Origin of the sequence: Oceanobacillus sp. M65 (genome assembly GCF_052246275.1) — a bacterium.
Lineage (GTDB): Bacteria > Bacillota > Bacilli > Bacillales > Amphibacillaceae > Oceanobacillus_B > Oceanobacillus_B jordanicus.
On sequence record NZ_JBQQCJ010000002.1, the window covers coordinates 173014 to 230684 of the forward strand.

Genomic DNA, 57671 nt, shown 5'->3' on the forward strand with positions numbered 1-57671 from the left:
GATTATGACAGCAATCGCATGTCTCTATTTTTCCCAGCATACCGATATTGCTGTTATAGAGGCTGGTATGGGTGGTAGAGAGGATACCACAAATTGTTTTGTACCGATCCTATCCATTATAACAAATGTGGCTATGGATCATACTGGCTTTTTGGGCGAACGTATAGAGCAAATTGCTTTCCATAAGGCAGGCATTATAAAAAATGGAATACCTGTTATTACAGGTGATCTGAAGCTGAATGCAAATCGCGTCATTGTAGAGGAAGCAAACAGGTGTGAAGCAGATCTTTATCAACTCGGCGACCACTTTACCATTCGTACACCAGTAATTAAAAACGATTTACAGCATGTGACGTGGCAGGATGGCTCTCCTATGACTCAAACATTGCAACTGCAAATGAAAGGCGTTCATCAGGCGGAAAATGCTGCTTTAGCAGTAAAGGCAATAAAACTACTTAAGCAAAAAGGTTATATGATGGATCTACCTGTTGCCCTAACAGCTATGAAGCATACAAGAGTGCCTGGAAGATTTGAGCAAGTTTGTCGTGATCCGCAGGTGATCTTGGATGGTGCACATAACCCAGACGGAATTGAATCTTTTCTTTCTTCTGTACAGACCTATTATCCGAGCAAGGAAAGGCATCTTTTGTTTGGTGTTTTTAAAGACAAAGACGTGGAGGCAATGCTAGACAAACTGCGGCCTTATTTTGCTACGATAACCTTAACAACGTTCGATCATCCTCGTGCAGCTAGTAAAGGTGATCTTCAATCATTTCTTGTTAACGATCCTTCTCTGTACTTTGTTCCATGGCGTGAAGCGGTTAACGCAATGAATGATGCAAACGCTGTGTATTTCATTACAGGCTCTCTTCACTTTATTATGCAGGTTGAAGGCTTTTTCGATATATCTAAAAGGTAAAGTCTGTCGTTTAAATTGATTAGTTATGTTTTGAAACGGCGATTTATGTCTAAAGGTTTTTTGATAGTGTGACAAGATTCTTCTTACTTTTCAAACGACGTATGCTAGAGTGTGTGTAACTACCATTCCAGTATCGGAGGGGAAAATGTGGACAAGGACAAAATGGTCGTGTTGTGGGAAAACGGGAAGCAGATTAAGGTGAAAGTAAATACCTCTTCAAGTAAATTGTCTGACCCCCGGTCCAAGGAAGAAGCAGCAGCATCGGTGGAACGACTGCAGGATAATGAGGACGTACCACTTTTTCAAAGAAAGATGCCGAATAAATATAATTCAAAATCGAATAAGCCTAAACGTTGGGGTGCTCTTAAGCCTGTTTTGCTTACCATTGCCTCTGCATTGGGGGTAGGGACATTATTGGGAATTATCATGCTTCGAATGTTTGGCACGATTGATCCAGAGGTACCAACAAATGGTAGCGCTGCTGTTCCGGCAGAAATAGAAACAGCTAATGAGGAAAGTAGTAATGCCGAAGTAGCACTTGAACCAGTGAACGCTTTTGTTTTACAAGCAGGTGTTTTTTCAGGGAGAGAGAATGCTTCAGAATGGGCTGAAACATATAAAGAAGCCGGCGTATCGACCATTTTGTGGGAGAAAGACAATCAATTCTATCTCCTGGCAGGAATGGCACAAGATAAAGAGGGAGCAACACAGCTTCGGGACGAGATGACCAAGGACGGGTTAGAATTTTATGTGAAGGAATGGAGTACTGGAGCAGGTACGTTGCATGTATCAGAAGATAACAAAGCTTGGTTAGAACAGTTGCAAAAAAATTGGATTGAAACCAAAAAGGGACTTTCTAATGAACGTCCTTTTGAAAAAGAAACATGGGACAAGTTGGCTCAACTAATACCCAAACAAGCTGGTCAATTCAGTGCACTTGCTGAAGAAGTGAGAAACAGCGCAGAATTGGCAGAAGATTTAACTTTACAGAAGGCACAGCATCAGCTTCTTTTGTTGTGGAATCTCTATACGAATTCAGCGGATAAGCAATAATACAGTAACTATAAACAATTAGATTATCTAATGACTAACCTATTTAAATAAAGGATTTTATCTAGTAGAAAAAGCATATTTACCAAAAAAGCTAATGACGGAAATATTATTTTATAGAGTTGTTCTGCTCGCTAGTAAATATATAATGGAGGATATCAAAGAAAGGATGATAGACGATGACAGTTTCCTCCATTATGATTAAAAATGTTCCCAAAAATGATCGCCCTCGCGAAAGGATGCTGGAGTATGGTGCAGATCACCTATCAAATCAGGAATTACTGGCTATCTTGCTTGGTACGGGGACGAAAGCTGAATCTGTAATGGCCCTTTCAAATCGTGTACTTATGCATTTTGAAGGGCTCAAACTGTTGCACGATGCAACAATCGAAGAATTGACCGCTATTAAAGGGATTGGTTCTGCAAAAGGTGTTCAACTCTTATCCGCAATTGAACTGGGAAAGCGTATGAATCAATACAAACCGGATGTTCGTTATGTCATTCGGTCCCCAGAAGATGGAGCGAATTATGTCATGGAAGAAATGCGCAGTTTACGACAAGAGCATTTTGTTGTTCTCTTCCTAGACACGAAGAATCAAGTCATTCATAGGCAAACCATTTTTATCGGCAGTCTCAATGCTTCCATCGTTCACCCTAGAGAAGTATTCAGAGAGGCAGTCAAACGTTCAGCAGCTTCTATTATCGTCATCCACAACCACCCTTCAGGGGACCCCACCCCCTCTAAAGAAGATATCCATGTAACGAGAAGATTAGTTGACTCAGGAAAAATGATCGGTATTGAGCTATTAGATCATCTTATTATCGGAGATCGAAAATTTGTCTCTTTGAAAGAAAAAGGATATGTGTAAATAGTAAGACAAAACGTGGCAACTCTAACCTAATATGTTTCGATTGGGAATTGAACTTTAATGAGAATAGATTATTAGATGGTAAATATTATTAACGGAAAATGCCCAACTCGAATATTTTATTTATAAGATGTGAATGTACAGGGGTTGGGACGCATGAATGAGAATTACAAAAATAATGCCAAAAGCTCTACACCAGAACAAGATGCAACGTTTGCTGGAAGTCTAAAAGTCGCCTGGGTCGCAGGATTACTCAGTACATTGGGAGATGCATTAGGGACCTATGCGGCATCATTAGCTATTGAAGAAGCAATCGAAGAAGAAGTCCTACAGAATAAAAAAGATGAACAGTTAGAAAAAAGGCTCGAAAATTTGGAAAGGCAGTTAGAGACAATTCAAAACATGTTAGAATCGAAATAAATTAACGATCATATTTATTTGGCACATTACAGGGTTGCAAAAAAAGGTCTGGGTTCAATTACTTTTTGAACTCAGACCGATTACAAATAATATCAAGAAACCAATAGAAAAGGAATAAAAGAAAAATAATTATAAGCATAGCGCATGCCCATACATAGCGAAATGTAACTCCACACTTCCACGAAATAACGACATACAACCGAATTAACTTGTCTTACTTTAATTAAGATATGTTTGTATAATATCGTTTGCAATCGAAACATGTTAAAAATCCTAATAGAGGTTATGGATAATACTATCTATTTTATGGATTTTCTCGTATAATTATATTGACGAACATATAGACAGCGCCATTTTTCGATTTTATTTTGAAAGTGGCGCTATTAAGATTGTTACTCAGGCAGTCTTAAGTGCGTGCATGTAATGAAGGTAAAGAACCTGACAGCACAAAACATATAAATAATCGATATAGTGTGATTTTGGAGAGGGAGATTTGATTGGGAATTTTTAATTTATCTCAAGATTTGGGAATAGACTTGGGTACCGCCAATACTCTGGTTTTTGTAAAAGGAAAAGGCGTGGTAGTACGTGAACCTTCTGTTGTAGCGAAAAACATTCAAACAGGTGATGTGGAAGCAGTTGGAAACTCTGCCCGTAATATGATTGGCAGAACACCTGGTAACATTACAGTTATCCGTCCAATGAAGGATGGAGTAATAGCTGATTATGATACAACAGCAGTTATGATGAAATACTATATAAAAAAAGCAATGAAAAATCGATCTTATTTTGCAAAAAAACCAAACGTGATGGTTTGTGTTCCTTCAGGGATAACCATGGTGGAGGAAAGAGCTGTCATTGATGCCACTAAGCAAGCAGGTGCGAAAGAGGCATTTCCAATTTCAGAGCCATTTGCTGCAGCTATTGGTGCTGGCCTTCCGGTATGGGAACCGACTGGAAGTATGATTGTAGATATTGGTGGCGGAACTACAGAAGTAGCAGTGATTTCATTGGGTGGCGTTGTAACGAGCCAATCCATTCGTGTAGCTGGAGATGATATGGACGAGGCGATTATTTCCTATATTAAAAAGAATTATAATCTACTCATTGGTGAACGTTCTGCTGAGTCTATTAAAATGGATATTGGAACAGCGGGAGAAGTTACTGGAGACGATGAGATGGACATACGGGGCCGTGATCTGTTAACAGGATTGCCGAAAACCATTACGATCACAGCAAAAGAAATTGCCACGTCGCTTGAAGATACGGTGACAGCTATTGTAGAATCTGTAAAGACGACACTCGAGAAGACGCCACCCGAACTTGCGGCAGATATTATGGACCGTGGAATTGTTCTTTCAGGTGGAGGATCACTTCTTCGAAACATTGACCAGGTTATCAGTGATGAAACAAAAATGCCTGTTTTTGTTACAGAGGACCCGCTAGAAAGTGTAGCAATCGGTACAGGTAAATCTTTAGATTACATTCAACATTTCCGTTCCCATCCGAATGTATCATCACGACCTACAATAGATTAAGCAGGTGTTAAGATGTCATTTTTACGTAGAAGAAAACTATTTATTTTTTTGATTGGCTTTATCGTCCTTGTTGCTTTGATTGGTTTCTCATTAAGGGATAGGGCGAATTTAACGATTGCCGAACAGTTTGTACTTGATACAGTAGGATTTGCACAAAAAGTAGTACACACACCAGTTAATTTTATAACCGACATCTTTACAAATATTGATGATTTTCGTGACACGTACACAGAAAACCAGGTATTGAAAGAGAAATTGGCAGAGTATAAAGGATTAATTTATGAAGTCCAAGGATTAAAAGCGGAGAATGAAGAACTGAGAGAAATTGCGGATCTAAAGGAATCAGATCAATTGCGTAATTTTACGCCAATCCAAGCTTCTGTCATGTCTCGATCTCCGGAACGTTGGGTTGAACAAGTTACGATTAATAAGGGTAAAGATGATGGGGTAGCTGAGAACATGGCTGTCATCACACCCGACGGCATGATTGGAAAGATCCTTACTACATCTTCGTCTACTGCTAAGGTACAGTTATTAACAGGATTTGATCAATTTAACCGGATCTCTGCCTCTGTTTCTCGTGAAGACAGCGATAAAGATATAAGAGGTATGATAGAAGAATATGATGAAGAATCTGGCTCCCTTTTATTCCGAATAATAGAGGAATCAGATAAAGACCTTAAGGAAGGAGAGTTAGTATTCTCCTCCGGACTAGGTGGTGTTTTTCCTTCTGGTTTACCAATCGGTGAAGTGAAAGAAGTGGTACCAGATCAATATGGATTAACACGCACTGCTTTAGTAGAGCCAGCTGCCGATATGTATGATATAAACCAAGTAATCGTGGTGGACAGAGCCATGGATGAAGAAGAGGACACAGCAGACAGTGAGGAGGAGGCTGAATGAAACGGCTATACCTCCCACTAATCCTGTTTCTATTTCTTGTAATGGAAGGTGTGGCACTAGATCTTTTACCAGGAAGTCTTTTAACAGGAGATCTGCTGATTGTGCCGCACTGGGTTCTTATATTTCTAGTCTTTATCACGATTTTTTATGATAAGGAGACGACCTACTTTTCTATCATTTATGCACTTACTTTTGGTCTGTTAATTGATGTGGTATATACGGGAATATTAGGTGTATATATGTTTTCCTATGCATTTGCTATATATATTACTCATCTTTTGAATAAAATGTTGCACGGAAATATTCATGTCAGCATTTTATTGGGGGCTGTAGCGGTCATACTTTCCGATATTTCTATCCATGTTATTTATTTGGTAGCAGGAGTAAACGATATGATGTGGAAGGACTACTTTATGACACGTTTACTTCCAACACTTATTTCCAACCTTGTTTTCTTGGTCGTTCTTTATCCTATTGTGGTAAAGCGTCTTACTACTTGGGGACAGGAACAATTATCTAGAAGTAATACATTATAAAAAGTATTGTGCTACTATGTTTGTACCATTGAAGAAGTGTTTGTAACGATCGGGTTCTTGAAAAGCCGATAGTAAGTTGAATTATTGCTAAGGTAACAGTAATGAGGTGAGTAATCGTGCTTGATAAAAAACAGTTTATAACCATAAAGGGTACAAAGGAAGGACTCACTTTATTTGTTGATGATTCCTGTACTTTTGAGCATGCTTTAAATGAATTGCGTGAAAAAATACAAGCAAGCCGCCCGAAGCATGATGAACCGGTTGTATCCGTTAAAGTGAAGCTAGGTAATAGATATGTACAGGAAGAACAGAAAGAAATATTGAGAAAAATTATTGCCGAGGATGAAAGGTTTACGATTGACTCGATTGTCTCCGATGTGGTCCGAAGAGACGAAGCTTTGCAATGGCAAGAAGCGAGTGAGGTTAAAACAGTTAATCGTATTATACGTTCAGGACAGGTGCTGGAAGTTACAGGCGACCTACTTTTGATAGGAGATGTAAACCCTGGAGGAAAAGTTGTTTCGACAGGTAATATCTACATAATGGGAAGACTGAATGGAATTGCTCATGCAGGCATTAATGGTGACAAGCAGGCTTTTATCACAGCCTCCTATATGAAGCCAAGTCAGCTTAGAATTGCAGACTATATCAGTCGTGCTCCAGATTATGAATCTGATGGTGTGTATATGGAATGTGGTCTTATTGATGAAGAACAAGATAAAATCGTAATAGACCGACTACAAGTTCTTTCACATAAAAGCGAAATAAGCGGATTCGGAAGGAGAATGCAAAATGGGTGAAGCAATTGTTATTACATCTGGAAAGGGTGGAGTAGGGAAAACCACTACGACAGCCAATATAGGTACGGGTTTAGCACTTATGGATAAAAAGGTATGCTTGATAGATACTGATATTGGTTTGCGAAACTTGGATGTTGTGATGGGGCTTGAGAATCGAATTATTTACGATATTGTTGATGTAATAGAAGAGCGTTGCAAACTTAAACAAGCCTTGATTAAAGACAAGCGTTTTGATTACTTATCCCTCTTGCCAGCAGCTCAAACAAGCGATAAGTCGGCTGTTACAGAAGAAGGTATGAGAAAGATTGTTGGAGAATTGAAGCAGGAGTATGACTATGTAATTATTGACTGTCCTGCAGGCATTGAGCAAGGATTTAAAAATGCTATAGCGGGAGCTGATAAAGCAATTGTTGTTACTACTCCTGAAAAATCAAGTGTAAGAGATGCTGATCGCATTGTAGGGCTTTTAGAACAGGAAAGTATTGACCCACCACTCCTCGTTATTAACCGTATTCGTAACCATATGATGAAAAATGGCGATATGATTGAGATTGATGATATTGTGCAAATTTTATCCATCGATTTAATCGGGATTGTGGTGGATGATGATGATGTTATAAAGGCATCTAATAGTGGGGAGCCCGTAGCTCTCCAGCCAAATTCGAAAGCTTCTATTGCCTATCGTAATATTGCGAGAAGAATTCTTGGTGAAACGGTTCCCCTTCAATCTCTTGAAGATGAAAAAGGTGTTTTTCAGAAAGTGAAAAAGTTTTTAGGTATACGTGCATAATAGTAAACTAGTAACCTGAGAATACGAGTAAAAACTCGTGTTCTCAGGTTTTTAACATATCTCACAAAAGTCCCTCATAAACTTGTACAAAAGTATGAGAAGGATTGTGAGGATAATGGATAATGGAGTTAAAAAGGTTAGGCAATCTATTAATCAAAGAAAGAAAGCTCGCGGTATAACAGGGAAAGAAGCTGGAAAAAGACAGGTAATACCTGTATTTCCACAAGATGAAGAAAAGCATGGTTATATGCCCATATACGATGGTCAGGGAGCTACAGGTGGCAAGAAGAACAATGTAATGGGTGGTTTCCTGCTAAAAGGAATTTTATCTACCATGCTGTTTTTTGGCGTGGCCTTAGTATGGGAGATTAATGCTCCGGTATTGCAATCTCCAAAGGAGTGGACGAGCGGTGTGCTCACAGAGGAGTTTCCGTTTGCTAAAGTTAACCATTGGTATCAGGAATCATTTGGAACACCGTTGGCCGTGCCCCCTAATGGTGAAAAAGCTGAAAGCGTTACAGAGGAAGTACTAGCTTTACCTGTATCCGGCAGTGTAACAGAGTCTTTTCAAGCTAATGGGACGGGAATTAAGATAGCACCTGAAGACACTTCTGCTGCTGTTTCAGCTTTGCGTGATGGCGTTGTAGTGTTTGCTGGGAATGATAGTTCCACTAATAAAACAATTAAGATTCAGCATGCTGATGGAAGTGTATCAACGTATGGAGAGCTTAGTGACTTGAATGTTCATCTTTATCAATTTGTAAAGAGTAATCAGCCAATTGGGCATTTTACGCCTCAGTCTGATAGTACCACCGTATATTTTGCCATTGAAAAAGATAAGGACTATATTGATCCCGTGCAGGTAATTAAAGTTGACGATAGTGAGTAATTACTTGCCAAAAATCCATTTCCATCCCATCTTACTTGCTTTTTTCTTCATATCCTTTTTGACGGGTACTTTCGTGGAAATGGCAGTAATACTACTTATTGTGTTAATTCATGAACTTGGGCATTTTACGATGGCGAAATGGTTTGATTGGAGAATTGGCACCATTATGCTTTGGGTGTTTGGTGGGGTAATGAAAACAGACGAGCATGGGACCAGGCCAATTGCGGAAGAAGCTCTCGTCACAATTGCCGGCCCACTACAGCATGTATGGATCTATGCAGGCATATTTGCTCTATCATATAGCGGTTTGTTGCCAACTTCATTAATCGATTTGATGTTATACTATAATACAGCTATCCTATTATTCAACTTACTCCCTTTATGGCCACTTGATGGTGGAAAGCTATTGTTTTTGTTGCTTGCCCTAGTACTTCCATACAAACGTGCCTATCATATCGTTATACTCTTTTCTATGGTGTTAGCGGTGGTTTTTCTTCTTGTACAACTAATACTTCCTTCTTTTACGCTAAGCACATTTCTTATCGCGCTCTTCTTATTTATGGAAAACCAGTCAGAATGGAAACAACGTCATTACGTGTTTATGCGATTTTTACTAAAACGGTATGAAAAAAAGACTAAGATAATGAAACATAAGCCACTGTATGTATCATCAGATAGCTCTTTGATGAGAGTGTTTTCTGGCTTTAGCCAAGAAAAAAAGCATACCATCTATGTGACAGATAAACATGGTGGGCATACTGTAATAGAGGAGCAGGAATGTTTGCAAGCCTATTTCAAGCATAAAAAATACCATCAAAATGTTGGGGGAATTATAGAGAAAGGTGCTTGAAACATAGAGAATTTATCGTGCGATGCCTTGACAAACCTAGTTAATACATGGTAACATCAATACGTTATTCATCGTAGCACCAGTGCTACAACCGCACAGAACAGGTTTGGATAAACTCTTGATAGAGTACCTGAATGGCGAGTCTGAGTTAATTAAGGAGGTGCAAGTTATTATGTACGCAATTATCGAAACAGGTGGTAAGCAAGTTAAAGTTGTGGAAGGCCAAGAAATTTACGTAGAAAAAGTTGCAGCAGATGCAAATGACGCTGTAACATTCGAAAAAGTTCTATTCGTAGGTGGAGACGATGTGAAAGTAGGCGCACCATATGTTGAAGGTGCAACTGTCACTGCTAAAGTTGAAAAGCATGGTCGTCAGAAAAAGATTACAGTTTTCAAGTTCAAGCCTAAAAAGAACTATCATCGTAAACAAGGTCATCGTCAGCCTTATACAAAATTAGTTATTGATAAAATCAATGCATAAAGGTATTTCTCTATGATTCAGGTTACAATTTATCGTAATGACAATCGAATAACCGCATTTAAACTTTCTGGACATGCAGATAGTGGACCTTATGGCTATGATCTTGTTTGTGCAGGAGTCTCAGCAGTTTCGATTGGTACAGTTAATGCTGTTATGACACTGTGTGATGCTGATTTACAAATTGAGCAAGGCGAGGATGGCGGATATCTTTATGTCCAGATTCCCACCAAAGCAGTGGATAACATAGAACAGGTACAACTCCTGTTTGAAGGCATGCTGGTATCATTGCAATCTATTGAGAGTGAATATGGAGAATTCATTAAGATTCGTACTTTATAAGGAGGTGCAGTGGTATGCTACGTCTTGATTTGCAGTTTTTCTCACAGAAAAAAGGTGCTGGTAGTACTAAGAACGGTCGTGATTCAGAATCCAAACGTCTTGGTGCTAAACGTGCTGATGGCCAATTCGTAACTGGTGGTTCTATTCTTTACCGTCAACGCGGTACAAAGATCTATCCAGGTGAAAACGTTGGTCGTGGTGGAGATGACACACTTTTTGCAAAAGCTGACGGCGTTGTTAAGTTTGAACGCGTTGGTCGTGACCGCAAAAAAGTTAGTGTTTATCCAGTGGCACAGGAAGCATAACATTTTGCATGTACTTAAAAAACTCCAACTTTCTTAAGGTTGGAGTTTTTTTAGTATATGAAACAATATACCCTTGTCCGATGTAAAGAATAAAGCTATATTCGGTACAGAAGAGTATCTTATGTTATGCTAGTTTAAAATGGTAGGTCCTAAGCCTGTCCATTCAATTAAAGTGCCCCAGCCTTTCTAAAAGTAATCTGCACAGATGTCTAGCTCTGAGCGCCAAGCTAGTTGACTTTGAAAATCGACTTTTGGCTAGGAAGACTTGTCGACTGGTTGCAACCAGAGACTTAGCCGTCTTCTTATTACGGCCGCTCCGCGCTTTTCTAATTACATATACTTCTCTGGTTAGGAAGATTACTGGTTTTTCTGCTATACTTTGATATGTAATGGAGGGAAGACATGAACGAGAAGGATGTTATCTTATTACTGCAGCATTATCGTCATGATTTAATGAACCATTTACAAATAATTCATGGCTACTTAAGTATGAATAAAACAGACAGAGTGGAGAGTAAAGTCCAAGAAAGTCTGGAATATTACAATGAAGAAAGAAAACTCATGCATTTACAAGGCACGTTATTAACATTGTGGGTCATTCAATTTAATGGCTATTATGAAGATTTTCGACTGACCTACCAAATACATACCGAAAATAAAAAAATATCCCAATCAGATGAGCAATTGGTTAGACAATGTAACCGTGTAATATCGCTTATTAGTCACTTACACGAAAAAATGGAGCTGTTTGAGGCAAAACTCCTTCTCGAGGATACAGATAAACAGGAAGTTTTACGTGTCAAATTGTCCATTAATGGGAATTTTAAAGACAAGGAAGAAGTAATAAAAGAGCTTAATAGCTTGGAATTGGAATATCAAATGAGTATAGAAAATACCAATGACGGAATCGTGTGTATGTTTGCAGTTCCGTGTGAAATATGAGGTGAGTCAACAATGTTTGTAGATCAGGTTAGTGTTTATGTGAAGGCTGGAGATGGTGGGAATGGACTTGTAGCCTACCGTCGAGAAAAATATGTACCGAAAGGCGGCCCTGCTGGCGGAGACGGTGGTAATGGCGGCGATGTTGTATTTGAGGTAGATGAAGGGTTAAATACTTTAATGGATTTTCGTTATAATCGACATTTTAAAGGCAAGCGTGGCGAAAATGGGATGAGCAAAACACAGCATGGTAAAAATTCTGCACCATTAGTAGTTCCCGTTCCTCCAGGCACTACGGTTATTGATGAAGAAACCGAGGAAGTTATTGCTGATTTAACAGCACATAAGCAACGGGCTATCATTGTCCATGGTGGACGTGGGGGGAGAGGGAATACACGGTTTGCTACACCAAGAAATCCTGCACCGGATATGGCTGAAAATGGTGAACCAGGCCAGGAACGAAACATAAAAGTCGAACTTAAATTAATTGCCGATGTTGGATTGGTCGGTTTCCCAAGTGTAGGTAAGTCGACATTTCTTTCTGTTGTAAGTGCCGCTAAACCCAAAATTGCTGATTATCATTTTACTACGCTTGCTCCCAACCTGGGTGTCATCGACACGAGTGATCAGCGCAGCTTTGTTATGGCTGATTTACCAGGCTTAATTGAAGGTGCCCATGAGGGAGTAGGGCTTGGCCACCAGTTTTTACGCCATGTAGAGAGAACAAGATTGATTGTTCATGTAATCGATATGGCCGGAACAGAAGGCAGAGATCCTTACGACGATTTTGTGAAAATAAACCAGGAACTAATAGAGTATGACATGAAGCTGACAGAACGCCCACAAATTATTGCAGCAAATAAAATGGATATGCCTGGTGCTTCGGATAATTTAGAAATGTTTAAAGAACAGCTTGGTGAAGATATTCCCGTTTACGAAATATCTGCTCTAACTAAAGAAGGCTTGCGTGATATTCTATTTGCAATTGCCGATCAACTGGATGCTATTCCTAAGGTTGCTCCTAAGATGGATGAAGTTGAAGAAAAAGTGATCTATCGCCATACAAAAGAGGATGCACCATTTGAAATTACACGTGACGATGATGGCGCGTATGTCCTTTCAGGAGTTAAGATTGAGAAATTATTCAAAATGACGGACTTTGCAAGAGATGAAGCAGTCCAACGTTTCTCTAGACAGATAAGAGGAATGGGCGTAGATAAAGCCCTTCGTGAACGAGGTGCGAGGGACGGCGATACGATTCGACTGCTTGATTTTGAATTTGAATTTATCGAGTAAAAGATGCAGTTTTAAGGGAAATAGGGGGAGAAATTTTGTCAGCAACTATCGGTTATTTGGGACCTAAAGGGACTTTTACAAAACTAGCTGTAGATGCAGCATTTAATGGGGAACATAAAGAAAGCTATGCAACCATTCCCGAATGTATTGACGCAGTGGAACATGAAGAGATAGATATTGCTGTTGTGCCACTTGAAAATGCAATTGAAGGGACGGTTCAGCTAACAGTAGATTATTTGGTACACCAAGTTAGACTACCGATTGTGGCTGAAATTGTAGTGCCTATACAGCAGCATTTGTTGGTACAACCGACCTTTCAAGGTAGCCTTGGTGATATTACTGAAGTGCATTCTCATAGTCATGCGATCGCACAATGTCATCAATATCTTCACCAGTCACTACCTGAGGCTAAGATTCAGTACACCACTTCAACAGGGAAAGCTGCAGAGATTGTAAGTAAGAGCGATTTGTCGATCGCTGCAATTGGAAACAAATTAGCAGCAGAGGTGTATGGTCTCAAATTATTACAGGAAAACATCCATGACTATTCAAATAACCATACTCGTTTTGTGGTACTCTGCAAGGATGAAAAAAAGCTAAACATTAAACATCCTGTTAGCATAGAGAAGACCAGTATGCTCATTTCCTTACCTAGTGACCAAGCTGGTGCTTTGCATCAAGTCCTGTCTGCGTTCGCTTGGAGAAAAATGAGTTTGTCTAAAATAGAATCTAGGCCAATGAAAACAGGCCTAGGAAATTATTTCTTTATCATTGATGTCGATCAACCCTATGATGATGTATTGTTTCCAGGAGTAAAAGGGGAATTAGAAGCTTTGGGTTGTAATGTAACGATAATGGGTACATATCCCGTTTATAAGTTAACTATTTAAATGCATCTTATGCCGCCTATTTATTGAGATAGGCGGTTTTTTTGTGGTTGAAAAAGTCATTCGTAAAAAAGTCAGGTGGTGCCAGTAGCAGACTTTTTCTAAAATATCTTTCAACTTTTTCTGTATGCTTGCATATGTTGATATAGAGTAATTAGCCCAGTTCTATATCGAAAGGAGTTCGGTTCGTTTTGAAAATACACATTGTTCAAAAAGGAGATACACTCTGGGAATTATCCAAGAAATATGGGGTGGATTTTGAAGAGTTAAAGCAAATGAATAGCCAATTGTCGAGTCCTGATATGATTATGCCTGGAATGAAAATTAAAATTCCGAGCAGTTCTAAAGCTGTAAAACAGGAACACATGCCAAAAAAGGAAACGGTAAAGCAACCATACAAGGACACTTCTCCTAAACCGATGCCAGTAATGAAGGAAGACGAAAAAGAAATGCCCAAACCACAGATGCCCCAAATGCCGCAGATGCCAAACCAACCCATTATGCAAATGCCAATTTTAGAACAGGAATTTCAAAATTATACGACGATAAACTTCCCGGAAACACATCATCATGTGCAGCCGAAGAAGGAGATGAAAAAGGAAAAGCCGAAAGAGAAGCAAAAGGTTGAAGCTAAAACCTATCCGAAGCCATCTCCACAACCAGAAATACAACCACAGTACCACATGCAGCCACAACAGGCACCAACACATACGGTTCCAATGTGCTGTCACATCGTACATCCATGTTATCCACCTGTCCCGTTTCCGGTAATGGCCCAAGTTTCTGACTGGCCAATGGGGCCAATGCATGCTATGGACTCTCATCACGGAATGGCTCCTGCACATATGCAGCATGGTAAGGACGATTGCGGATGTTCTGGACCAAAAATGCACGGTAACCCACACCACATGATGTTCGATCCTATGCAACAACAAATGTTCATGGGACAGCAGCCATTCCAACAACAAGGACAGCAGCCATTCCAAAATCAGGGGCAACAGCCATTCCAACAACAAGGGCAGCAACCGTTTCAACCACAAATGTTTCCCCAACAATTTGAGGGTATGTCGAATTTTGCACCGACGCCCCCTGCATATCCTGATTTTAGTAATCGAGAGGAAGATAATAAGGATTCAACTAAAAGTGAATAGAATAAACATAGAGACGAGAAAAGATATCGTCTCTATTTTTTTGGGAAGAACTCTACATATAGGTTCCAACGTTACTACTATTTTTTATGTTTGTATTTTTAAGAGACGGGAATAAAAGCTTGTAGGTAATAATGCGTACAAGAAAGTGTAGATGAGACACTTTAAACGTCGTTATTTTTTTAAAAAAAGTGGAATAGTGATAAAATGTTTAATATTGAACATATAAAAGGAGAGATAGCAGTGGAAAAACAGGTAGACCAAATTGTACAGTGGTTACGCGATCAAGTTAAGCAAGCTGGAGTAAATGGCCTCGTGGTAGGTATTAGTGGCGGATTAGATTCTGCTGTCGTTTCACATTTAATTCAACGTGCTTTCCCAGACAATTCTTTAGGTGTTTTGCTTCCAATTTATACAAGTGATTCGAATTTGGATGATGCCAAGCAGGTAGTGGAGAGCAGTGGAATTAAATCTATGACAGTTGATCTTACAGAGACACATAAAATTATGTATTCCGAAATTAAAGACACTTTAAATGAAAGCAACACATTTATTGAAGAAAATGATAAATTAGCTGGTGCTAACCTTCGCGCACGCCTTCGTATGAGCACTTTATATGCACTGGCAACGAATTATAATTACATGGTAGTTGGAACAGATAATGCAGCAGAATGGTATACAGGTTACTTTACAAAGTACGGTGACGGTGGTGCTGATATTCTTCCACTCGTTGAATTTACAAAGCAGGAAGTTCGCGACTTGGCAAGTTACCTTGGTGTTCCTAGTCATATTGTTGAGAAAAAGCCGAGTGCCGATCTATGGGAAGGGCAAACGGATGAAGATGAGATGGGAACAAGCTATGATACAATTGATGCCTATCTTAAAGGAAAGCAAATCCCTGAACACGATAAAGAAATTATTGAATCCTTGCATAAAAAGTCTGCCCACAAGCGCGAGGCACTTCCGCAATTTAAGCGCGAGCAATAATATAATTCCCTAAAATTGACTGTGTAAAAAAACCTTCCTTATCCAAACTATGGATAAAGGAGGTTTTTTTATGAAAACAAAATTAGTGTTTGGGCTAGCATTGTTGATACTTACTGGATGCAATTCTGGTACGGAGGAACAAGGGCAGTCAGATGATAACCAGCAAAAAACAGAGTATATAAATTATGAGACTGAAAAAGAACATAAAGAAAGAGAACATGGGAAAGAACTTTCTATAGGTGAGCGAGGGGGCTACCCGCAAAGTAAACAGGAAGGTGCCAATGATGCTGATTTTAAAAACGGTTACTCAGATGCTTATACGAACGAAGAGGCGTTATGGCTATCCGAGGAATTGGAAAATCGCAAAGATATTGTAACCGCTCAGGTTGCATCCACCGAGGATCAAATTTTGGTAGGGCTCATACAAAGGGAGTATGCTACAGAAGATGTACCAAAGCGTGTGAAAGAGGAGATTCAAAAATTACTTCCAGATACAAAAAAGGAAATTATTGTCTTTACAGATAATGCTTATTGGGAATATATGAAGAACCGAGATGCAAAACCTAATGGAAATACGCCTTAAATTTATATTTTAGGATAACATCAGCTAGTCATAAGCTTTTATCCCACTTAAACTGATAGAAAGGGCTCGACGGTAGACATATTAAGTTTTGTAGTGGGATAAACTGTCAGTAAAGGGCTGGCCAGGGTAAACGAACGTTTGGTGGAAGAGGTAGTGAAACCCCTGCTAAATGAAGTTTCGCTTTATGAAATTCCTTTTTTTTGGTATAGTTAAAAAGGAAATTTCTAGAGAGGAGAATGTCCGATGGCTGGTCATTCTAAATGGAAGAATATACAAAGAAGAAAAAATGCACAAGATGCAAAAAAGGGTAAAGTTTTTATGCGCCACGCGAAGGATATATATACTGCTGCAAAACAGGGAGGCGGGGACATCGCAACAAACGCCTCTCTACGTCTGGTAGTAGATAAGGCGAAAGCGGATAATATGCCTAATGATAATATTGATCGTGCAATAAAAAAGGCAACTGGTACACTTGATGGTGCTAGCTTTGAGGAACTAACGTATGAAGGGTATGGTCCTGGTGGTGTTGCAGTTATCGTTAATGTTTTAACAGATAATAAAAATCGTACAGCTGCAGAAGTTCGCCATGCATTTAAGAAAAATGACGGGAACCTTGGAGAAAATGGAAGTGTTTCTTTCATGTTTGACCGTAAAGGATATATCGTAATTGCGAATGAAAATGGAGAAATTGATGAAGATGAACTTACATTAGAAGCTCTTGAGGCAGGAGCAGAGGACATTACAACAGAAGAAGAAGCTTATGAAGTCTTTACTGAACCCGAAAACTTCCAAGATGTCGTAGCACACCTAACAGAAAATGGGTATGAAATAGCTGATTCAGAAGTAACCCTCTTTCCACAAACATACAGTGCTCTGAATGAAACCGACGAGAGCAAAATGTTAACTCTCATTGAGACGTTAGAAGAAAACGAAGATGTACAGGACATTCACCACAATTTAGAAGAATCAAATTAATTCATTTAACAAGGAAGTTTCTATTCCCGTTTGAGGATAGGAGCTTCTTTTATTAGTTAAATATGCGTAATAACTGTAAGTTTCGCTGATTGTAAAGTTATGATAAAATAGTGAAAGGATTGTAAAGGAGACGGATGAATGATTGCATATATTAAAGGAATGCTTACATATATTTTAGATGATTCCATCATCATAGACGTTCAAGGTATTGGCTACGAACTATTTTGTGCCAATCCTTTTGTGTTTCAGTCGTCGTTACATAAAGAGATTAAGATCCATACATATCATCACGTAAGGGAAGACGCTCAGATTTTATTTGGATTTAAAAATGAAGATGAGAAATTTTTGTTTACTAAACTAATTTCTGTTTCCGGGATAGGCCCAAAAGGCGCATTGGCAATACTCGGTGGAGTAGAGGTAGCCGGCATCGCAGCAGCAATTGAACGGGAAGATGACAAATTCTTAACGAGCTTTCCAGGGGTAGGGAAAAAGACAGCAAGGCAAATCATTCTGGATCTAAAAGGAAAGCTTACAAACGTCCTTACCATCACCGAAGTGGAAACCGATATGGCTAATGCAAAGCATGCAGATGCAGAAGGTCTTCAGGAGGCTGCGGAAGCTTTAAAGGCGCTTGGATATACGGATAGGGAAATAAAAGGTATTATGCCAGAGTTAAAAGCAACGGATAGTAAAAACGCGGATGAGCTTATTAGAAAAGCATTATCTTTATTAATGAAAAAGTAGGAGAGGGGGAGAATAATGGAAGAACGTATGGTTACAGGAGAATTTCAAGAAGAAGATTCAGTTGAGCTAAGTCTTCGGCCTTCTGCTTTAAATCAGTATATTGGACAGCAGAAGGTTAAAGAAAATCTTAGTATTTTTATTAAGGCAGCTAGAATGAGAGAAGAACCATTGGACCACGTTCTGTTGTATGGCCCTCCAGGATTAGGGAAAACCACATTAGCAGCAATTATTGCAAATGAAATGGGAGTGCAATTCCGTTCCACCTCTGGCCCCGCCATAGAACGAGCTGGAGATCTTGCAGCTATATTGTCTTCTTTAGAACCTGGTGATGTGCTGTTTATTGATGAGATTCACCGCCTTCCGCGTTCTGTAGAGGAAGTATTATATCCTGCAATGGAGGATTTTTTCCTCGATATTGTTATAGGCACAGGACCGAGTGCAAGGTCGGTTAGGATCGACTTACCCCCATTTACATTGGTAGGTGCTACTACAAGGGCAGGACTATTATCAGCACCTCTTCGCGACCGATTTGGCGTACTTAGCCGCTTGGAGTTTTATGAAGCGAAAGATTTATGCTCTATCATTGAGCGAACAGCCGAAATTTTTCAAACCTCTATTACAAAGGAAGCTGCTACGGAAGTGGCCAGACGTTCTAGGGGCACCCCGAGGATTGCAAATCGCTTGCTAAAAAGAATCCGAGATATCTCGCAAGTGAAGGGCGAGGTAGAGATAAGTGCAGATACGACAGCTGAAGCTTTAACGATGTTACAGGTAGATGATGAAGGACTTGACCACATCGACCATAAGCTATTAAAAGGTATGATAGAAAACTTCCAAGGTGGACCTGTTGGGTTGGATACAATAGCTGCTACAATTGGCGAGGAATCTCAAACGATTGAAGATGTTTACGAACCTTATCTATTACAAATCGGTTTTATCCAAAGAACACCAAGAGGGAGAATTGTCACACCAAAAGCATACCTACATTTTGGAATGAAAGTACCTGGCACAGAATGAGTATAGGTAAATTGCTTATTGTCGCAGGGATTATTATGGTCCTTATTGGAATTATCTGGACGTTTATTGGAAAATTACCTGGTGATTTTTCTTTCAAAAAGGGAAATGTCACGGTGCATTTTCCGATTATGACTTCAATAATTGTAAGTATTATACTTTCCTTGGTATTCTTTATCGTAGGAAAGTTTCGTTAAGTAAGGAGATGCAACATGAATATAGAAGATTTTGATTTTCATTTACCAGAGGAACTAATTGCACAAACACCACTCAAAGATCGTACATCCTCTAGACTACTTGTCCTAGATAAAAACAAGAAAGAACTGGAACATAAGAAATTTAAAGATATAAAAGATTACATTAAACCTGGTGACGCCCTTGTACTAAATGATACGCGCGTATTGCCTGCAAGACTATACGGTGTGAAGGAAGACACTGGAGCGAATATTGAAGTGCTTTTATTACACCAAGAAAATGGAGATACTTGGGAAGTACTAGCTAAGCCTGCCAAAAAAGTAAAGCAAGGATCTGTTATTACGTTCGGAGACGGAAAGTTACAAGCTACTTGTGTAGGGTTGAAAGAGCATGGTGGGCGAGTAATGGAATTTTCCTATAGCGGCATATTTTATGAAGTTCTTGATGAGCTCGGAGAAATGCCTCTTCCTCCATATATAAAAGAAAAGCTACCTGAAAAGGAAAGATACCAGACCGTATATGCAAAAGAAGAGGGTTCGGCTGCAGCACCTACAGCAGGACTACATTTCACAAATGAATTGCTTGATGAGATCAAAGCAAAAGGCGTTACAGTATCTTTCATAACCCTACATGTAGGATTAGGAACGTTTCGTCCAGTAAGTGTAGATAATATTGATAATCACCAAATGCACTCAGAATTTTATCATATGTCCCAAGAAACAGCTGACACACTAAATCAAATAAAAGAGCAAGGTGGACGAATTATCTCAGTAGGTACAACGTCCACTAGAACGTTAGAAACAATTGCTAGAGATAATGGCACGTTTGTGGAAACAAGTGGCTGGACAGATATTTTTATTTATCCACCGTACCAATTCCGTGCAGTTGATGGACTTATAACAAACTTTCATCTGCCTAAATCTACGTTAATTATGTTAGTCAGTGCTTTGGCAGACAAAGATTCCATTTTACATGCCTATGAAGAAGCAGTAAGAGAAAAATACCGGTTCTTTAGTTTCGGCGACGCTATGTTAATTATTTGATTTGATAATGAAACATTCTGAATGTGCATACTAGAGACTACTTAGAGAGTAAGTGTAGCATGAGGATAGATTCCTCATGCTTAATATATTAAAAAGGACGAATACTTTATGACACCCATAACATATGAATTAATAAAAACATGTAAACAAACAGGGGCGAGATTGGGACGTGTCCATACACCGCATGGTTCATTTGATACCCCAACATTCATGCCAGTCGGGACACTTGCAACTGTGAAAACGATGAGCCCTGAAGAGCTTCAAGAGATGAATGCGAATATCATCTTGTCTAATACGTACCATCTATGGCTTCGACCAGGAGAGGACATCGTAAGAGAAGCTGGAGGATTACACAAGTTTATGAATTGGGATGGCGCTATTTTGACTGATTCTGGTGGATTTCAAGTCTTCAGTTTGAGTGACATGCGGGAAATCAAAGAAGAAGGTGTTCATTTTAGAAACCATCTAAGTGGAGATAAACTCTTTTTATCACCGGAAAGGGCAATGGAAATTCAAAATGCGCTCGGATCAGACATCATGATGGCCTTTGACGAGTGTCCACCATATCCTGCCAGCTATGAGTATATGAAATCTTCTGTAGAGCGTACCTCACGCTGGGCAGAACGTTGTCTAGAAGCGCATCAACGACAACATGATCAAGGCTTGTTTGGTATAATTCAAGGTGGCGAGTATGAAGATTTACGTAAATTAAGTGCACAGGATTTAGTTTCCTTAGATCTACCCGGCTATGCAATTGGCGGGCTATCTGTTGGAGAACCGAAAGATGTTATGAACCGTGTATTAGACTTTACGGCTCCCCTAATGCCATCTAATAAGCCACGCTACTTGATGGGTGTTGGTTCACCTGATTCCTTGATTGATGGAGCTATTAGAGGGATTGATATGTTTGATTGTGTGCTTCCAACAAGGATCGCACGAAATGGGACATGCATGACGTCAAATGGACGACTTGTTGTACGAAATGCAAAGTTCGCTAGAGATTTTGGGCCGATTGACGAGAATTGTGACTGTCATGTATGTAAAAATTACTCGCGTGCGTACATTCGCCATTTAATTAAATGTAACGAAACATTCGGTTTTAGGCTTACTACTTATCATAACCTCTATTTTCTGTTAAAATTAATGGAGCAAGTCCGAACAGCGATTGCTGAAGATAGACTTGGTGACTTTAAAGAAGAATTCTTTGAGCAATATGGTCTGAATAAACCGGATGCGAAGAACTTCTAAAGAGGTTTTTTATATATTTTGAAAGGAGGGAATACAAAGATGGATATGCTTATATCACTATCACCAATTATTCTTATGTTTGTAATCTTCTATTTCTTGCTAATACGTCCACAACAAAAACGCCAGAAGCAAGTGAAACAGATGCAGTCAGAGCTACAAAAAGGCCAATCCGTTGTTACTATCGGTGGATTCCACGGTGTTGTTCACGCTATCGATGAAAACACTGTCGTAATTCAGTCTGGTGACGGTACTAAGCTGACGTATGACCGTTCAGCAATCCGTGAAGTTAGACAATAGTAAGTAGTCTAAGGTGCCACCATAGGCATTTCTCCTGTGGTGGATGGTTTTTAGGTAACATTATGTATCTAATACATAGAAAAACGAAGTTAACGGAATCTTGTTAACTTCGTTTTATTTTATTTCTAGGAAATAATATTGGCATACACGTTTGCTAAAGAAGCGAATGCTAGTTTGTCAACGTTACATATCCTTCGTATTCTACCAAAGTATGCGAATAAGCTTCACTACTTCTCAACCTGTCCTCCGGTAATATTAACACCTATTACACCACCAAATAAAGCTACGAGAATATAGGCTGTATGATGAATGGTCTGTTCCATGCTAAACCCGACTTGATACCCTAGATATTGGACAAGGAATGTAAACAAGGTAAATCCCATTCCTGTTAAAGCTCCAATAATCCACCCCTTGGCTTTGCTTTTGGCCCCAGCTACCATTCCACCTATAAAAAGAGAAATTAATCCAATTACGAGTGTTACCCACGTTAAGGCCGGTTCATTAAATGTAGAAAAACGAAGTAGCAACGCTAAGATGAAGCTGGCAAGTAGTATAAGACCTAACACGATAATCCACCCATACAATAGGGCTGTAAATTGTTGTTTGTTCACTCATTATCCCCCCTGAGATTGTCCACTTACATTAATAGTATTCAAGAAAAAATAAAATAGACGAAAAATATTTTAGTCTGTCCTCACATAGAAATAGTATAGAAAGCAATATCTACAACGAATTGTGAAAGTGGGTGAGAAATGGACGTCCTTCTTGCAACAATTATTTTTATAGTTAGCTATTTTTTTATTATGACTGATAAAATAAACCGAGCAATAGTAGCACTATCTGGAGGAACCCTCTTATTATTAACTGGAATTTTTACAACACAGGACATATTCACAGAATACATCGACTGGGCTACAATTGCATTGCTATTTTCTATGATGGTGCTCATTTCTATTACAGAAAAAACGGGCTTATTCACTTTTATTGCAATCCGCTTTGCGCAACGGGTAGGGGGAAGACCTATTCCCCTTCTAGTAGGTGTTGGGGTATTAACCGCATTAGGATCAGCAATGCTTGATAATGTGACAACCGTTCTTATTTTTGTACCTATTCTCCTGAAAATCACAAAACTATTAAACATACCATCCTTTCCATACTTATTAATGATTATATTTAGTTCAAATATAGGAGGTGCGGCAACATTAATTGGCGATCCTCCAAATATTATGATTGGACAAGCAGTAGAACATTTGACCTTTCTTTCTTTCTTTATACATGTCGGCCCGGTTGCACTGGTCATGTTTCTAACCATGATACTTTTTATCTACCTTTGTTTTAGAAAAACGCTGTCAAATTCAGTGATCGATGCTAGGGAGTTAGAAAAGATGGACGCTGCGTCTCATCTACATAAGACTCCCATGCTTTATAAGTCGATTAGCGTTCTCATATTAACGATAACAGGCTTTCTGCTTCATGCTTTTGTTCACATCGATCTAACCGCGATTGCGTTAGCAGGAGCACTACTTCTACTGTTTCTAACCCAAGACGAATTAGAAGCTGAGAGGGTTTTTGAAAAGGTAGAATGGGTTACGCTATTTTTCTTTGTCGGTTTATTTACGCTTGTAGGTGGGCTCCAAGAGGTTGGAGTAATTGATGAACTTGCTCGTGCTATTGTCCTTACAACAGATGGGGATTATGTAAATACTACGTTGCTAGTGCTTTGGGTATCGGGGATTTTTTCTGGAATAGTGGATAATATTCCTTTTGTAGCGGCAATGATCCCTGTAGTACAGGAGTTTGAAAGCTATGGGATGGTATACTTGGATCCAATATGGTGGGCACTATCGCTCGGTGCTTGCTTAGGTGGGAATGGTACACTAATTGGGTCTTCTGCAAATGTGGTAGTTGCCGGATTGGCAGAGCGTTCAGGTGATAGAATTTCATTCGTTCGATTTATGCTGTTTGGGGTGCCAATCGTGTTACTATCCCTCGTCATTTCAACGATTTATATATATTTACGATACCTATTACCATATATAAGCCAACTATAAAACCTGCCATCTGGCAGGTTTTGTTGTATAAAAAGAAGACATGCTTAGGTTTTAACCATAGGCATGTCTCTTTTTTTCATGGCGATAAATGTTATCGATTTGTGAGTGAAGGGAGGCCGATAAAATGGTTTACTGCATAGGCGGCGTTCACTAGTATAGATGCCTGTGCTCATATTATTACTTCAGCCATTTTTTAAACAAGGGTAATTGTATAAGTTCTTCTCTTGAGATAAATCGAAGGATAAAGAGAGTGATAACATAAAAGATAAGAAGAATGCTTAGAGCAAGTATAAACAGAATTAAATTTGGCCCCATGGATTCATATAGATTTCTGATCCAAGAGCCGAACACCCACGTTATACCGATTAAAAGAATCATTTTACCAATATCGATCAACGGAATGGAAAATTGAATGGCTTTTTGTAAGGCTGCAAAGTGAAGTAAAGTAACAAGTACTACACCAACAGACATGGCAATAGCTACACCATGAATCCCAAAGCTAGGGTTTGATGCGAGAAAGAACAATACGCTCAATTTACACAGCGCCCCGATTAAGCTATTCCACATAGCTGGTTTTGCTAAATCGAGTGCTTGTAATGCAGCTTGTAATGGTGATTGGACATAGAGTAAAATGAAAAAAGGTGCCATTAATACAAGCAAGCTACTAGCTTTGTCTGTCCCATACATATAGGTGAGGATCGGGGAAGAAAATAGGCATAGCACTACTGTTGCAATGGCGCCGGATGCGAATGACAAGCGAATGGACTGGTGGATACGGTAATGGACCAAGCCCTTGTTTAAATTGGCTTCTGCTTCTGAAATAGACGGAACGAGAGCGATGGACAAGGAATGTGTAATAAATGTTGGTAAAAAAAGTAGTGGGAAGATATAGCCTGTGAGCTCACCGTATTGCTTTGTTGCCAGTGAACTTGAAATACCTGCAATAGCGAGACTTTGCGCAACAAGTATGGGTTCTAAGAAATTTGTAAAGGAGCCTATCATTCTACTGCCTGTACTTGGAAGAGCAATGGAGAACAGTTCTTTTACTGTAGAACGGCTAGATTTTAAATAGCTAAAAAATTTCGTGCGAATCTTAATTTTTTTCTTTCTCTTAAACATGTAAATCATGTATAAGAGGGAAATAAACTCTCCCAAGATGACACTGATCATGGCGCCTGCTGCTGCAAACTCTACGCCATATGGAAGTAATAGCTTAACGAAAAAAGCAACGCATGTTATTCGAACAATCTGTTCGATCACCTGGGCATAGCTCTGTGGTTTCATGTTCTGCTTACCTTGAAAGTATCCTCTTAGAACGGAGGATATTGCAACAATAGGAATAATAGGGCTAATAGCCATTAAAGGATACAGTGTCCGTTCATCTGTCAAAAGTGAGGTTGCGACAAAGGGTGCCGCAAACATAAGACCAACAGTGAATAGAACACTGGTTATTCCCGTCGCGATTAATGACACGATTACTATTTTCTTCACTTTTTGTGAATCATTTTTAGCTTCTGCTTCCGCAACTCTTTTGGAAATGGCGACAGGAAGCCCTAGCTGAGTCAGTGTCATTACCATAAATAAAGTGGGGAGTGCCATCATATAAAGGCCAACACCTTCTTCTCCCATGAGCCGGGCTACGACAATACGATTTATAAAACCTAGAAATCGGGTAATCATACCAGCTAAAATTAAAATAAGTGTGCCTTGCAGAAATGTTTGTTTGGTCATTATAGCCGACCTGCCTTCTCAAATAATAATTTTTCATATACAATGATATATATGCTTGCAAGTGGGCCAAGCATGACAAGAAGGATTAAAGAAGAAATAGATTCTATTCTCCGTGTAAGGAGGGACACTATGGAAATTGTACAAACTGTATCAGAATGGAAAGCCATGATTTTACCAACATTAGAGAGTAAGGCTGATGAATTTCAAATGATGGGATACTCAAGGGCTAATCCCGAAGAGATCTGGGACTGCCTAGTTAAAAAGGTTTGGAAAGGTGATCCAGAAAAACGAATATACGAAGTGGTGCAAGATATTTTCCACCTTGGATCTGGAACCTATATTAGTTATCTGACTGTAGCGGCTTATCAGGATGATAATTTATTTGCATCCATTTCCGCTTTAACTGCGGGTGGGCAAGAAGATGGTGGATAGTTTACATAAACGCAAAAAATGTTTTTAATTTCTAGTGAAAATTTAGTGAAAAGTATTGGCTGGAAAAAACTGGCCAATTGTTTGGAGGCAAAGAAAAATGAAAAAGAGAGGCAGAATCATCGCCTTTTTTCTGATCGTACTTATTTTTGGGGGTCTGATCGGATCAACGGTTACTGGTGTAACGAAGGATATTAATTTAGGGTTGGATCTTCAAGGTGGTTTCGAAATACTCTATGAAGTAGAACCGGTTGATGAAAGCCAAGAGGTTGATAGGGACTTACTGGAGTCAACCGTACAAACTTTAAATGATCGTGTTAACCGCTTAGGAATCAGTGAGGCGAGCATTGATATTGAGGGAGAAAATAGAATACGGGTGCAACTTGCCGGTGTACAAGATCAGACAGAGGCAAGAGAAATCCTCTCAACCTCTGCAAGATTATCTTTCCGAGATGTCAATGACAATGAGCTTTTAAACGGTAATGATGTGAAAGAAGGAAGTGCGAAGCAGGATTTTGATCAGACGACAAATGCTCCGATCGTCACTTTGCAATTAAAGGATGCAGCTAAATTTGGCGAAGTCTCAACGCAAATTAAAAACATGGGAGCGCCAGATAATTTACTTGTCATCTGGATGGATTATCAGGAAGGCGATTCTTTTGCTGCTGAATCGGAAAAAGAAGATCCCAAGTATATTTCCGCACCGAGCATCAGAGAGACACTAAATACCACAAACGTTATGATATCTGGTGATTTCTCGGTAGAATCTGCACAGCGTTTAGCTGATATTATAAATTCCGGTTCATTGCCTGTTCATATGACGGAAATGTACTCTAATTCCGTAGGAGCACAATTCGGTGAAATGGCACTAGATAAAACAGTTTTTGCTGGCTTTGTCGGTGTAGCATTGATCTTTATATTTATGATAATTGTTTATCGTTTACCAGGATTTGTAGCGGCAGTTAATTTAAGTATTTATATCTATTTAATACTCGTTATCTTCGAGCTTATGAATGGTGTGTTGACACTCCCAGGGATAGCTGCACTTATTTTAGGTGTTGGGATGGCAGTAGACGCCAATGTTATAACGTTTGAACGAATTAGAGAAGAGTTACGGACAGGAAAATCTGTAATAGCGGCGTTTAAAACAGGTTCTAAAAACTCCTTGTCGACTATATTTGATGCAAATATTACGACATTGCTAGCTGCTGCAGTCCTCTTTATGTTTGGTACTAGCTCAGTGAAAGGTTTTGCCACAATGCTGATTGTTAGCATCGTAGTAAGCTTCTTGACAGCTGTATTTGGGACAAGATTGTTACTGGGACTCTGGGTGAAGAGTAAAGTGCTAAACAAGCGGTTAGGTTGGTTTGGGGTTAAAAAAGATTCCGTGAAGGATATTTCCAGTAAAGAACAACCTGAACCAGAATTCTTTAATAAAAAACTTAACATTGTACAACATCGTAAAAAATTCTTTGCTATATCGATAGCTATGGTAGTAGTGGGTATTGCTTCATTACTTCTATTTAAGTTAAATCCAGGAATTGATTTCACCAGTGGTTCTCGGGTTGAAGTAATAGCAGAAGACAGTATAACTGAAGAGCAAGTCACATCAGATTTTGAAAACCTCGGCTTAGAAGCTGACGTCGTTATATCAGGTGATAATAATGACCGAGGTGTGGCAAGATTTGATAAGGTGCTATCGGAGGACAAGGTCACTGAAGTCACCACATATTTTGAAGATGCGTACGGAACCCCACCTAATATCGGTGTGGTATCCCCAATTGTTGGGGAGGAACTAGTGAAAAATGCACTATATGCAGTTGGAATTGCTTCCATATTTATGATTATTTATGTTGCGTTCCGATTTGAACTGTTCTTTGCAATAACAGCGATTATCGCATTGTTGCATGATGCATTTTTTGTTCTTGTTATTTTCAGTATTACCCGCATCGAGTTTGATGTCACGATTGTAGCTGCAATTCTTACGATTGTCGGTTACTCGATTAACGATACAATTGTTACGTTTGATAGGATCAGGGAAAATCTGCGTAAAGAGAAACGAATTAAATCGTTTAAGGATCTCGCTGTTATTGTGAATAGAAGTCTTGTACAAACTTTAACAAGGAGCTTGAATACAACTATAACGACATTGATAGCCGTTTTAGCATTCTTGTTCCTCGGAGCTTCACCTATAACAGGATTTGCTATTGCATTAACTGTAGGGCTAATTGTCGGAACATATTCTTCTCTCTTCCTAGCTGCGCAAATTTGGTTAGTTTGGAGAGGGAAAATGATTAAGAAAAAACCTGTAGACTTTACCAAGAAAAAACGTGTGGAAGGTCCACAAGTATAATAAAACATTTATAAGCCTTAACTAAAGCTAAAGTCGAACAGAATTTGAAGGCTCTTCCTTCGAATCTGTTCGACTTTTTTATCCATTTCAATATAAGCAAACCTAGAAACCACTTGCTTAGTTGAGGTTTAGGTTAATGAACTGTCACTAGTTTCTTGCTTAATTAAAGCAAATCCAGGGTATGATACTTAAGAATGCGATATTAGAAGGAGGAATTACATGAAAGGGCAAGGCTATGTTATTTTGGCAATTATTTTCGTTATTATTGTGGCAGTGTTTGCAGTAACTAATGTAGATCCGGTTGAAGTTAACTATTTATTCTGGACAGCGGAATCCCCGCTTATTCTAATTATTCTTTTCTCGGTCTTAATGGGAGGAATTATTACTGCTGCGGTGGGTGTGATTCGAATGTTTCGCCTACAGCGACAAGTTCGAAGTTTACAAAAAGAAAATGAAATCTTGCATACACAATTGCGCGAAAATGGCTTAGAGCCTGGTGAGAACATCCAGAATGATACTGATACAAACCAGGTAGACGAGATAAAGTGAAACTTCAATCAGTGGGGTTTTTGTTCACCCCCCACTGATTGTTAGTTTAACGAATCGGGGTGTTAGCGTCCGTTTACTCCCGCTTCATGTTTTGAAGTGGGAGTCTTACAGACGGTTGCACCGGGATAAAATAACAATGGAAGAAAACAGCATTGCTACCCTTGACTTACTCTTGTATAATAGATTAGTCAGGGGTGAATTTATGTTACAAAGCAAGACAAAATGGAGAAGTAAAGAAATAACGAATGTGGAAGACTATTGGATGGACGACTCCATTACGTTATCGCCAATTATCAAAGAGCTTTTAGTTCAGCGAGGTATAAAGACTGGCGAGGAGGCTAGACAATTCCTCTCACCTGATATAAGTACATTACATAACGCTGCAGACTTCGATTCCATTGAGGTAGCTGCAGATCGTGTTCGAGTGGCTATTGACCAACATGAGAAGATTCTAGTGTATGGAGACTATGATGCCGATGGAGTTAGCTCTACAACAGTTATGCTCCTTGCATTAAAAGAGCTTGGCGCAGAGTGTGATTACTATATTCCAAACCGCTTTAAAGAGGGCTATGGCCCAAATGAAGCTGCTTTTAGAGAAGCGAAAGAACAAGGCTATGCACTTATTATAACAGTGGATAATGGGATAGCTGCAGTACATGAGGCAGAAGTAGCTAAAGAGATTGGTCTGGACTTAATTATAACCGACCACCATGAAATTCAAGAGCAGCTCCCTGACGCATATGCAATTATCCACCCAAAGCGCTCTACAGCTGATATTTTTCCAGAATTAGCAGGAGTTGGTGTTGCCTTTAAATTTGCAGAATACCTACTGGGATATTTTCCAAAACAATTTCTCCCATTTGTGGCTATTGGGACAATTGCTGATCTTGTACCACTGGTCAGTGAGAATCGCGTCTTGGCTTATCATGGATTACGAGCTCTTGCCCAAACCAATAATGTTGGGTTACAGGAACTTATGCGTGTCTGTAATATTGAAGGGAACGTGTCCGAAGAGGACGTTGGCTTTTTAATTGGTCCCCGAATCAATGCTGTAGGAAGATTACAGGATGCCGATTTGGCTGTACAGCTTCTCATGACAAACGATAAAACGGAAGCAGAAGAGATTGCTACAGAGATTGACCAGATCAATGTAAAAAGACAACAAATTGTAAATGATATAGTCAAAGAAGCCGAAAAAATGGTCGATCCAAATCAAGAAAAAGGTGTCATTATTGTAGCAAAAGAGGGCTGGAATGAAGGTGTGCTAGGTATTGTTGCATCAAAGCTAGTACGAAAATTTGATCAGCCTGCGATTGTATTAACTAAAAAGCCAGAAACCTCCCAAGTAAAAGGTTCTGCACGAAGTATCCCTGCTTTTGATTTATTTAAGAATTGTATGACTGTAAGGGACTTATTTACTCATTTTGGCGGGCATTCACAAGCGGCTGGCATGACATTACCACTTGAGAATTTGGATGAATTGCAAATTCGCTTAAATGAACTCATTCGTAATGATCTAGCAGAAGAAGATTTTAAACAGCTGTTAGAAATCAGTAGTGAAGTGAGTATACAAGATGTTAATGAGAAGCTTGTTGACGAAATAGGAAAGCTTGCTCCTTTCGGAATGAGGAATCCTAAACCTATATTTCAACTGACTGCAATCCCGTCTGAATTAAGACAAATAGGGAGCACGAAGCGGCATCTTAAGTTATTGTTTAAAGAAGAAGGAAAGAATGTAGAGGGAATTGGTTTTGGTTTTGGTGAGCTTTACCCACATATATCTCCTAATACCCCCGTAACGATTGTTGGGGAGTTGGGAATAAATGAATGGAACAGCAATAGAAAACCCCAAATCGTACTGCAGGATATGGAAATTAGACAGTGGCAGTTATTTGATCACCGTGGCAGAAAGAATATAAATCTCACCCCATACATTGAGCACCATAACGCCAACCTAGTAGTTGGTAATCCGCAAATTGATTTGGGGGGCGACGTACAATATATTCAATATGACTCCATGGAAGTGGTACCTGCTACAGATGCTCTTTACATCTATGATATGCCACAGGATCTTTCAAAATTAAAAGAGTTAATACAAAGGGCAAAACCACAAAATATTCATGCATGCTATTATATAGAAAACAGTGCCTTTTTGAATGCTCTCCCGACACGCGAAGACTTTAAATGGTATTATGCTGTTCTGTTAAAGAAAAAGGTTCTTGACCTAAATAGTGAGATAAATGTAGTTATGAATACAAAAGGGTGGAGCAAAGAACGCATCTATTTTATTTCAGAGGTGTTTTTTGAACTCGGCTTTGTTAAAATAGATAACGGTATTATTACAGTGAATCCAAAACCAGATAAAAAAGATCTTTTGGAGTCTTCTGCATATCAGACACAACTAGAACAAGCTGAAATAGAAAAGACATTATATTACTCAAATTACAACGAATTGAGAAACTGGTTCAATAATTGCATGGACCAAGTGGAAAGTCCCAAGGAGGAACTAAGTTATGGATTATAAACAATATGTAAAAATAGTAGAAGATTGGCCAAAAGAGGGTATTCGCTTTAAAGATATTACACCTTTGATGGATAACGGGAAAGCTTTTAAATCAGCTGTTGACGAAATAGTGTCGTTTGCAAAAGAGAAGGAGATTGACATTGTAGTAGGACCTGAAGCGCGTGGGTTTATTGTTGGCTGCCCGGTTTCCTATGCCTTAGAAGTTGGGTTTGCACCCGTAAGGAAAGAAGGAAAGCTTCCACGTGAAGTTATTAAAGTAAACTATGGTCTTGAATATGGAAGTAACGTGCTGACTATTCATAAAGATGCAATCAAACCAGGACAACGTGTTTTGATCACGGATGATCTGCTTGCAACAGGCGGTACAATTGAAGCAACTATTAAATTAGTTGAAGAATTGGGTGGCATTGTAGTTGGGTGCGCTTTCATAATAGAGTTGAGTTACTTAGATGGTATGCAAAAACTCGACGGATATGATGTACTATCTTTAATGAGCTATTAATTACTAGAACGAAGAACAGGTCTGATGGAATAATATCCGTCAGACCTGTTCTTCTAAATTCTACAGCAATTCATCATAATATATTTATATTTTATAATCATTGTACATACGTGTCGGAAAAGCATATAATATGCATTATATAGTTTTTTACTACCGTTATATATTTTATTAGTTAAGAAGCTAATGAACGTTAAGAATTAAAATGAAACGCACTTAAAATACATTCGGAACATAACGAACTTTTCCAAACAAGGTGATTACATGGCAAAGGATAATATAGTATCAATAGAAGACATTATTAAAAAGGTGCGCGAGTATCTAACAGAAGAAGATGCTACGTTTATTAGGCATGCATATAAATTTGCAGAAAATGCACATGCGGAGCAGTTTCGTAAATCAGGGGAACCCTATATTATTCATCCAGTACAAGTCGCAGGAATCCTAGCTGACTTAGAGATGGATGCAGAAACAATCGCTGGAGGTTTCCTACATGATGTGGTGGAGGACACAGAAATAACTGTGGAAGAACTGGAGACTGCTTTTAATAGAGAAGTAGCATTGCTAGTTGACGGCGTTACCAAGTTAGGTAAAATTAAGTATAAATCGAAGGAAGCAATACAGGCAGAAAACCATCGCAAAATGTTTGTCGCGATGGCAAAAGATATTCGAGTTATACTAATCAAACTTGCTGACCGCCTCCATAATATGAGAACCCTAAAACATCTGCCTCCTGAAAAACAACGCCGTATATCTAATGAGACCCTTGAAATTTTCGCACCTTTGGCACACAGGCTTGGGATTTCAACGATTAAATGGGAATTGGAAGATACAGCACTACGTTATTTAAATCCACAACAATATTACCGTATTGTTCAACTGATGAAACAAAAAAGGGATCAACGAGAATCCTATATAGATGAAGTAATGAACGAAGTTACGAAGCAATTAGCTGACGTAAATATACAGGCGGAAATGTCCGGAAGGCCGAAGCATCTATATAGCATTTATCACAAAATGGTGGAGCAAAATAAACAGTTTAATGAAATATATGATCTACTTGCTGTCCGTATTCTTGTGGATAGTATTAAAGACTGCTATGCAGTGCTCGGCATAATTCATACATGCTGGAAACCCATGCCAGGGCGCTTTAAGGATTACATTGCGATGCCTAAGCCTAACCTTTACCAGTCGCTTCATACGACAGTAATTGGGCCAAAAGGGGATCCATTAGAGGTGCAAATCCGCACGAAAGAAATGCATGAGATTGCAGAGTATGGCATTGCTGCGCATTGGGCCTATAAAGAAGGGAAGCAGGCGCATACTAGTAAGAAATCTTTTGAAGAAAAGCTAACATGGTTCAGAGAAATACTTGACTGGCAGAATGAAACACATGATGCGGAAGAATTCATGGAGACATTAAAAGTCGATCTTTTCTCCGATATGGTTTATGTATTTACACCTAAAGGCGATGTAATTGAATTGCCTTCAGGATCTGTCCCACTTGACTTTGCTTATAAAATTCATACCGAAATAGGCAATAAAACAATTGGTGCGAAGATTAACGGGAAAATGGAGCCACTTGATTACAGTTTAAAAAATGGCGATATTATTGAAGTGATGACTTCTAAGCACTCTTATGGGCCATCACAGGATTGGCTGAAGATCACCCAAACGTCACAAGCAAAGAGCAAGATTAAGCAATTCTTTAAAAAGCAACGCCGTGACGAAAATATTGCTAAGGGTAAAGAAGCGGTAGATCGGGAAATCCAAGCGTTAAGTTTGGAACCAAAAGAGGTTCTGACACAAGAGAACTTGCAAAGGGTTTATGAGAAATTCAATTTCATGAATGAAGATGATATGTATGCAGCTGTCGGGTATCAGGGAATTACAGCAGCACTTATCGCTACAAGACTTACTGATAAAATCAGACAGACTAAACTAAAAGAGCAAGATCTTGCTCAGACCATTGAAGAAGTAAAGACAACGGAGCTCAAAGAGAAAAAACCTCATAAGCGTGATTCAGGTGTAAGAGTAGAAGGTGTCGATAATCTCTTAGTTCGTTTATCCAAGTGCTGTAACCCAGTTCCTGGTGATGAGATTATGGGATATATCACAAAGGGAAGAGGCGTTTCCGTCCACCGATCTGATTGCCCAAATGTTCAAACCGATGAAGCTAGACAACGCTATTTGCATGTGGAATGGGAAAAGAACCATTCTGTCCAAAAACAATACCATGTAGAGCTTGAAATATCTGGATATGATCGCCGAGGACTCGTAAATGAAGTACTACAGGCAGTAAACGAAACGAAAACAAATATTACCTACGTAAATGGTAAATCAGATCGAAATAAAATGGCGCTCATCCAGATCACTATTTTAATCCATAATACCGGACACCTACGAAAAATTGTAGAGCGAATTAAACAGATAAAAGATGTTTATACCGTTACACGTACTCTGCAATAGTAGTGACAATAGCAAAGAGAGCCCAGTTATTAACGCAAGGAGCTTAATGAAACTTTCAATAAAGAGCAGATCGGGGGAATGCCTGAATGAGAGCAGTAATACAACGCGCGAAAGATGCCAGTGTTTTAGTGGGTGGCGAAGTTATTGGCAACATTGACAATGGATTGGTCGTGTTGTTGGGAATTACCCATGAAGATACTATTGAGGACGCAAAATACCTAGTTCAGAAAATCATTCACCTCCGAATCTTTGAGGATGAAAACGAAAAAATGAATTTATCTTTACAGGATACGGATGGGAGTCTACTCTCTATATCGCAGTTTACCCTTTATGGAGATACGAGAAAAGGCAGGAGACCAAACTTTATGCAGGCTGCCAGGCCAGATGATGCTTTAAAGCTCTATAATCAATTCAATGAGCTTGTTAAAGAACAAAATATACATGTGGAAACTGGTAAGTTCGGCGAAATGATGGACGTGCAGTTAACAAATTCTGGACCTGTGACTCTCATTATTGATAGTAAAGAGTAAGAATGTGAATGAGAAGTAAAAGATAGAGTGAAGAACTGCTTACAGCGCATAAGAACAATGATTGCTAAAGCGTAATAACCAGAGTTATCATTTAGAGAATATTTCGTGGTAAGGATGATAGCTAATAATAAGACAATAAAAGTATGAAAATCAAAAAGCTGGACAAAGTCGAATAATTATTCGAACATGTCCAGCTTTTTCTTTCAATTACTCGTTGGCAAAGTATTTACCCAGGCCACTGATAATTCCGGAAACAAGTTTCTTTTGGTAAGCAACTGTTCCAAGTAAAGACTCTTTATCTGGGTTGGATAGGAAGCCTAGTTCTAAAAGAACAGAAGGCTGAATGCTTTGCCTTAGGACCAGAAAATTCCCATGGGTAACACCTCTGTCTGTTGCTTCTGTTTCTTTTACCAGTTCGGACTGAATATAGGAAGCAAGAACTTCATTCTTTCCTTTATAAAAATAGGTGCCGATCCCGGTTACATCAGGGTGTTCTGGTATGCTATTATAATGTATGCTGATGAAGGCGTCTGTATCCATCGTATTGGCATAGCTTACTCTGCTGCCCAATGAAATGTATTCATCATCTGTTCGAGTCTGTAATACTTCAGCACCAAGCATGGTAAGTTCGCTTGCTAATTCTTGTGCGGTTAGAAACGTTACATCCTTTTCAAGTACCTCAGCGGAACCAATCGCTCCAACATCCCGTCCGCCATGGCCGGCATCAATAACGATAGTCTTGTTTTTAAAGACTGACGTAGAAGTAGATGAGCTAGGGCTCTTCTTGATTATCCGTTTGGATACAAAGCCGGATAAATCATCGTTGGAAACCTCAAACCAATCTTCCTGATCACCAGTCACCTTAAAAGTATCTCCTTTTTCAGCAAATCCAACAATTTCCCCGTCAGTGGTGGGAGCGGACCGGATATGAGTGTTATCAAATGGAATAGATATTGTTTCTACAGAGCTTGTGCTCGTTTCTGTTGCTTTCTCATCTTCTTTTTCATCCTCTTCTTCTGCCTCTGCCATCTTTGTGAAGGAGCTTGTTACCCAGCCGTCCTCTTCATTAAATTGGATTCTTATCCAATCCCCTTGCTCTTCAAGCAGTTCGTATGTTTCTCCAGAATTTCCGCTTCCAATTACGTCAAAATTAGTACCAGGACCGCTACGTATGTTTACACTGTCTCCTGTAAGTTCTATTTCATCAGCAAAAATAGTAAAAGGGAATGCAAACCAGATTACTGCTAAACTGAAGAGGGTAAGCCATTTTCTCTCTAAGCGCAAAATAGTTCCTCCTAAATTATGTACTCTTTAACAAAGTATAATAAAAACAGACCATTTAGGCAAAACTAATGGTAAGTTAGGAAATCTTAGAGGATCTTGGAGGTAAAATTGCATGCGATATGGTGAGAAACAATGGACTTCCGCCAATAACAAAGAATTATTTGGCGTGAATCTACATCGGTTTGTAGAGATGGAGGGACATGCTAATCATATGGAAATAGCTCACGAATTCGGAATTTCCTTAGGTGAAGTGAAAATGCTGAAGAAAAAACTGAATCGTGCTTGACAATCCTCCATGTAGCAATTAATATAATAGTCATTCCATAATACACGAATAAAAGAACCGATGACGGAAAAAGTAGTGGAGTACCACATTAATAAGAGAGAAAATGCCAGAGGCTGAGAGCATTTTCATTTGATGGCTCAACGAAAGACACTCCCGAGGCTTTATGCTGATATGTAAGTATAAACGTTTTGCAGGCGTTAACTGTGAAGAGCGGGTGCAATATTATTGCATCAACTAGGGTGGCAACGCGGGTGAACTCCCGTCCCTTATTTTTAAGGGACGGGAGTTTTTTATGTTTTTTTAGAAAAGACCCGAGATCCACGTGCACAGAAAAATATTAGTGTTTTATCAAATGATGTTATATAGGAGGATTTGCAATGAATATGAAGGCGCCAAGAGGTACTGTGGACTTACTTCCTGAAAACACGAGGAAATGGCAGTTTGCCGAGAAAAAAATAAAAGATATTTGCGATCGTTACAATTTTAATGAGATCCGGACACCAGTTTTTGAGCACACCGAATTATTTCAACGCGGTGTAGGAGATTCTACAGATATTGTCCAAAAAGAAATGTATACTTTTGAAGATAGAGGTGGACGGAGTCTAACCCTTAGACCAGAAGGGACAGCATCTGTTGCTCGAGCCTATGTCGAAAACAAATTATTTGGTAATCCTATTCAGCCAACAAAGCTATACTATTTCGCGCCGATGTTTCGTTATGAACGCCCACAAAAAGGGAGAATGCGGCAGTTAAACCAGTTTGGGGTAGAGGTGCTAGGAAGTGCTGATCCGGCGGTGGACGCTGAAGTTATTGACTTAGCTATGACGTGTTATAAAGAGGTAGGATTGACTTCATTAAAGCTTGTCATTAATTCACTTGGTGACAGTGAAAGTAGAGACAATCACAGAAGAGCGCTTGTAGAGCACTTTTCACCTGTTAAGGAAGAACTATGTAGTGACTGTCAAATAAGGCTAAAGCAAAATCCGCTTCGAATCTTAGACTGTAAAAAAGATAGGGAACACCCTGCCATGAAAAATGCGCCATCAATCCTAGACTACTTAAACGATGAATCCAAGAATTACTTTGAACAGGTTAAAAGCTATTTAACGATGATGGGTATTGAGTATGAAGTTGATAAAAATCTGGTTAGAGGACTTGATTATTATAATCACACAGCTTTCGAAATCATGAGTGAAGCAGAAGGTTTTGGTGCCATCACGACATTAGCTGGTGGAGGCAGATATAATGGCCTTGTCGAAGAGCTAGGCGGTCCTGACACGCCGGGAATCGGATTTGGGATGGGATTTGAGCGTCTCCTTATGGCACTAGAGGCTGAGAATAAGCAAGTCGCAATAGAGGAGCAATTAGATTGTTATGTTGTAGCTATGGGCGACCAAGCTGAAAAAGAGTCTGTAAAAATTCTTCATGAACTACGAGCTGTTGGAATTCAGGCAGATAAAGATTACCTCGGACGTAAAATGAAGGCGCAATTTAAATCTGCTGATCGCTTTAACAGTAGCTATGTTCTAGTGCTAGGTGATGAGGAATTAGAAAAGCAGATGATAAATGTTAAAAACCTTGAGACAGGCGATCAAATAGAAGTCAAGCTAGAGGAAGTTGTTTCATACATGAAAGAAACGTTGCAGGGAGGCAAAGGAAATGAGTGAAAGAGTTTACGCAGGAACGCTACGCGATGCGCATATTGAGCAATCCGTTTTACTAAAAGGCTGGGTACAGAAAAGACGGGATCTTGGTGGTCTGATTTTTATAGATCTTCGGGATAAGTCAGGACTCGTTCAGGTTGTTTTTAATCCGGACATTTCAAAGGAAGCATTGGAGACTGCTGAGGCAGTAAGAACAGAATATGTAGTTGAAATAAAAGGAAATGTTGTAAAAAGAGATCCATCCACGGTAAATCCAAATATGAGTACCGGGACAATCGAAGTACTTGCAAATGAATTAACGATTATTAACAAAGCAAAAACGCCTCCTTTTGTCATCCAGGATGAGACAGAAGTATCCGAGGATTTGCGATTGAAATATCGTTACCTGGATCTGCGCAGAGGGCCGCTTCAAGAAACATTTAAGCTACGCCATAAAACAACACAGGCAGTGAGGAATTATTTAAATAACAATGATTTTCTTGAAATGGAAACACCTATTTTAACAAAGAGCACACCAGAAGGAGCAAGAGACTATCTTGTGCCAAGTAGAGTTCATGCTGGAGAATTTTATGCTTTACCACAATCTCCTCAACTGTTTAAACAGTTAATTATGATGGGTGGATTTGAAAAGTATTATCAAATTGCACGCTGTTTCCGTGATGAAGATCTAAGAGCAGACCGTCAACCAGAATTCACACAAATTGATATTGAAACATCCTTTATGTCAAGTGATGATATTATGGCTATGACGGAGGAAATGATGAAACAAGTTATGAAGGAAGTTAAGAATTTAGATATTACACTTCCACTTCCGAGAATGCCATATGATGAAGCAATGGCTAGATATGGTTCCGATAAACCGGATACGCGCTTTGGCATGGAACTAACACATGTGTCAGAAGTATTAGCAAACTCTGACTTTAAAGTGTTTAAAAGTGCTATCGAATCAGGCGGTAAAGTTTGTCTGTTAAACGTAAAAGGGCAGGCAGCTAATTATTCAAGAAAAGACATTGATAAACTAACAGAATTTGTTAAAGTTTATGGTGCAAAGGGAATGGCCTGGCTCAAAGCAGAAGGAGAAGACTTAAAGGGACCAATATCAAAATTCTTATCAGAAGATGAAGTGAAAGGGATTAAAGAGACTGCGGATGTTGAAGACGGAGATCTTCTATTATTTGGTTCTGATAAAACAAGCGTTGTATATGACAGTCTTGGCGCACTCCGATTAAAACTGGGAAGAGAACTTAATTTGATTGATAATAATTTATTCAACTTCCTATGGGTAACGGATTGGCCGCTACTGGAGTATGATGAAGAGCTTGGTAGATATTTTGCTGCGCATCATCCGTTTACATCACCTGTTGAGGAAGACGCTTCCCTGTTAGAGACAGATCCAGGTAATGTAAGAGCAAATGCATATGACCTTGTTTTAAATGGATATGAGCTTGGTGGGGGATCCATTCGTATATATAAGAAAGAACAGCAACAACAGATGTTCCGCGTACTAGGCTTTACTGAGGAAGAAGCAAATGACCAGTTTGGCTTTTTGATGGAAGCACTGGAATATGGAGCTCCACCTCATGGGGGTGTGGCGCTAGGATTAGATAGAATTATAATGCTATTGGCCGGAAGAACGAATTTACGAGACACCATCCTGTTTCCAAAAACAGCTTCTGCATCTGACTTACTTACAGAAGCACCTAGTCCGGTAAGCCATACCCAGTTGGATGAGCTTTCAATCGGGTTAACAGAAAAAGCCACAACTGAGAAAGAGTAAGACGAAGAAATACCACCGTTGAAAAGCAACGGGGTATATGTTAAGATAAATTTACAAAATCATAAAGTTATTAATCCTGATGTGTTCGTCTGAATAAAGTGTTTGACCGAACAACTGATTATTTGGGAGCTCGTTTCGTTTCTGTGTTGCGTGCAGGCCTCACCCTTGTGGAGAGGAAGCATAATATATGCAGAACAGAGCACCCACCTGCTATGAGCGGGATCAAAACTTGTTACCGGACGGCACAATCGGGATTACTACATAAAAAACCCCCCTGTAGAAATAATACAGGGGGTTTTTTACTTGATAGATCGGAGGGAAAATCGAGCCTCATATCATGCTTTACAGAAGCAGTCGCTTGCACTTTTGTTTCCTTAATTTCCTTGAGCAAGTTGCTGAAGGTTTCCGTTTTTGTCCATACGGAAAGCTGGTGGGGCTGAAGATCCAGTTTCTTCTAGGACCGTCATTTTTCTGGCTCTATCCATAATTTGGATGAATACCTGATAATCCTCTTGAATGGTTGCAAGTTGTTTCTCAGTTTGTTTCAGTTGGTGATTTAATTCTTTTACTTCTTCTTTTAATTTCGTATTCTCTTGTTCCATTTGAGCAAGAGAAGCTTTTGATTGATTGGAAGCATAGTAGTCTTTTTTAACATCCTTTAGAAAGCGAATCACGGTATCCATGTTGATAGGTGTGCTCTCAACTACTGCAGGTGTTGGTGTTTGCTCCACAGGCTGATAGTCGCTTTCGGAAGTTTGCGCTGCAATTTGGGCCACGGGTTTCATTACGCGTGGAGAATGTCCAGCCAAAGCGCGTTTCTTCTCTTTTCTCTGTCTTTTTGCAAGATCAATAGCATTGTCATACTTTGTACGAACTTCTGCATTCCAGCGAAATCCACATGCAGCAGAGGTGCGATTTAGTTTATCCCCTACTTCATCAAACGCATTTAATTGTGTACTACCTTCTCTAATATGGCGTAAAACGGTTTCCGCCAACAATAAATCATCTTCATGGGACCATGCATCCTGTCTTACTTTAACCATTTGGTTCAACTCCTTCATCGATAAAAATAAATCATAGATTTTATGTTTTATAATGTTATCTTTACCGATATGGAGTCATTTTATACCTTGATTATGAGAGTCGTTCTTTTTCTTGTATTACTTTTTAAAAGTATTATCGCCAGGCTTCTCTGTTTCTGTATAATTTGTCTTACTATTTTCTCTTGAAAAAACAGGCTAGTAGTTAGGGAGACCTTATCCCGGTGCAACCGTCCGTAAGACTCCCACTTCAAAACATGAAGTAAAACAATGAGGTTTAAGAGGGAGTAAACGGACGCTAACACCCCGATTCGTTCAACTAACAATCAGTGGGGGATATTGAAAACCCCCACTGATTAAAGTTTCACTTTATTGTTTCTTCTCACTCTGTAGCTTTTCATACACTTGTTTCATGGCTGCTTCAAACTTACCTGTACTCTTTGGCTGGTAATAGTGTTTGTTTTTAATAGAGTCAGGCAGGTATTGTTGGTCAATCCAGGCATTATCATAGTTGTGAGGGTATTTATATTCTAGGCCTCGTCCGAGTTTACTTGCTCCCTGATAGTGCGCGTCTTTTAAGTGGGATGGTATTTCTCCACTTCTCCCATTCTGGATATCTGCAAGTGCTGCATCCAATGCTTTATAAGCAGTATTTGATTTAGGAGAAAGACATAATTCCACAATGGCAACGGAGAGGGGGATGCGAGCTTCCGGAAATCCTAAACGTTCAGCTGCCTGTACGGCAGCAATAGCCCGTGGGCCAGCTTGTGGGTTTGCAAGCCCGATATCCTCATAGGCGGTTACAATCATTCGGCGTGCAATACTATCAAGATCGCCTGCTTCAATCAGCCTTCCCAAGTAATGGAGCGCTGCATCGACATCGCTCCCACGGATTGATTTTTGAAATGCTGATAGGACGTCATAATGGGCATCGCCCCCTTTATCATGAGAAAAACTTTTCTTTTGCATACATTCTTCTGCTATATTTAAGTCAATTACGATGTGCCCATCACTGTTTTTGGGGGTAGAAGCCACCGCCAGTTCCAGTCCGTTTAGAGCTGATCGCATATCCCCATTTGCACTTCCGGAAAAGTGACTTAATGCTTCATCTGATAGTTCTATTGTCAGGTCACCAAAACCCTCTTGTTCATCTTGAATTGCTCTTTTGATGGCTACCTTAACATGTTCCTCAGACAATCGATGAAGCTCGAATAAATGACACCTACTTCTTATTGCTGGATTAATTGAATGGTAAGGATTGCTCGTAGTACAGCCAATCAATGTAATTAAATTACTCTCTAGGTGAGGAAGTAAAAAGTCCTGTTTCGCTTTATCCAGCCTGTGTACTTCATCCAATATTAAAACGAGTTGTCCACGCATTTTTGCTTCTTCTACAGCAATTTCCATGTCTTTCTTCTTATCTGTCACAGCGTTCAGTTTTTTTACAGGCAAACCAAGACTTTTGGCAAGTGCCTGAGCCATTGAAGTTTTGCCTGTGCCGGGTGGCCCAAATAAAATCATAGAAGCTAATCGGTTCGCTTCTACCATTCTATAAATAATTTTTCCTTCTCCAACCAAATGCTCCTGTCCAATAATTTCATAAATGTTTTCAGGTCGCATTCGAAAGGCAAGTGGTTTCTGTTTCATTTATACCGCCCTCTATAGTAAAATAGTAGTTTCTTTAAAAAAATGTGCATTCTATTGTTTTATCAACCCATCTAAGAAGTGTTACATGAGTAATAGATATGTCTAACCTTAGCTTAAGCATGATGCCGATAAAATGCAAGAAAGACAAGATTCGTGCTATACTATCATGTATAAACAGGATAGCATTGTACTTAAAATAGAGGTGTAACAAGTGAAGATTTCAACTAAAGGAAGATATGGTCTCACCATTATGATCGATCTAGCTAAAAAGCACGGTAATGGCCCGACCTCTTTAAAAAATATTGCAAGAGAAAATGATTTATCAGAACACTATTTGGAACAGTTAGCATCCCCGTTGAGAAACGCGGGATTAATTAAGAGCATCCGAGGTGCATATGGAGGGTATATCCTGGCAAAAGAACCTGCTACGATTAGTGCAGGAGATATTATCCGAGTTTTAGAAGGACCTATCACGCCAGTCGAGGGCATTGAGGACGAAGAGCCTGCTAAGCAAGCACTATGGATGCGAATAAGAGATGCAGTGAAAGATGTTTTGGATACTACAACATTAGAGGATTTGGCGAACCATAACGGGGAGCAGCCTGAAGAAGGCTACATGTTTTATATATAAAGTGAAACGCCAATATGTTGGGGGTATTATGATCTCACCATAAGGTAGGTAAATCATTTCGAGATAAATTGTTTGGAAGGATCGATTACAATGGAACAAATTTATTTGGATCACGCTGCCACAAGCCCGATGCACGAGGAAGTAATTGCTGCTATGAATCCGATATATAAAGACGTATTTGGTAACCCGTCCAGTGTTCATTCGTTTGGACGAAAAGCGAGACAGCAGCTGGATGAAGCGAGAAGAGTATTAGCAGGGAGCATCCATGCTAATGAAAAAGAGCTTATATTTACAAGTGGTGGTACAGAGGCAGATAATATGGCCTTAATTGGGACTGCTTTAGCTAATCAGCATAAAGGAAAACATATTATCACGGTAAGCCAGGAACATCATGCGACATTGCATACTGCAGAAAAACTGGAGAAAATGGGATTCGAAGTTACCTATTTACCGATTTATAAGGACGGAAAAATAGCAATTGAGGATTTACGTACCTCTCTTCGGGACGATACGATTCTCGTTTCTATTATGTTTGTAAATAATGAGACGGGAATTATACAGCCCATTGAAGAAGCAGCGAGGCTTGTGAGCCAACACCAGGCGTATTTTCATACAGATGCAGTCCAAGCATATGGATTACTGGATTTGGATGTAAAGGAAATGAGTATTGATCTGCTCACCGTTTCTTCTCATAAAATAAACGGCCCTAAAGGAATAGCCTTTCTATATGTAAAGGAAGGTATTGCAATGCAGGCATTGCAATTTGGCGGTGAACAGGAGCGAAAACGTCGCCCAGGTACAGAAAATGTTCCGGCTATTGTGGGTTTTAAACGAGCAGTTGAAATAGCTATGGAGAAGCGACAGGAGAGAAACAAGCTTTATCAAAGCTTTAAGGATCACTTTGTACAAATACTAAAAAATAATGAAATAGATTTTGCTATAAATGGCGATCCGGAATCTGCGATTGCTTCTATTGTAAATATTAGTTTTCCTGGAACCAATGTGGAAGCACTTCTTACTAATTTTGATCTTAGTGGAATTGCTGCTTCAAGTGGTAGTGCTTGTACAGCAGGTTCAGTAGAGCCCTCCCATGTACTTAGTGCGATGTTTGGTGAAGGACATCCATGTACAACTAATTCCATCCGATTTAGCTTTGGACTTGCGAATTCAAAGGAAAATGTAGAAGAAGCTGCAGAAAGAGTGTCCAAAATAGTAAAACGATTAGTTTCATAAAAAGGATGAATGAAAATGAAAAGAATTGAAGATACAAGAGTTGTAGTGGGCATGAGCGGAGGAGTAGATTCCTCTGTTGCAGCTTTACTATTAAAACAACAAGGCTATGATGTTGTCGGGATTTTTATGAAAAACTGGGATGACACCGATGAATTTGGAGTTTGTACAGCAACAGAGGATTATGATGACGTTGTACGAGTGTGTAACCAGTTAGATATTCCTTACTATGCCGTTAACTTTGAGAAACAATATTGGGATAAAGTATTCACTTATTTCCTTGATGAATACAAAGCTGGTAGAACACCGAACCCAGATGTAATGTGTAATAAAGAAATAAAATTCAAGGCTTTTCTAGACCACGCTATTTCACTCGGAGCGGACTATTTGGCAACAGGCCATTATGCACAAGTTCGTGAAACAGACGGACGAGTGGAAATGCTTCGTGGGGTAGATGACAATAAAGATCAAACCTATTTCCTTAACCAATTGACAGAAGAAGTTCTAGAGAAAGTTATGTTCCCACTCGGGCACCTTCCAAAATCAGAGGTTAGAGAAATAGCAAAGAAACATGACCTTGTAACGGCAGATAAAAAAGACAGTACAGGAATTTGCTTTATCGGTGAACGAAATTTCAAAGAGTTTTTGAGTGAGTACTTGCCAGCACAACCTGGAGAAATGAAGACATTATCTGGAGAAACAAAAGGAAAGCATGACGGCTTAATGTACTATACAATTGGACAACGTCAAGGACTTGGAATTGGTGGAGCAGGAGATCCTTGGTTTGTAGTCGGTAAAAATCTTAATGAAAATATTCTCTATGTGGAGCAAGGTTATTCACATGAAACCCTGTACTCTGACGGTCTAATAGCAACTGATTTAAATTGGATTAACAAAGATAAAGTAGAGAACACATTCACATGTACGGCTAAATTTAGATACCGTCAAAAAGATAGCAAGGTTACGGTGTCATTGCTGGAAGATGGCAAGGTAAGAGTTGATTTTGTTGAAATGGAACGTGCTGTTACACCAGGACAAGCTGTTGTATTCTATGATGGTGAGGTTTGCCTAGGTGGCGGTACGATAGATGAAATTTTAAAAGATGAGAAAGCACTAAATTATGTTGGATAAATAAGGGGTTTTACGATGGATAAAAACAAGCAGGCTATTGCTTATATGCAAGATAATAAATTTGAAGAGGCAGCAGCTCTTTTTACGGAAGTAATTGAGGAGCAGCCAAATGATCCTGTTGGATACATTAACTTTGGTAATTTACTATTGCATGTTAATGATCAAGAGCGTGCCCAACGTTTTTTTGAAAAGGCCATCGAACTAGATGAGAAGGCTGCTACTGCTTACTATGGCTTAGGAAATTTATATGTTGAACAGGCTAATTATGGAAAAGCACAGGTCAACTACCAAAAAGCGATTGAACTTGGTTTAGAAGAAGCAGATGTGTACTACATGCTTGGTATGACATTCTTGCAACAGGAGCACGATAAGCTAGCACTTCCTTATTTGCTTAGGGCCGCTGAACTGGCACCAGAGGATGAGGAAATTCTCTTTCAATACGGACTAGCACTTGCGCAAAGTGATCACATCTCGGATGCTGGTTCCGTTTTTTACAAAGTCATCCGTTTAAATGAGGCACATAGTGATGCGCACTATAACCTTGGAGTTATTGCACTATTTGAAGATAAGGTAAATAAAGGGTTGGAGCATTTTGACCGTGCGCTTGAAGCTCAACCTGATCATGTTCTGGCACAGAACGGAAAGAAAAACGCAGAACATTTACTAAGCGAAATGTAAGATTGTGGGGTTGTGTTAAATGGAAATGGGCAGGCATTCCGAGGAAGAAAAAGTTGGCTATATAAAAGGAGAACTAGTCTACACCATTTTTCATAATGAGACAGAGCATTTTTCTATTGCGAAGATTAGAATACTGGAAACAGATGAAGATTTTCAAGAGAAGGATGTTGTGGCAAAGGGGTATTTTTCCACTCTCCAGGAAAATACACCCTACTTTTTTTATGGAGAATTTGAGAAGCATGCTAAATTCGGAATGCAGTATAATGTTCATTCCTATAAAACGTTTATTCCAGATACGAAGGATGGGTTGGTGGCGTATCTTTCCAGTGATATTTTTTACGGGATTGGCGAAAAAACAGCCGAAAAAATAGTTGGGAAGCTTGGAGAAAGTGCTATTTCAAAAATCTTGAATGACCCTAAAGTTTTAGAGGACGTTCCGGGGATAAAAAAAGAGAAGGCAGAATCTCTTGCTAGAACGTTGCAAGAGAACCAGGGTTTTGAACATGTTGTTGTTCATCTTGCAACCTACCATATTGGTCTAAAAATGGCACAAAAAATTTATCAGGCGTATAAAGAAGAAGCAATTGATATATTGGAAGAGGATCCATATCGTTATGTTTTTGATATTGAAGGGTTTGGCTTTCAAACAGCTGATGAAATAGCCGGAAGAAATGGACTTGCCCCCACACATCCTAATCGTATTGGAGCAGGCTGTATTTATGTGTTGCAAAAAAGCGTTCAAGAAGGCAACGTTTATATGCCAATGGATGAATGTACTACCAGGGTTCTCGATTTGCTAGCAACAGTCGACTTAACACATGATGTCATTCACAACAGATTGACAGAGTTAAATACTGAGAAAAAAATTATTCTTCAAGAAGGCAATGTTTATTTGCCTTCCCTTTATTATGCAGAAGATGGTTTTGCAGCACAGGTAAAACGCATTATGAGTGAAGAGACAGATCATGAGACTCCAACTGCAGAATTAATGAAAATCATCGGATCGATGGAAGAAGAGGAAGTTTTGAGCTATGGGAAGGAACAGTTTGAAGCGATCAATCAGGCAATCCATTCCAAAATGATGATATTAACTGGTGGGCCAGGGACAGGTAAAACGACTGTTGTGAAAGGTATTTTAAATGCTTATGCCTCCATCCATAATCTCTCGTTAAACAAAGAGGACTACCAGGATCGCTCAGAGTATCCATTTATTCTTACGGCACCAACTGGCCGTGCTGCAAAGCGTTTAACAGAATCAACTGGACTTCCTGCCGTTACCATTCATCGCCTGCTTGGCTGGGACGGAGTAAGCGGCTTTGAAAAAGGAGAAAGCGAACAACTTGATGGGAAGTTTTTAATTATCGATGAATTTTCTATGGTAGATATTTGGCTTGCAAACAGTTTGTTTAAAGCTATTCCTAAAGACATGCAGGTGTTAATAGTAGGAGACGAGGACCAGCTTCCTTCTGTCGGACCTGGCCAAGTCCTTTCTGATTTGCTTAGCAGTGGATACATTCCTTTTGTACGTCTAACCGAAGTTTACCGACAAAAAGAAGGATCAAAAATTATTCAGCTTGCCCACGAAATAAAAAATGACCAGGCGACAAACCTGGAAAATGATAAAGATTTTAGCTATATTTCTTGCTATGAGCCTCAGCTGCTAGACGTTATCGTAAAGATTTTTTCTAAGGCAATGGATAAAGGAATTGAAGTCCGTGATATTCAGGTGCTTGCACCAATGTATCGCTCACAGGCTGGCATAACGATGATTAACAAGGAACTTCAGAAATTGGTCAATCCAAAAACGTCGCAAAAGCGAGAGGTACGAACACAGGATGCAGTATTTCGTGTAGGAGACAAAGTGATTCAGCTTGTTAACCAACCTGAAGATGGTGTATATAATGGTGACATTGGTGAGGTTGTGGCCATTTTTACGGAAGATGAAAACACAGATAATGTGGAACAACTCGTCATCGTCTATGATGAAAAAGAAGTGGTGTATGAAAGGAAAGACTACACAAATATTATGCATGCCTACTGTATTTCGATTCATAAATCACAAGGTAGTGAATTTCCGATCGTAATTTTACCAGTAGTGTCTGCATATAACCGAATGCTACGCAAGAATTTGTTATATACAGCAATTACCCGTAGTAAACAATCCCTTATTATTTGTGGGGAACAGCGTGCGTTCGTTCGCGGCATTGAAACAATGGATACAAATAAACGCTATTCAGCTTTAAAAGAACAACTGCAAGCACGACTTGAAAAACCATTAGATGTAATTGAAGAAAACGAAGAAGACGATATTTCGCCGTATGACTTTATGTAATGTATAATTTGTTACAATTTGGGAAAGCCTAGCTTAATAAGTTTTATGTTAAAGGGGCTTGAGTTAATGCGTTGTCCGAATTGTAATGGCAGGGATATTGGTAAAATTGGCGTACAACAATATTATTGTTGGACTTGTTTTATTGAAATGGCGGTCGTCGACGATGAACTAAAAGTTCACCAGGTTGAAGCAGATGGCTCGCTTAGTTCACTAGACGATCTTTTCTCTCAAGAAGAAAGAAAAATACAATGGTAGTCACCTGAAGCATTAAATGAAGTATGTAGTATGTGAGGGGGACGGACTATGTTCAAAGACAGGAAGGGATTGACTATTCTCTACTGGTTAATCTTTGGTATTTTTCTTTTTTTATTTGTTTATTTAATGATAAAGCTGTTCCCATTTTACGGAGCTGTATTTTCTTTTCTATGGCATTTATTAGCACCTTTTATCATTGCTTGTTTCATTGCGTACTTGCTTTATCCGGTTATAAATCGAATTCACAGTTTAGGTATTCCAAGAGGCTTGGCAATTTTACTCATTTACTTATTATTCTTCGGAGGTGTAGGTTACTTAGTCTATCGCATTTTTCCAGTTATGTTAATCCAAATTAGGGATCTAAATGAACAGCTTCCACAATTTATTAGCATGTACGAAAAACTTATCTATCAAATGTATGAATATACTTCCTTCTTACCTGAAACGGTCCATGATAAAATTGACGAGCTTATTATTCGACTCGAAGGTTTTGTGAATGGTTTGCTTTCAAATATAATAGAAAGTACAACAAAGATATTTGATATGATTGTCGTCATAACGGTTATTCCGGTTCTTGTATTCTATTTTCTCAAGGATGATACCAAAATTAAATCCTATATTAAAAGATATATTCCGGAAAAGTATAAGCCCAGGACAGGTAAAATGGTAAGAGCGGTAGATGAAACAATTGGTAATTATATTCGAGGTCAGTTAATTGTTTGTCTATTTGTGAGCATAACCTCTTTTATTCTATTTCAATTACTTGGTTTGCAGTATGCCCTTCTCTTAGCACTCATTATGGGAATTACAAATATCATTCCTTATTTTGGCCCTATCATTGGGGCAATTCCTGCCGTAGCAATCGCGTTAACAATGTCGGGGAAAATGGTTATATTTGTTATCCTATCGGTGTTTGTAATGCAGTTAATTGAAAGTAATTTACTTGCCCCTTATATTGTTGGGAAAAGCATAAATATGCACCCCATTGCCATTATATTTGCATTATTACTTGGCGGACAGCTGTTTGGTGTACTTGGTATGATCCTTGCTGTACCTGTCTTTACAACGTCCAAGGTCATCATAAAGCATTTGCTTCATACAGAGCATTAACTTGGTTGATGTTTAACAGTTTAAGTGGAATGAGACAAGAGATTATCTAATCCGGTCGATACCCCTTTAACCGACGTCTCGGCTTTTTCTTGACATTGGCTAGAATGTTTTCTATAATATCGCTGAACTATAATAAATAACTGTGCATAGTTTAATAACAATAAAACCAATACGTAGAAGGTTCCAAGTACATGAAGGTCGATTGATAAGAGAGGGTTTTCCTTGGCTGAAAGAAAACCTGAATAGAGACGCATGGAATGCTAAACCAGAGTGCGGTTAATCCCCGTCGGTTTCATACCGTTACCATGATCAAGTGATGAATAAGTCTTATACTTATTTGTAATTAGGGTGGTACCGCGAACAAAACTCGTCCCTGCATTGTGCAGAGAGGGGTTTTTTTGTTTTTTATAAAACACATAGGAGGTATATGGATGAAACAGTTAACATCTGCAGAAGTAAGGCAAATGTATATCGATTTTTTTAAGGAAAAAGGACATCGTGTTGAACCAAGTGCATCACTCGTTCCACAAGAGGATCCGACATTGCTATGGATTAATAGTGGGGTAGCTACACTGAAAAAATATTTTGATGGTAGGGTGATCCCCGATAATCCACGACTTGTAAATGCCCAAAAATCTATCCGAACCAATGATATCGAAAATGTTGGTTTCACAGCAAGACACCATACATTTTTTGAAATGCTGGGTAATTTCTCAATAGGGGATTATTTTAAAAAAGAGGCAATTGAGTGGGCATGGGAATTTTTAACGAGCAGTAAATGGATTGGATTTGATCCAGCATTGCTTTCTGTTACTGTTCATCCAGAAGATGATGAAGCATTTGATATTTGGTTACATGACATAAAAATTCCAGAAGAACGTATCATACGTTTAGAGGAAAATTTCTGGGATATTGGGGAGGGCCCAAGTGGTCCAAACACAGAGATCTTCTATGATAGAGGAGAAAAATACGGTAACGATCCCAAAGACCCTGAACTGTATCCTGGTGGAGAAAATGATCGCTATTTAGAAATATGGAATTTAGTGTTCTCACAGTTTAACCATAATCCAGATGATACGTACACGCCATTACCTAAGAAAAACATTGATACAGGCATGGGACTAGAAAGAATGGTTTCGGTTATCCAGGATGTTCCTACTAACTTTGAAACAGATTTGTTTATGCCTATTATCCAGAAAACAGAAGAACTTGCGAACACCAAGTATGGAAAGACAAAGACAGGCGATACAGCATTTAAAGTGATTGCCGACCACGTCCGTACAGTTAGCTTTGCAATAGGCGATGGAGCAGTTCCTTCAAATGAAGGGAGAGGCTATGTTCTTAGAAGACTATTACGTCGTGCCGTACGATTTGCTAAAGAGATCGGCATAGAAAAACCATTTATGTTCGGACTTGTCGAAACAGTAGGCAACATCATGAAGGATTTTTATCCAGAAGTGTTAAAACAACGTGAACTGATTGAGAATATCATTAAAGTTGAGGAAACACGTTTCCACGAAACCTTAAATGATGGCTTAGAGATTTTGAGCACGATCATTAAAAAAGAAAAAACAAAGGGTAGCAATGTCTTTCCAGGGGTGGAAGTCTTCCGTCTTTATGACACGTACGGTTTTCCTAAAGAATTAACGGAAGAGTACGTGGAAGAACAAGGATTTACGATCGACCTTGAAGGCTTTGAAAAAGAGATGAAGAAACAGCGTGAACGTGCAAGGAATGCTCGTCAGAAAGTAGATTCTATGCAGGTTCAAGATAGTCTTTTAGGAGATATAGAGGTAGAAAGTGAATTTGTCGGCTATAACGAGCTGGAAAAAGAAACAAAACTTGCTGCCATTATTAATGAAAATGAAAGAACAGATGTAGCAAAAGAGGGCGAGGAAGTCTTTTTACTACTTGATCGCACCCCGTTTTATGCCGAAAGTGGTGGACAGGTAGCGGATAAAGGCTGGCTCTATTCAGAAAAAGGGACTGCTTATGTAAAGGATGTTCAAAAAGCGCCAAAAGGGCAGCATGTTCACCATGTAACAGTAACCGAAGGAGAGCTTCGTACTGGGGATAGCCTCAAAGCGAAAATAGATAATCCGTTTAGAGCGGCAGTGGTAAAAAACCATACTGCAACACACTTGCTACACCAAGCATTGAAGGATGTACTAGGTGATCATGTTAATCAAGCTGGTTCCCTTGTGAGTCCAGATCGACTGCGCTTTGACTTTTCTCATTTTAACGCAGTGACAGATGAAGAATTACAGCAAATCGAAACAATTGTAAATGAAAAAATATGGGAATCTATGCCGGTTAAGATTGAGACGATGCAGAAGGACGAAGCGAAAGAAATGGGGGCAATGGCCCTGTTTGGTGAGAAATATGGTGACGTTGTCAGGGTTGTACAAATGGAAGACTATAGTATTGAACTTTGCGGTGGCTGTCATGTTTCCAATACGTCAGAGATTGGTCTGTTTAAGATCAGCTCAGAAAGTGGGATTGGGGCAGGAACAAGAAGAATTGAAGCAGTTACGAGCAAGCATGCTTACACATTCCTGAATAGTAAGCTGCATGTATTACGTGAGGCTGCAAGTCAAGTGAAATCAACAGATGAAAACGTTCCAGAGCGTATTAATGGTCTATTCCATGAAATTCGCACACTACAGAAGGAAAATGAATCATTGAACGCGAAACTTTCCAATGTAGAGGCTTCTTCCATTTTAGATAAAGTAGAAAAAAGCCAAGATGTTCCGTTTCTTGCTCAAAAAGTAAATGTAAAAGATATGAACCAGTTACGGAACATGGTTGATGAATTAAAACAAAAACTAGGATCTGGTGTCATTTTATTAGCAGCAGAAAATAATGGAAAAGTACAGCTAGCTTCAGGTGTTTCCAAAGATTTAATTGAACGAGGCTTACAGGCTGGGCAACTTATCAAGTTAGCAGCTGGAATTTGTGGCGGTGGTGGCGGTGGCCGCCCAGATATGGCACAAGCTGGTGGAAAAGACACTAGCAAAATCGGTGATGCTCTATCTGTAACGAGCGAATATATTGCGGATAATCTGAAATAATTTCCTTTCAGCTTGTAACGAGCGATAGGAATAAGTATAATGAAACACACAGACATGTTAGAATGAATTTAACGGTGACAGGTTCGGGAAAATCTGGTTACAAACTGGTTTGAGTAGAACAAATCTATTAATCAAAGCAGGAACAAAGTGTTATTCTAAGATCGAGGTGTCATGATGAGCTCAATTGATAAAACGATGAAATTTAATTTTTCGGAGGAACCTTTTGATCAGGATATAAAGGAAATCCTTTTTACCGTGCATGAAGCGCTACGTGAAAAAGGATATAATCCGATCAATCAGATTGTGGGTTATTTACTATCAGGTGATCCTGCATATATCCCGCGCTACAATGATGCAAGGAATTTGATCCGTAAAATTGAGCGGGATGAAGTCATAGAAGAGCTGGTCAAATTTTATTTAGAACAACAGCAAAGGGATAACTAAATGAAAATACTAGGACTAGATGTAGGCTCCAAAACAATCGGTGTTGCTGTAAGTGACGCGTTTGGTTGGACTGCTCAAGGGCTAACTACAATCGAATGGAACGAAGAGAGTATTACTTCTGCAGACTCAAAACTTGCAGAAATTATTGCAGAGAACGAGATTGGAAAAGCCGTCATTGGCCTTCCTAAAAATATGAATGGTTCTATTGGAGAACGTGGCGAAGCATCTCAGCGTTATGCAGAACATATCGAAAAAACCCATCACATTGATACCGTATTATGGGATGAACGTCTAACGACTGTAGCTGCTGAACGTGTTCTTTTGGAAGCAGACATGAGTAGGAAGAAAAGGAAGAAAGTTATCGATAAGATGGCTGCCGTGATGATATTGCAAGGCTTTCTAAATCAAAAATAAAGGAGTGATATAAATGGCACTAGAAGAAAAAGAGCGTATCATAATACCGGATGAAAACGGGGAAGAACATTTATTTGAGGTTTTATTTACTTTTGATGTAGACAAAACAAGTCATTCGTACATCGCTGTTACACCAGTGGAACAGTCAGAAGACGAGGAAGTTGAAGTATATGCTTTCCGTTATGAAGAGAAGTCAAAAGATGATGATGACTTATCTTTATTCCCAATCGAATCAGATGAAGAATGGGAAATGGTTGAAGAAATGCTACACACACTTGCAGATGAAGAGAACGAATCCTAAAAAATGCACAACCTGCTGGTGTCCTAATAAAGGGCACCAGCTTTTTTTGAGCACTATTATTTTTTCTCGTCTCCCTCAGCTCAATAGAGACATACAATGATTCATTTCGCTGTAAGCAATTTCTACAATAATTCCCTCAAATGTGTCTATATCTACTAATGAAAATGGAATGGGAAGTAATATATTTTGTATGATTATGTTAATTCTCTAGGCAATAGCAATAAGAAATGTAACCCGTACCTGTCGAATTGTAGGATTATAATGGCATATAATCGTTTATTTTAGTATAATATAGCGGATGAGAGGGGGATACTTAATGTCCAAGAAGAAAAAGAATGGCAATTTTAAGGACAATCTCATTGCTCGAAGTGAAGAAGCTAAAACGGTGAGAAAGATTGTAGCAATCATTATCATTTCATTGCTTCTTATACTTATAATTGGTAGTATATCCGGCTATTTGTATGTAAAATCTGCATTAGAACCTGTGGATCCTTCTAGTGATGAAGAGGTTACCGTTGATATACCAATTGGTTCTTCAACCTCTACTATTGCTGCAATTCTTGAAGATAATGGGATTATTAAAGATGAGCGGATATTTCGTTTTTACATAAAGTTTAAAAACGAATCAGACTTTCAAGCTGGGGAGTATACATTCACACCGTCTATGTCAATTGATGAAATAATTGAATCACTCAAAGAAGGCCGAGTAATTGCGGAGCCGGTACATACTGTTACTGTTCCTGAGGGTAAAACAATTGAGGAAATTGCTGAAATATATGCCAAGGAACTATCGTTTACAAAAGAAGACTTTTTAAACGCTGTAAATGATCAGGCATACATTGAGCAACTTATTGAAGCATATCCTTCGATACTAACAGAAGACATCCTTGACCCAGAGATAAAGACACCTCTAGAAGGATATTTGTTTGCCGCAACGTATAATTTCTATGTCGATTCGCCATCTGTAGAAGCGGTGGTCGAAGAAATGTTGAATAAAACAGACTCCGTTATTGCAGAATACCGAGAGGCGATTAATGAATCCGATTTTAGCCTCCATGAGGTGTTAACCTATGCGTCATTGGTTGAAAAGGAATCTGGAAATGAGGAACAACGCAAGAAAATCTCTGGTGTATTCATAAACCGGATGGAAGAGGGAATGAAGCTTCAGACAGACCCAACTGTTCTATACGCTCTGGGAGAACATAAAGATAAAGTACTGAATAAAGACCTAGAAATCGAATCGCCTTATAATACGTACTATGTAGACGCACTTCCTGTAGGGCCAATTGGCAATTTTGCAGAGAGCTCACTGGATGCTGCATTACATCCTGAGGATTCAGATTTTCTTTATTTTTTACATGATGGGGAAGGCGATATCTATTACGCCGAGACCTATGAAGAGCATTTGCAATATAAGGATGAACATATTAATTAAATCTATAAGAGGTTGTTCAAAAAGTCCGGTAAAAATGACACATCGGTACTGATGACCTTCGACTAAATTCCGACACGTCCTGTGTCGAACGTCGAAGTCACCACATCCTGTGGAAGCTCGTTGGCTTGCTTTTTTGTTCCTCACGTATTAATTGCATACGTTTCGGTACTCAAAGCTACGCCGCCTCGAACTTCTCGGTCCTTTATATCCTCCTTTTTGAACACGCACTAATAGGGAGTGTGAATGAGTCGTTCACATTTCCCTTTTTTACACATTTGGAAAGTATAAAATTTTAGCTAGGGAGAAATAACGACGTAGTTAAAATTTTGAAGTCCCAAGTATAAGAAAAACGGAAACATTCGCTAAAAAGATGAGCGAATACGAGTTTTTCTAACACAACGAGACAATATAAGTCTTTATAGTAAAGTAACAAGTTTTAAGTGTAATGAGTTAGAGTTTAAGGAAAAGAGGTAGTTGCATGTATCTGAAAGAAGAAATGAACAACTATTTAATTGACCTGTTACCAGCGAAGGAAGCCTGGATAGAAGAGATGGAAGCGGAGGCGATTACTGACCACGTCCCAATTATGGATAAAGTCAGTATGCATTTCGTAACGCAATTAATTCGCATGAATCAACCAAAAAGAATATTAGAGGTTGGTACGGCTATTGGATACTCTGCATTACGTATGTTACAAGCAAACCCAGAAGCAAGCATTGTTACGATCGAACGTGATGAGGAAAGATATAAACAGGCTTTAGAGAGAATCCGTCAGCTAGGAAAAGAGAATAATATCTCTGTTATTCTTGGTGATGCCTTGGAAGAAATCCCTAAATTGGATGGGAAGTTTGATTTAGTATTTATCGATGCAGCAAAAGGACAATATAAACGATTTTTCGAGCTAGCTAGCCCAATGTTGTCTACGGGTGGCGTTATTCTTTCAGATAATGTATTATTCAAAGGGTATGTCGCTGAGCCTGAGATGGCAACTGGTCGATATAAAAAAATGGTGGGTAAAATTATTGATTACAACGAATGGCTAATGCAGCACCCACACTTCACAACGTCTATTGTTCCGATAGGTGATGGGGTAGCAATTAGTGTACGAAAGCCCTGAAAGGAGTAACAAAGAATGCAAGATAGACCAGTAGTAATTGGTGTAGCAGGGGGAAGTGGTAGTGGAAAAACTTCTGTTACTAGATCTATATCCCAGCGCTTTACCGATAAAACGGTGCTCGTTATTGAGCAAGATTATTACTATAAGGACCAAAGTGATCTACCACTAGAGGAGCGGTTAAACACAAACTATGACCATCCTTTAGCGTTTGATAATGACTTATTAATTGAACATTTACACGAGTTATTAAGAAATAAACCAATAGAAAAGCCTGTTTATGATTACAAGCTACACACACGTTCAAGTGATGTAATTCCTGTAGAGCCCAAAGAAGTTATCATCCTGGAGGGAATCTTAATTCTTGAGGACCCTAGACTGGTTGATTTGATGGATATAAAGGTATTTGTTGATACGGATGCCGATTTACGAATTATTCGTAGACTATTAAGGGATATTAAGGAGCGCGGCAGAACACTTGATTCCGTGATTGATCAATATATCCAAAATGTCCGCCCATCTCACCTGCAATTTATTGAGCCAACGAAGCGTTATGCCGACATTATTATTCCAGAGGGTGGGCAGAACCATGTTGCAATAGATCTTATGGCAACAAAAATTGAAAATATATTAGAAAAAAACAAGCA

At 39.1% G+C, this 57671-nt stretch carries 57 protein-coding genes, 1 other RNA gene and 3 other annotated features (2 of these 61 only partly in view); of the genes, 53 read left to right on the forward strand and 5 right to left on the reverse strand.

Annotation, left to right across the window (positions count from 1 at the left end; genetic code table 11):
* The 27 genes from ACTWPF_RS08390 to yajC form a co-directional block, all read left to right on the forward strand.
* Window positions 1–919, forward strand: partial view of a bifunctional folylpolyglutamate synthase/dihydrofolate synthase gene (locus ACTWPF_RS08390; RefSeq protein WP_443148948.1) — the 3' portion only. The gene continues 362 nt to the left of window position 1, outside the view; 919 of the gene's 1281 nt are visible here — the last part of the coding sequence; the start codon falls outside the window, past its left edge; the stop codon is at window positions 917–919.
* A gap of 147 nt (window positions 920–1066) precedes the next feature.
* Complete coding sequence (locus ACTWPF_RS08395) at window positions 1067–1972, forward strand: hypothetical protein (RefSeq protein WP_443148949.1); 906 nt, start codon at window positions 1067–1069, stop codon at window positions 1970–1972.
* Window positions 1973–2148: 176 nt separating this feature from the next.
* Complete coding sequence (gene radC, locus ACTWPF_RS08400; protein WP_058949373.1) at window positions 2149–2838, forward strand: RadC family protein; 690 nt, start codon at window positions 2149–2151, stop codon at window positions 2836–2838.
* A gap of 156 nt (window positions 2839–2994) precedes the next feature.
* Window positions 2995–3258 carry a hypothetical protein gene (locus ACTWPF_RS08405; RefSeq protein ID WP_443148950.1) on the forward strand — a complete coding sequence of 88 codons (264 nt, stop codon included), beginning with the start codon at window positions 2995–2997 and terminating at the stop codon, window positions 3256–3258.
* 497 nt (window positions 3259–3755) lie between these two features.
* The gene (locus ACTWPF_RS08410; protein WP_036572273.1) at window positions 3756–4796 is read left to right on the forward strand and encodes a rod shape-determining protein; all 1041 of its coding nucleotides are present in this window, start codon (window positions 3756–3758) and stop codon (window positions 4794–4796) included.
* 12 nt (window positions 4797–4808) lie between these two features.
* The gene (gene mreC, locus ACTWPF_RS08415; RefSeq protein WP_106897055.1) at window positions 4809–5699 is read left to right on the forward strand and encodes a rod shape-determining protein MreC; all 891 of its coding nucleotides are present in this window, start codon (window positions 4809–4811) and stop codon (window positions 5697–5699) included.
* Complete coding sequence (gene mreD / locus ACTWPF_RS08420; RefSeq protein ID WP_106897054.1) at window positions 5696–6235, forward strand: rod shape-determining protein MreD; 540 nt, start codon at window positions 5696–5698, stop codon at window positions 6233–6235. The genes mreC and mreD overlap by 4 nt, the downstream gene beginning before the upstream one ends.
* Window positions 6236–6351: 116 nt before the next feature.
* The gene (minC, locus tag ACTWPF_RS08425; protein WP_106897053.1) at window positions 6352–7035 is read left to right on the forward strand and encodes a septum site-determining protein MinC; all 684 of its coding nucleotides are present in this window, start codon (window positions 6352–6354) and stop codon (window positions 7033–7035) included.
* Entirely contained in the window at window positions 7028–7825 is a 798-nt protein-coding gene (minD, locus tag ACTWPF_RS08430) for a septum site-determining protein MinD (RefSeq protein WP_036572282.1), read from the forward strand. The genes minC and minD overlap by 8 nt, the downstream gene beginning before the upstream one ends.
* 115 nt (window positions 7826–7940) lie before the next feature.
* Window positions 7941–8714: a peptidoglycan DD-metalloendopeptidase family protein gene (locus ACTWPF_RS08435; protein WP_443148951.1), complete on the forward strand. Its 774-nt coding sequence runs from the start codon at window positions 7941–7943 to the stop codon at window positions 8712–8714.
* Window positions 8715–8718: 4 nt separating this feature from the next.
* Window positions 8719–9564: a site-2 protease family protein gene (locus tag ACTWPF_RS08440; protein ID WP_443148952.1), complete on the forward strand. Its 846-nt coding sequence runs from the start codon at window positions 8719–8721 to the stop codon at window positions 9562–9564.
* 79 nt (window positions 9565–9643) lie between these two features.
* Window positions 9644–9719 (forward strand) — a sequence feature (ribosomal protein L21 leader region).
* A 17-nt stretch (window positions 9720–9736) separates the two neighbouring features.
* Entirely contained in the window at window positions 9737–10045 is a 309-nt protein-coding gene (gene rplU / locus ACTWPF_RS08445; protein WP_106897051.1) for a 50S ribosomal protein L21, read from the forward strand.
* 12 nt (window positions 10046–10057) lie between these two features.
* Window positions 10058–10384, forward strand: a complete 327-nt coding sequence (locus ACTWPF_RS08450) for a ribosomal-processing cysteine protease Prp (protein ID WP_106897050.1) — start codon at window positions 10058–10060, stop codon at window positions 10382–10384.
* Window positions 10385–10398: 14 nt separating this feature from the next.
* Window positions 10399–10689, forward strand: a complete 291-nt coding sequence (gene rpmA / locus ACTWPF_RS08455; protein WP_106897049.1) for a 50S ribosomal protein L27 — start codon at window positions 10399–10401, stop codon at window positions 10687–10689.
* A gap of 402 nt (window positions 10690–11091) precedes the next feature.
* A complete protein-coding gene (locus ACTWPF_RS08460; RefSeq protein WP_161464818.1) occupies window positions 11092–11631 on the forward strand; it encodes a Spo0B domain-containing protein in 540 nt (179 codons plus the stop codon).
* A 12-nt stretch (window positions 11632–11643) separates the two neighbouring features.
* Entirely contained in the window at window positions 11644–12924 is a 1281-nt protein-coding gene (gene obgE / locus ACTWPF_RS08465) for a GTPase ObgE (protein ID WP_106897047.1), read from the forward strand.
* Window positions 12925–12956: 32 nt separating this feature from the next.
* Window positions 12957–13814: a prephenate dehydratase gene (pheA, locus tag ACTWPF_RS08470; RefSeq protein WP_443149247.1), complete on the forward strand. Its 858-nt coding sequence runs from the start codon at window positions 12957–12959 to the stop codon at window positions 13812–13814.
* A gap of 188 nt (window positions 13815–14002) precedes the next feature.
* Complete coding sequence (safA, locus tag ACTWPF_RS08475; protein ID WP_443148953.1) at window positions 14003–14962, forward strand: SafA/ExsA family spore coat assembly protein; 960 nt, start codon at window positions 14003–14005, stop codon at window positions 14960–14962.
* Between the two features lie 240 nt (window positions 14963–15202).
* Window positions 15203–15946: an NAD(+) synthase gene (gene nadE, locus ACTWPF_RS08480; protein ID WP_106897044.1), complete on the forward strand. Its 744-nt coding sequence runs from the start codon at window positions 15203–15205 to the stop codon at window positions 15944–15946.
* 70 nt (window positions 15947–16016) lie between these two features.
* Complete coding sequence (locus ACTWPF_RS08485; RefSeq protein ID WP_443148954.1) at window positions 16017–16529, forward strand: YhcN/YlaJ family sporulation lipoprotein; 513 nt, start codon at window positions 16017–16019, stop codon at window positions 16527–16529.
* 243 nt (window positions 16530–16772) lie between these two features.
* On the forward strand, window positions 16773–17504 hold the full coding sequence (locus ACTWPF_RS08490; RefSeq protein WP_106897042.1) for a YebC/PmpR family DNA-binding transcriptional regulator: 732 nt from the start codon (window positions 16773–16775) through the stop codon (window positions 17502–17504).
* 138 nt (window positions 17505–17642) lie between these two features.
* Window positions 17643–18248, forward strand: coding sequence for a Holliday junction branch migration protein RuvA (gene ruvA / locus ACTWPF_RS08495; protein WP_161465214.1), 606 nt, complete (start codon window positions 17643–17645; stop codon window positions 18246–18248).
* A 15-nt stretch (window positions 18249–18263) separates the two neighbouring features.
* A complete protein-coding gene (gene ruvB, locus ACTWPF_RS08500; protein WP_106897040.1) occupies window positions 18264–19265 on the forward strand; it encodes a Holliday junction branch migration DNA helicase RuvB in 1002 nt (333 codons plus the stop codon).
* Complete coding sequence (locus tag ACTWPF_RS08505; RefSeq protein WP_238021053.1) at window positions 19262–19459, forward strand: DUF2905 domain-containing protein; 198 nt, start codon at window positions 19262–19264, stop codon at window positions 19457–19459. Before ruvB ends, ACTWPF_RS08505 begins: the two co-directional genes overlap by 4 nt.
* A 15-nt stretch (window positions 19460–19474) precedes the next feature.
* The gene (gene queA / locus ACTWPF_RS08510; protein ID WP_443148955.1) at window positions 19475–20500 is read left to right on the forward strand and encodes a tRNA preQ1(34) S-adenosylmethionine ribosyltransferase-isomerase QueA; all 1026 of its coding nucleotides are present in this window, start codon (window positions 19475–19477) and stop codon (window positions 20498–20500) included.
* 108 nt (window positions 20501–20608) lie between these two features.
* Window positions 20609–21748 carry a tRNA guanosine(34) transglycosylase Tgt gene (gene tgt / locus ACTWPF_RS08515; RefSeq protein WP_036572317.1) on the forward strand — a complete coding sequence of 380 codons (1140 nt, stop codon included), beginning with the start codon at window positions 20609–20611 and terminating at the stop codon, window positions 21746–21748.
* 39 nt (window positions 21749–21787) lie between these two features.
* The gene (yajC, locus tag ACTWPF_RS08520) at window positions 21788–22045 is read left to right on the forward strand and encodes a preprotein translocase subunit YajC (RefSeq protein WP_036572319.1); all 258 of its coding nucleotides are present in this window, start codon (window positions 21788–21790) and stop codon (window positions 22043–22045) included.
* Between the two features lie 227 nt (window positions 22046–22272).
* On the opposite strand, the gene ACTWPF_RS08525 is transcribed toward yajC, so the two are convergent.
* On the reverse strand, window positions 22273–22656 hold the full coding sequence (locus tag ACTWPF_RS08525) for a TIGR04086 family membrane protein (RefSeq protein ID WP_036572322.1): 384 nt from the start codon (window positions 22654–22656) through the stop codon (window positions 22273–22275).
* A 141-nt stretch (window positions 22657–22797) separates the two neighbouring features.
* Between ACTWPF_RS08525 and ACTWPF_RS08530 the strand changes: the two genes are divergently transcribed.
* Entirely contained in the window at window positions 22798–24096 is a 1299-nt protein-coding gene (locus ACTWPF_RS08530) for an ArsB/NhaD family transporter (protein ID WP_238021056.1), read from the forward strand.
* A 177-nt stretch (window positions 24097–24273) separates the two neighbouring features.
* Here ACTWPF_RS08530 and spoVB read toward each other — a convergent pair whose 3' ends face one another.
* Window positions 24274–25827, reverse strand: a complete 1554-nt coding sequence (spoVB, locus tag ACTWPF_RS08535) for a stage V sporulation protein B (RefSeq protein WP_443148956.1) — start codon at window positions 25825–25827, stop codon at window positions 24274–24276.
* Between the two features lie 129 nt (window positions 25828–25956).
* Between spoVB and ACTWPF_RS08540 the strand changes: the two genes are divergently transcribed.
* The 7 genes from ACTWPF_RS08540 to dtd all read left to right on the forward strand — a co-directional run bounded on the left by ACTWPF_RS08540 (window position 25957) and on the right by dtd (window position 35180).
* Entirely contained in the window at window positions 25957–26259 is a 303-nt protein-coding gene (locus ACTWPF_RS08540; protein ID WP_036572332.1) for a post-transcriptional regulator, read from the forward strand.
* Between the two features lie 97 nt (window positions 26260–26356).
* Window positions 26357–28609: a protein translocase subunit SecDF gene (gene secDF / locus ACTWPF_RS08545; RefSeq protein WP_443148957.1), complete on the forward strand. Its 2253-nt coding sequence runs from the start codon at window positions 26357–26359 to the stop codon at window positions 28607–28609.
* 219 nt (window positions 28610–28828) lie between these two features.
* Window positions 28829–29158 (forward strand): LapA family protein, encoded by a 330-nt coding sequence (locus ACTWPF_RS08550; RefSeq protein ID WP_106897034.1) that lies wholly within the window; start codon window positions 28829–28831, stop codon window positions 29156–29158.
* 202 nt (window positions 29159–29360) lie between these two features.
* Window positions 29361–31682, forward strand: coding sequence for a single-stranded-DNA-specific exonuclease RecJ (recJ, locus tag ACTWPF_RS08555; RefSeq protein ID WP_443148958.1), 2322 nt, complete (start codon window positions 29361–29363; stop codon window positions 31680–31682).
* Window positions 31672–32184 carry an adenine phosphoribosyltransferase gene (locus ACTWPF_RS08560; RefSeq protein ID WP_106897032.1) on the forward strand — a complete coding sequence of 171 codons (513 nt, stop codon included), beginning with the start codon at window positions 31672–31674 and terminating at the stop codon, window positions 32182–32184. Before recJ ends, ACTWPF_RS08560 begins: the two co-directional genes overlap by 11 nt.
* Window positions 32185–32445: 261 nt before the next feature.
* On the forward strand, window positions 32446–34650 hold the full coding sequence (locus ACTWPF_RS08565) for a RelA/SpoT family protein (RefSeq protein ID WP_106897031.1): 2205 nt from the start codon (window positions 32446–32448) through the stop codon (window positions 34648–34650).
* Window positions 34651–34736: 86 nt separating this feature from the next.
* Window positions 34737–35180 (forward strand): D-aminoacyl-tRNA deacylase, encoded by a 444-nt coding sequence (gene dtd / locus ACTWPF_RS08570; protein ID WP_443148959.1) that lies wholly within the window; start codon window positions 34737–34739, stop codon window positions 35178–35180.
* A 207-nt stretch (window positions 35181–35387) separates the two neighbouring features.
* Here the strand turns inward: dtd and ACTWPF_RS08575 are convergent, their stop codons facing one another.
* A complete protein-coding gene (locus tag ACTWPF_RS08575; protein WP_443148960.1) occupies window positions 35388–36464 on the reverse strand; it encodes an N-acetylmuramoyl-L-alanine amidase in 1077 nt (358 codons plus the stop codon).
* A 112-nt stretch (window positions 36465–36576) separates the two neighbouring features.
* Here ACTWPF_RS08575 and ACTWPF_RS08580 point away from each other — a divergent pair, with 112 nt between their 5' ends.
* The 4 genes from ACTWPF_RS08580 (at window position 36577) to ssrS (ending at window position 40450) form a co-directional block, all read left to right on the forward strand.
* Window positions 36577–36750: a hypothetical protein gene (locus ACTWPF_RS08580; RefSeq protein ID WP_199848486.1), complete on the forward strand. Its 174-nt coding sequence runs from the start codon at window positions 36577–36579 to the stop codon at window positions 36748–36750.
* 51 nt (window positions 36751–36801) lie between these two features.
* Window positions 36802–37020: a binding site (T-box leader), on the forward strand.
* A gap of 107 nt (window positions 37021–37127) precedes the next feature.
* On the forward strand, window positions 37128–38417 hold the full coding sequence (hisS, locus tag ACTWPF_RS08585) for a histidine--tRNA ligase (protein ID WP_161464901.1): 1290 nt from the start codon (window positions 37128–37130) through the stop codon (window positions 38415–38417).
* Window positions 38410–40191, forward strand: coding sequence for an aspartate--tRNA ligase (aspS, locus tag ACTWPF_RS08590; RefSeq protein WP_443148961.1), 1782 nt, complete (start codon window positions 38410–38412; stop codon window positions 40189–40191). Before hisS ends, aspS begins: the two co-directional genes overlap by 8 nt.
* 70 nt (window positions 40192–40261) lie before the next feature.
* Window positions 40262–40450, forward strand: a non-coding RNA gene (ssrS, locus tag ACTWPF_RS08595) — 6S RNA.
* Between the two features lie 115 nt (window positions 40451–40565).
* Here ssrS and ACTWPF_RS08600 read toward each other — a convergent pair.
* A complete protein-coding gene (locus ACTWPF_RS08600) occupies window positions 40566–41234 on the reverse strand; it encodes an RsfA family transcriptional regulator (protein WP_443148962.1) in 669 nt (222 codons plus the stop codon).
* Window positions 41235–41600: 366 nt separating this feature from the next.
* Window positions 41601–42878: a replication-associated recombination protein A gene (locus tag ACTWPF_RS08605; protein ID WP_443148963.1), complete on the reverse strand. Its 1278-nt coding sequence runs from the start codon at window positions 42876–42878 to the stop codon at window positions 41601–41603.
* A gap of 211 nt (window positions 42879–43089) precedes the next feature.
* Here ACTWPF_RS08605 and cymR point away from each other — a divergent pair, with 211 nt between their 5' ends.
* The 14 genes from cymR to udk form a co-directional block, all read left to right on the forward strand.
* Entirely contained in the window at window positions 43090–43509 is a 420-nt protein-coding gene (cymR, locus tag ACTWPF_RS08610) for a cysteine metabolism transcriptional regulator CymR (protein ID WP_036572361.1), read from the forward strand.
* 90 nt (window positions 43510–43599) lie between these two features.
* A complete protein-coding gene (locus tag ACTWPF_RS08615) occupies window positions 43600–44742 on the forward strand; it encodes a cysteine desulfurase family protein (protein ID WP_443148964.1) in 1143 nt (380 codons plus the stop codon).
* A gap of 15 nt (window positions 44743–44757) precedes the next feature.
* The gene (gene mnmA, locus ACTWPF_RS08620; protein ID WP_443148965.1) at window positions 44758–45870 is read left to right on the forward strand and encodes a tRNA 2-thiouridine(34) synthase MnmA; all 1113 of its coding nucleotides are present in this window, start codon (window positions 44758–44760) and stop codon (window positions 45868–45870) included.
* Between the two features lie 15 nt (window positions 45871–45885).
* Window positions 45886–46548, forward strand: a complete 663-nt coding sequence (locus ACTWPF_RS08625) for a tetratricopeptide repeat protein (protein WP_443148966.1) — start codon at window positions 45886–45888, stop codon at window positions 46546–46548.
* Between the two features lie 19 nt (window positions 46549–46567).
* On the forward strand, window positions 46568–48880 hold the full coding sequence (gene recD2, locus ACTWPF_RS08630) for an SF1B family DNA helicase RecD2 (protein ID WP_443148967.1): 2313 nt from the start codon (window positions 46568–46570) through the stop codon (window positions 48878–48880).
* A gap of 66 nt (window positions 48881–48946) precedes the next feature.
* A complete protein-coding gene (locus ACTWPF_RS08635; protein WP_199848485.1) occupies window positions 48947–49135 on the forward strand; it encodes a hypothetical protein in 189 nt (62 codons plus the stop codon).
* A gap of 48 nt (window positions 49136–49183) precedes the next feature.
* Window positions 49184–50245 (forward strand): AI-2E family transporter, encoded by a 1062-nt coding sequence (locus tag ACTWPF_RS08640; RefSeq protein ID WP_106897018.1) that lies wholly within the window; start codon window positions 49184–49186, stop codon window positions 50243–50245.
* A 165-nt stretch (window positions 50246–50410) separates the two neighbouring features.
* Window positions 50411–50623, forward strand: a binding site (T-box leader).
* Window positions 50624–50676: 53 nt separating this feature from the next.
* Window positions 50677–53316 carry an alanine--tRNA ligase gene (alaS, locus tag ACTWPF_RS08645; RefSeq protein ID WP_443148968.1) on the forward strand — a complete coding sequence of 880 codons (2640 nt, stop codon included), beginning with the start codon at window positions 50677–50679 and terminating at the stop codon, window positions 53314–53316.
* A 174-nt stretch (window positions 53317–53490) separates the two neighbouring features.
* Window positions 53491–53760 (forward strand): IreB family regulatory phosphoprotein, encoded by a 270-nt coding sequence (locus tag ACTWPF_RS08650; RefSeq protein WP_058949352.1) that lies wholly within the window; start codon window positions 53491–53493, stop codon window positions 53758–53760.
* Complete coding sequence (gene ruvX / locus ACTWPF_RS08655; protein ID WP_036572377.1) at window positions 53761–54174, forward strand: Holliday junction resolvase RuvX; 414 nt, start codon at window positions 53761–53763, stop codon at window positions 54172–54174.
* Between the two features lie 13 nt (window positions 54175–54187).
* The gene (locus ACTWPF_RS08660; RefSeq protein ID WP_106897016.1) at window positions 54188–54475 is read left to right on the forward strand and encodes a DUF1292 domain-containing protein; all 288 of its coding nucleotides are present in this window, start codon (window positions 54188–54190) and stop codon (window positions 54473–54475) included.
* A 316-nt stretch (window positions 54476–54791) separates the two neighbouring features.
* Window positions 54792–55910 (forward strand): endolytic transglycosylase MltG, encoded by a 1119-nt coding sequence (gene mltG / locus ACTWPF_RS08665; RefSeq protein WP_443148969.1) that lies wholly within the window; start codon window positions 54792–54794, stop codon window positions 55908–55910.
* A gap of 478 nt (window positions 55911–56388) precedes the next feature.
* Window positions 56389–57027 carry an O-methyltransferase gene (locus ACTWPF_RS08670; protein WP_443148970.1) on the forward strand — a complete coding sequence of 213 codons (639 nt, stop codon included), beginning with the start codon at window positions 56389–56391 and terminating at the stop codon, window positions 57025–57027.
* Window positions 57028–57042: 15 nt separating this feature from the next.
* On the forward strand, window positions 57043–57671 hold the 5' portion of the coding sequence (gene udk, locus ACTWPF_RS08675; protein WP_058949349.1) for a uridine kinase. The gene runs 10 nt beyond the window's last position; the window shows 629 of its 639 coding nt (coding positions 1–629); its start codon is at window positions 57043–57045; its stop codon lies off the right edge, out of view.

What these genes read in the sequence shown, in the direction of transcription:
- ACTWPF_RS08650 (WP_058949352.1), top strand. Translation starts at nt 53,491, where the DNA reads ATGAGCTCAATTGATAAAACGATGAAATTTAATTTTTCGGAGGAACCT.
- rpmA (WP_106897049.1), top strand. Translation starts at nt 10,399, where the DNA reads ATGCTACGTCTTGATTTGCAGTTTTTCTCACAGAAAAAAGGTGCTGGT.
- alaS (WP_443148968.1), top strand. Translation starts at nt 50,677, where the DNA reads ATGAAACAGTTAACATCTGCAGAAGTAAGGCAAATGTATATCGATTTT.
- ACTWPF_RS08580 (WP_199848486.1), top strand. Translation starts at nt 36,577, where the DNA reads ATGCGATATGGTGAGAAACAATGGACTTCCGCCAATAACAAAGAATTA.
- recD2 (WP_443148967.1), top strand. Translation starts at nt 46,568, where the DNA reads ATGGAAATGGGCAGGCATTCCGAGGAAGAAAAAGTTGGCTATATAAAA.
- rplU (WP_106897051.1), top strand. Translation starts at nt 9,737, where the DNA reads ATGTACGCAATTATCGAAACAGGTGGTAAGCAAGTTAAAGTTGTGGAA.
- aspS (WP_443148961.1), top strand. Translation starts at nt 38,410, where the DNA reads ATGAGTGAAAGAGTTTACGCAGGAACGCTACGCGATGCGCATATTGAG.
- ACTWPF_RS08485 (WP_443148954.1), top strand. Translation starts at nt 16,017, where the DNA reads ATGAAAACAAAATTAGTGTTTGGGCTAGCATTGTTGATACTTACTGGA.
- mnmA (WP_443148965.1), top strand. Translation starts at nt 44,758, where the DNA reads ATGAAAAGAATTGAAGATACAAGAGTTGTAGTGGGCATGAGCGGAGGA.
- ACTWPF_RS08550 (WP_106897034.1), top strand. Translation starts at nt 28,829, where the DNA reads ATGAAAGGGCAAGGCTATGTTATTTTGGCAATTATTTTCGTTATTATT.
- ruvX (WP_036572377.1), top strand. Translation starts at nt 53,761, where the DNA reads ATGAAAATACTAGGACTAGATGTAGGCTCCAAAACAATCGGTGTTGCT.
- ruvA (WP_161465214.1), top strand. Translation starts at nt 17,643, where the DNA reads ATGATTGCATATATTAAAGGAATGCTTACATATATTTTAGATGATTCC.
- ACTWPF_RS08565 (WP_106897031.1), top strand. Translation starts at nt 32,446, where the DNA reads ATGGCAAAGGATAATATAGTATCAATAGAAGACATTATTAAAAAGGTG.
- mltG (WP_443148969.1), top strand. Translation starts at nt 54,792, where the DNA reads ATGTCCAAGAAGAAAAAGAATGGCAATTTTAAGGACAATCTCATTGCT.
- ACTWPF_RS08635 (WP_199848485.1), top strand. Translation starts at nt 48,947, where the DNA reads ATGCGTTGTCCGAATTGTAATGGCAGGGATATTGGTAAAATTGGCGTA.
- ACTWPF_RS08405 (WP_443148950.1), top strand. Translation starts at nt 2,995, where the DNA reads ATGAATGAGAATTACAAAAATAATGCCAAAAGCTCTACACCAGAACAA.
- minD (WP_036572282.1), top strand. Translation starts at nt 7,028, where the DNA reads ATGGGTGAAGCAATTGTTATTACATCTGGAAAGGGTGGAGTAGGGAAA.
- ACTWPF_RS08615 (WP_443148964.1), top strand. Translation starts at nt 43,600, where the DNA reads ATGGAACAAATTTATTTGGATCACGCTGCCACAAGCCCGATGCACGAG.
- tgt (WP_036572317.1), top strand. Translation starts at nt 20,609, where the DNA reads ATGACACCCATAACATATGAATTAATAAAAACATGTAAACAAACAGGG.
- ACTWPF_RS08605 (WP_443148963.1), bottom strand. Translation starts at nt 42,878, where the DNA reads ATGAAACAGAAACCACTTGCCTTTCGAATGCGACCTGAAAACATTTAT.
- ACTWPF_RS08660 (WP_106897016.1), top strand. Translation starts at nt 54,188, where the DNA reads ATGGCACTAGAAGAAAAAGAGCGTATCATAATACCGGATGAAAACGGG.
- obgE (WP_106897047.1), top strand. Translation starts at nt 11,644, where the DNA reads ATGTTTGTAGATCAGGTTAGTGTTTATGTGAAGGCTGGAGATGGTGGG.
- ACTWPF_RS08600 (WP_443148962.1), bottom strand. Translation starts at nt 41,234, where the DNA reads ATGGTTAAAGTAAGACAGGATGCATGGTCCCATGAAGATGATTTATTG.
- radC (WP_058949373.1), top strand. Translation starts at nt 2,149, where the DNA reads ATGACAGTTTCCTCCATTATGATTAAAAATGTTCCCAAAAATGATCGC.
- yajC (WP_036572319.1), top strand. Translation starts at nt 21,788, where the DNA reads ATGGATATGCTTATATCACTATCACCAATTATTCTTATGTTTGTAATC.
- queA (WP_443148955.1), top strand. Translation starts at nt 19,475, where the DNA reads ATGAATATAGAAGATTTTGATTTTCATTTACCAGAGGAACTAATTGCA.
- secDF (WP_443148957.1), top strand. Translation starts at nt 26,357, where the DNA reads ATGAAAAAGAGAGGCAGAATCATCGCCTTTTTTCTGATCGTACTTATT.
- mreC (WP_106897055.1), top strand. Translation starts at nt 4,809, where the DNA reads ATGTCATTTTTACGTAGAAGAAAACTATTTATTTTTTTGATTGGCTTT.
- dtd (WP_443148959.1), top strand. Translation starts at nt 34,737, where the DNA reads ATGAGAGCAGTAATACAACGCGCGAAAGATGCCAGTGTTTTAGTGGGT.
- ACTWPF_RS08505 (WP_238021053.1), top strand. Translation starts at nt 19,262, where the DNA reads ATGAGTATAGGTAAATTGCTTATTGTCGCAGGGATTATTATGGTCCTT.
- hisS (WP_161464901.1), top strand. Translation starts at nt 37,128, where the DNA reads ATGAATATGAAGGCGCCAAGAGGTACTGTGGACTTACTTCCTGAAAAC.
- ACTWPF_RS08490 (WP_106897042.1), top strand. Translation starts at nt 16,773, where the DNA reads ATGGCTGGTCATTCTAAATGGAAGAATATACAAAGAAGAAAAAATGCA.
- ACTWPF_RS08560 (WP_106897032.1), top strand. Translation starts at nt 31,672, where the DNA reads ATGGATTATAAACAATATGTAAAAATAGTAGAAGATTGGCCAAAAGAG.
- ACTWPF_RS08540 (WP_036572332.1), top strand. Translation starts at nt 25,957, where the DNA reads ATGGAAATTGTACAAACTGTATCAGAATGGAAAGCCATGATTTTACCA.
- recJ (WP_443148958.1), top strand. Translation starts at nt 29,361, where the DNA reads ATGTTACAAAGCAAGACAAAATGGAGAAGTAAAGAAATAACGAATGTG.
- mreD (WP_106897054.1), top strand. Translation starts at nt 5,696, where the DNA reads ATGAAACGGCTATACCTCCCACTAATCCTGTTTCTATTTCTTGTAATG.
- ACTWPF_RS08640 (WP_106897018.1), top strand. Translation starts at nt 49,184, where the DNA reads ATGTTCAAAGACAGGAAGGGATTGACTATTCTCTACTGGTTAATCTTT.
- ACTWPF_RS08435 (WP_443148951.1), top strand. Translation starts at nt 7,941, where the DNA reads ATGGATAATGGAGTTAAAAAGGTTAGGCAATCTATTAATCAAAGAAAG.
- ACTWPF_RS08460 (WP_161464818.1), top strand. Translation starts at nt 11,092, where the DNA reads ATGAACGAGAAGGATGTTATCTTATTACTGCAGCATTATCGTCATGAT.
- spoVB (WP_443148956.1), bottom strand. Translation starts at nt 25,827, where the DNA reads ATGACCAAACAAACATTTCTGCAAGGCACACTTATTTTAATTTTAGCT.
- ACTWPF_RS08530 (WP_238021056.1), top strand. Translation starts at nt 22,798, where the DNA reads ATGGACGTCCTTCTTGCAACAATTATTTTTATAGTTAGCTATTTTTTT.
- ACTWPF_RS08450 (WP_106897050.1), top strand. Translation starts at nt 10,058, where the DNA reads ATGATTCAGGTTACAATTTATCGTAATGACAATCGAATAACCGCATTT.
- ruvB (WP_106897040.1), top strand. Translation starts at nt 18,264, where the DNA reads ATGGAAGAACGTATGGTTACAGGAGAATTTCAAGAAGAAGATTCAGTT.
- ACTWPF_RS08625 (WP_443148966.1), top strand. Translation starts at nt 45,886, where the DNA reads ATGGATAAAAACAAGCAGGCTATTGCTTATATGCAAGATAATAAATTT.
- ACTWPF_RS08670 (WP_443148970.1), top strand. Translation starts at nt 56,389, where the DNA reads ATGTATCTGAAAGAAGAAATGAACAACTATTTAATTGACCTGTTACCA.